The following is a 55,986-nucleotide window of genomic DNA, read 5'->3' on the forward strand; positions in this document are numbered from 1 at the left end:
CGAAAAACGCTTTTGCCGCCTGGGCGCAGGTGGGGCGTTCAGAAACCGGATAGCCGCGACGTTTAGCAATGACGGCACAGACCACCATAATAGCCAGGCCCATCAGAATGCCCGGCAGATAGCCGGCCATAAACAGCGACGCGACCGACACGCCGCCCGCCGTCAGGGAAAAGACGATCAGCACGTTTGACGGCGGAATAAGCAGGCCCGTGATGCACGACGAGACGTTCACCGCCGTGGAGAAAGCCGGATCGTAGCCTTTCTGCGTCTGAATGGGGTTCAGCGTGCCCCCTACCGCGGCGGCGGCGGCGACCGCCGAGCCTGAAATCGAGCCGAACATCATGTTTGCCAGCACGTTGACGTGGCCCAGAGAGCCCGGTACGCGTCCGACCATCACCTGAGCCAGATTGATTAAGCGTATGGCAATCCCGCCGCTGTTCATCAGCGTACCGGCAAAGATAAAGAATGGAATCGCCAGCAGGGCGAAGTTATCGAGGCCGTTCGCCAGGCGCTGAGAAACCGTAATCACCGCGATATCCCACGGGAACATCAGCAGCATTGAACCGACGGTGGCGATGCCGATGGAGAAGGAGATAGGTACGCCAATAAAAACCAGAATAAAGAAAGAGCCAAATAGCATCAGTGCGATATAGCTGTCCATCAATTTGCCCCCGCTTCAGCGTGCTTCATGTTTTTTAGCCCATTGCTGACAAAACATACTGCGTAAAACATCATAATGAGGCCGGTTAACGGCAGGATCAGATAGACGTAGCCCATGGGGATCTGCATTGCCGCTGAGACCTGGGAGGTCGACAGCGTTTTTTCAATCAGCTTCACGCCGCCGGTCACAATCACCGATCCGGCAAAAATAAAGATCAGCAGATTAATGATGACGCTGAGCAGCGCCTGCCTGCGGGGAGGGAGCGTCATCGCCAGTAAGTCGATAGCCAGATGACGCTGGGCGCCGACGGTATATGCCGCACCCAGTAGCCCGACCCAGATCATCAAAAAGCGCGCCAGCTCGTCGGTCAGGGTGCTGGGCTGGTTGAGTACGTAGCGGCTGAACACCTGCCAGACGACGCAAACAACCAGCGCAATCATAACGGCGACGGAGAATGCGGCGATCGTGCGGTCCACCGCCAGCTTTATGCGGTTAAGTATCATCATTGTTTTCCCGATGAAAGCGGGCCAGCGGCTGGCCCGCTAAGTGTTATTCGGCGGCAGCTTCAAATTTGGCCAGCAGGGCGGCCTGCTTCGGATCTTTTTTGAACTCATCAAACAGCGGCTGCACGGCGGCGCGGAACGGCGCTTTATCCACTTTGATAATTTCGCCGCCCATGGCTTTGGCCTGCGCGCGGGTGTCGGCATCGATCTTGTCCCACAGTTTTTGCTGATACGCTTCGGAAGCTTTCGCCGCCTTGATCAGGATTTGCTGCTGATCCGGCGTCAATTTGTCCCAGGTTTTACTGGAAATAACGAGGAAATCCGGGATGGACGCATGTTCATCTTCTGAGAACACTTTCGCGATTTCGATATGGCGCGTTTGCACCCAGGAAGGCACGTTGTTCTCCGCGCCGTCCACCACGCCCTGCTGCATGGCGGTATAAACTTCACCAAAGGAAATAGGGGTTGGCGAACCGCCCATTAATTCGACCATTTTTAAGGTTGTCGGGCTGGCCTGGACGCGGATCTTCAATCCTTTTAAATCTTCCGGTTTAGTGATGGGCTTTTTGGCGTAAAAACTGCGGGTCCCGGCAACATAGGCGGAAAGCGCAAAGAATCCTTTATCTTTCGTGGACTCCATAATTTCCTTGCCCACGTCACCAAAGACGACTTTATTGAAGTGATTCTGATCTTTAAACAGGAACGGTAAATTATATATCGCGTAGACGTTATCGAATGATTCCAGATCGCTGGCGGAACCTTTGGTCATATCCAGCGCGCCGTTTTGTAATAGCTCCATCGTTTCGCGCGCGCTGCCCATCTGGCTACTGGGATATATACGAATCTTCATATCACCGTTGGAAAGTTGGTTAACCTCTTTGGACATCGCCTCAAAGGCCTGATGGACAACGTGGCTACGTTCGAGGTTATGTGCCAGTTTTAACGTGACTTTTTCAGCTGCGCTGGCGCCGGAAGCGAGCAGGGCAAGCAGAGATACACACGCCAGAGAACGAGAAAAAGAGAGTTTTTTCATGAGTCGGCTCCATGCACTTAGGGTAATTGGTCAATATCTTAAAGGGTATTCCTTGTTTCTGTATGACATATTATCCTTGTTGTCGTACATCTTTAAGCTGTCTGACTCACACTTTTTCGCAATCAGGCGATCAAATACGTATTTTTGTGCGGTAGGTTATATTTATTTTTAATAAATGAATGTGAATTTATTTTTATTGGAAATGTTGAATTGAGATGATTCGGAAATAGCGATATTGATATTTCGGAAAAAACGAATAATTAATTATCCCGTTATTTTTATAACGGGATAAGCATAGCGAGGTTTATTCGCTGAGGAATAATTCGAGAAGGGAGTTCAAAAAGAGCTTACCGTGCTCGGTAATCTGCCAGCAGCGCTCATCTTCCGTCAGATAGCCCTCAGCAATGGCGGCATCGATTTGCGGACGGATTGTACGCTCATCAAGCCCGGTGTAGCGGCTAAATTCATCTCGCGGCGCCGCTTCCAGCAGGCGGAAACGGTTCATAAAGAACTCGAACGGCTTATCCGCATCTTCCACATCATGCTGGCGCTCCAGATAACGGCCTTCCATATAGCCGCGCGGGTGGCGGGTTTTCGCCGTCCGCAGAATGCGCCCGTCCGGGAAGGTCACTTTGCCGTGCGCGCCGCAGCCAATGCCCAGGTAGTCGCCAAAGCGCCAGTAGTTCAGGTTATGCTGGCACTGATATCCCGGCTTAGCGTAGGCGGAGGTTTCATATTGTTGATAGCCCGCCGCGCTGAGCAGGCCGTGCCCCTGTTCATAAATATCCCACAGCGCGTCGTCGTCCGGCAGGGTCGGCGGACGCGAGCCAAACAGGGTGTTTGGCTCAATGGTCAGCTGATACCAGGAGAGATGCGGCGGATTGAGCGCAATCGCCTGACGCAGGTCGTCCAGCGCCTCTTCCAGAGACTGATCCGGCAGACCGTGCATTAAATCGAGGTTAAAGCTGCGCAGTCCCAGACCGCTTGCCAGGTTTGCCGCGCGTTTGGCTTCCTGCGGCCCGTGGATGCGCCCGAGACGCTGGAGCTTCTGTTCGCTAAAGCTCTGTACGCCGATGGAGATGCGATTAATACCTGCGCGCTGATACTCGACAAAACGGTCCGCTTCTACGGTGCCGGGGTTGGCTTCCATCGTGATTTCCGCGTTGCCCGCCAGGGGAAGAGCTTCCCGCACGCCGTCGAGCAGGGTTTGCATCGCCGGGCCTGAGAGCAGGCTCGGCGTACCGCCGCCGATGAAAATAGTCCCGATTTCACGTCCCTGCGCATAGTGGGCGTCGGCCCGCAGATCGTTCAGCAGATGCTGAACGTAGTCGTCGTGCGGTACCTCGCCCTTCAACGCATGCGAGTTGAAATCGCAGTACGGGCATTTTTGCACGCACCACGGGATGTGAATATAGAGGCTCAGGGGCGGCAAATTAGCCATTACGTAAGGCTTCCAGTAACAGTTTGAGCGCGCGTCCGCGGTGGGAAATGGCGCTCTTTTCTTCACGGCTCAGCTCCGCTGCGGTTTTACCTTCCGTCGGAACAAAGAATATCGGGTCGTAACCAAAGCCGCCGCTGCCTGCGGCTTCGCGAGCGATGATGCCCGGCCAGCTGCCGTGGCAAACCAGCGGGGTGGGATCTTCCGCATGGCGCAGATAGACCAGCACGCAGTGGAATTGCGCCTGGCGCCGATCGTCAGGCACGTCGCGCAGCGCGTCGAGCAGCTTTTCCAGATTGCGCTGGTCGGTCGCGTCTTCGCCGGAATAGCGGGCGGAATAGATGCCGGGCGCGCCGCCTAACGCATCAACGGCCAGACCTGAGTCATCGGCGATGGCCGGGAGGCCGGTAATCTGCGCGGCATGACGCGCTTTCAGAATGGCGTTTTCGATAAAGGTCAGGCCGGTTTCCTCTGCGGAATCCACGCCCAGTTCGGTTTGCGCCACGATATCGAGGCCAAAATCTGCCAGCAGCGAGGCCAGCTCGCGCACTTTCCCGGGGTTGCCGGTGGCGAGAACAACTTTTTGCATATGAGATCCTGTTTATTCTTTCAGGGCGGCGACCCCATCGGGGATCTGCTGCGGATGAATGATTTTTATCTGTTTGTGGCGGCCCAGTTCGCCTTTCTCAATAAGCACCTGGCTTTTCGCTACGCGAAACTGTTTGGCGAGGAATTTTACCAGATGGGCGTTGGCCTGGCCGTCAACGGGAGGCGCGGTAATGGCGACTTTAAGCTCGTCGCCATGTAAACCAACGATGCTGTCGCGGCTGGCCTTAGGCTGAATATACAGCCGTAAGACCAACCCATCAGCGCAGGCTTCGACGGCACTCATAGCGCCATCCACAGCCCCGGAAGCAGAACGTTGCCGGTAGCCTGCAACAGTTCGGCGATACCCATGTTGATCACGTACAGCAGCAGAACCAGCACCATCGGCGAGAAATCAATGCCGCCCATCGATGGCAGCAGTCTGCGGATCGGACGCAGCAGCGGATCGGCCAACTGCATCAGGACATATTCCACCGGGCTGCGTCCCTGGCTTACCCAGCTCATGATTGCCATGAGCAGGAGAACCCAGAATATCAGCGAGCCGACGGTTTTAATGAGGATCAGCAGCGCGGAGATCCAGATAATCGGCTGGAAGGTGACGACCATAAACAGCACGATAGCTTTCACGACGCAGAGAATAAAGGCGACCAGCAGGGAGGCGCTGTCGAGCGGCCCCATCGCCGGGATAATACGGCGCAGCGGCCCAACGACAGGCTGCGTAGCCTTGACCACGAACTGCGAAAACGGGTTATAAAAGTCGCAGCGCGCCCACTGCATCCAGACGCGTAACAACACGACCATTGTGTAAAGCTCAATGACCGTTGAGAGCAGGAAAGTCAACGTCTTCATGGCGTTCCTCAGATTCCTTATTTTTTGCTGTAGTCGCGCGCGCCGAAAATTGCGGTTCCGATGCGCACCATAGTGCTTCCCGCCGCGATGGCGGCTTCCATATCATCCGACATTCCCAGCGACAACGTATCGACGGTAGGGTAGTGCGTTTTTAGCCGCGCAAATGCTACCGCCATTTGTTGGGCGACGGCAAACTGCCTTACATATTCTGACTCTGGCGCGGGAATGGCCATTAAACCGCGCAGCTGCAGATTCGGCAGTTTCGCGATCTCTGCCGCCAGCGCGTCCAGCTCGTCAACGGGAATGCCCGACTTGCTCTGCTCATCGCTAATATTTATTTGAATCAGTACGTTAAGCGGCGTCATTTGCGCAGGTCGCTGTTCGCTAAGGCGCATGGCGATCTTCAGGCGATCGACGGTATGGCACCAGTCAAAATGCTCGGCCACCAGACGGCTTTTATTGGACTGCAGCGGCCCTATAAAGTGCCACTGTAGCCCGGTTGCGCCCTTTTCCTGAAAGTAGCGGATTTTCTCCACCCCTTCCTGAACATAATTTTCGCCAAACGCGACCTGGCCTGCGGCCATGGCTTCTTCGATAGCGCCCGCAGGTTTCGTTTTACTGACTGCAAGCAATGTAACTTCTTCTGGAGCACGGCCGCAGCGTGCGGCAGCGGCTGAGATTTTGTCCCGGACCTGTGCCAGGTTATGCGCAATATCGTTCATATACCGAGGATGAGTTATGGAACTGGAAGAAATAGTGGCCCTTAGTGTAAAGCATAACGTCTCCGATCTACACCTGTGCAATGCTTCAACACCGCGCTGGCGTCGCCAGGGCAAGCTTGAGCCCGCGCCGTTTACCTCTCCGGATATTGGCAAGATACTCGCTGATTGGCTCAACGCCGAGCAGCTCGCCCAGTGGCAGGCCTGCGGACAGGTCGATTTCGCGCTGGCTCCGGCCGGCGGACCGCGCCTGCGCGCCAGCGCATTTGTCCACAACCGCGGTCTGTCGCTGGCCCTGCGTCTGCTGGCGGAAACCTGTCCGCAGCTGGCGGATCTCGGCGCGCCGGCCGCCTTAACGGAGCTGCTCAATGAGGAGAGCGGGCTTATCCTGGTCACGGGCGCCACCGGTAGCGGGAAATCCACCACCCTGGCGGCGATGGTGGGCTATCTTAATCAGCGCCTCAATGGCCATATCCTGACGCTGGAAGATCCGGTTGAGTTTATTCACCGCAGCGAGCGCTGCCTGATCCAGCAGCGGGAAATAGGTCGCCACTGCCCCTCATTTGCCGCGGCCCTGCGCGCTGCGCTGCGTCAGGACCCGGATGTCATTCTGCTAGGGGAACTGCGTGACAGCGAAACGATCCGCCTGGCACTGACCGCGGCGGAGACCGGACATCTGGTTATGGCGACGCTGCATACGCGCGGCGCGGCACAGGCGGTTGAAAGGCTGGTGGATGTTTTTCCTGCCCATGAGAAAGAGCAGGTTCGTAGCCAGCTGGCGGGAAGTTTATGCGCGGTGCTGGCACAAAAATTGTTTCCGGATACTGCTGGCGGAAGAGTTGCGCTATACGAGCTTTTGGTTAATACCCCGGCGGTGGCGAATTTGATCCGCGAGGGGAAAACGCATCAGCTGCCCGGCGTGATGCAAACCGGGCAGCAATTCGGGATGCAAACTTTTACGCAAAGCTTTCAGCAACGTACGGCTGCGGGTCTTTTATAGCTGCATCTTTTATATTCAGACATCATACCAATGGCTTGTTATGATAATGTTTTATTAATGTTTGGTATCATTATTTTATATTACAAATAAGTACCTAAAATTAAGCCGAATAATGCACGCTATGAAAAACGAATTGACATAAACCTCCCATAACCAGGAAAAAATTTTGATAATCTTTTGACTCTCTTAAGGCATTCGATTTATGCTGTTTACAGGGATAGGAAAATTCCCATGGAATAATGTTTCAAGGTGTAAGTTTGGTTTGAATTTATAAATACACCAGCGATCGTATTCTTGTTAATTCATTTAACCGCTATGAAGGCGGGAATCAACTAAGGAGAGTTTTAAGTGATTAATTTATCTGAGAATTCGGCTTTTTCTCACCAGGTTACTTTTATTACTCACCCCTCTATTCAAAGCAAAGCATTCGCAACCTGGCTGGCTGAGAAGTTATCTGCATCAGTCGTTCTGCAAAATATTAACAAACCCCTCGCGCAGCGTCTTTTGAAAGATTCTGTAATATTATTTGATATTGCAGTTTCAAATAAAAAGTTGAATAGCGTATGGCGTGACATTATTCGTCTGCAGGCGGATAACCCCCGTTTATTGATTATCAATAGCGCGCAAAAGTATGAGCTCTACGAAATGGCGCAGTGGCCAGCGCTGTACGGCGTTTTCCGTCATGACGATGATGAATCGCGCTTAATTGAGGGCGTTAAGGCTGTGCTGAACGGCGAACAGACGGCTGAATTGAGCGTGATGCACCCGGCGATGTATGCTGCGGATCATGTATCGGCGCCTGCGGAAAATTCACCGCTGACCGAGCGTGAATGTGAAATCCTGAATGAACTTCGCTGCGGGGCGACCAATCTGGATATTGCCCGCGCGCTGTTTATCAGTGAAAACACGGTGCGTACCCATCTGTACAACGTGTTCCGTAAGCTAAGCGTGAAGAACCGGACTCAGGCGGTCAGTTGGGCGAATGAGCATTTGCGCCACTAAAAATGAAATCAGGATGATGGCGCCTGCCGCTGCGGTAGGGCGCCATCATTGATGTTCAGAAACTTTGCTCGAAGTAGCTTTCCAGAATAATGACTGCAGAAGCGGAATCCACGCTGCCTTTATTGAGCGCCCGGAATCCACCGTGTTCGAATAGCCCGGCTCTGGCTTCAACCGTGCTCAGACGTTCATCATGCAGGGTTATTTGCACGCCGAAGCGGCCGTGGATTTTATTCGCGAAGTTGCGTGCGCGCGCGGTGAGGGGCTGTTCCGTACCGTCCATATTCAGCGGCAGGCCGACAATCACGGCTTCGGGCTGCCACTCTTTCAGCAGCTTTTCGATAATATTCCAGTCAGGCTTACCGTCCTGCGCTTTCAACGCGGGAAGGGGGCGGGCAGTGCCTGTGATGCGCTGCCCTACGGCGACGCCAATGCTTTTGGTGCCAAAATCAAAGCCTAAAAAAGTGCCGCTCATTACGCATGCCCCGCTTCGGCTGGCATCGTCACGATATCGATGCCAATGAGCTTCGCAGCATCGCGCCAGCGGTCAGCTATCGGCGTGCTGAACAAAATATTCCGATCGGCCGGCGCGGTGAGCCAGGCGTTATCCAGAATCTCTTGCTCCAGCTGGCCTTTCTCCCAAGAGGCATAGCCCAGCGCAACCAGCACGTTGTCCGGCTGTTTATCCGTACCCAGCGTTTCGAGCACGTCGCGGGAGGTGGTGATCACCGTGTTATCGGAAATACGAATGCTGGAAGAAAAGTCGGAAGGCGGCGAATGCAGTATAAAACCCCGATCCTCGGCCAGCGGGCCGCCAACCATCACCGGTTTATCCAGGCGAATCTCGGGATTGCGCGGTTCAGGCGTGATTTTTAACTTCTCCAGGATCCCTTCAACCTGCAGATTTTCCATCGGCTTATTGATGATGATGCCCATGGCACCGTCATCGTTATACTCGCAGATATAGACTACGGAGCGACGGAACATCGGGTCCTGGAGAGCAGGCATGGCAATTAGAAAGTGATGCTGTAAATTCATTGTCAGAGGTTCTGTTCCTGGTTCAAAAAAGCAGCACCCAGTATGCGGGTAAAGCAAGGGAGTGTCGATTCACTTTATCTTGCAGGCTCAAGGCGCGTTGTCGGTATGAACCTGAGCGTGAATCTCCTGAGCTGGCTCCAGGCTACAGGCGCTGGCCTGTAGCCTGAATAAGCGCTTTATTTATTGAGGCGCTTCTCGATGGCATCCATCAGCATCCCGGTAATGGAAATCGGGAAGGCGGCTTCGATTTCACGTACGCAGGTGGGGCTGGTGACGTTAATCTCCGTCAGGCGATCGCCAATGATATCCAGACCGACGAAGATTAAGCCTTTGGCCTTCAGCGTCGGGCCCACGCGGCGGGCGATGGCCCAGTCGCTTTCGGTCAGCGGGCGCGCTTCGCCACGACCACCGGCCGCAAGGTTACCGCGGGTTTCGCCGCCCTGCGGGATACGGGCCAGGCAGTAAGGAACCGGCTCGCCGTCAACCACCAGCACGCGCTTATCGCCATCTTTAATGGCCGGCAGATAGTTCTGCGCCATGCAGTAGCGGCTGCCCAGCTCGGTTAGCGTCTCGGTAATCACGCCGAGGTTGGGGTCACCCTCTTTAACGCGGAAAATGGAGGTGCCGCCCATACCGTCCAGCGGTTTGAGAATGACATCGCCATGTTTTTCCCAGAAGGCTTTCAGCTGGGCTTTATTACGGGTGACCAGCGTTTCCGGGGTCAGCTCGGAGAACCAGGCGGTAAACAGCTTTTCGTTACAGTCGCGCAGGCTCTGCGGCTTATTGACGATCAGCGTGCCTTGCTCTTCGGCGCGTTCGAGGATGTAGGTCGCGTAGATAAACTCGGTATCGAACGGCGGATCTTTACGCATCAGAATGACGTCAAGGTCCGCCAGAGGCAGATCCTGTTCGCCGTTGAACGCGTACCATTTATCGTAGTTCTGCTCGACGCTCAGCTTACGCGTACGGGCGCGGGCTTCGCCGTTGATTAAGTACAGATCGTTCATCTCCATATAATGGAGTTCATAGCCGCGACGCTGCGCCTCCAGCAACATGGCGAAGCTGGTGTCTTTCTTGATGTTGATGGTTGCGATGGGGTCCATCACGATGCCGAGCTTAATCATTGTTCTTCTCCGTTAACGCTTCAACCTAAGTCGCCAAAACGCACCTGCAGGGCGGTAATGGCAGTGAGCGCAGTTGTCTCTGTACGCAGAACGCGCGGTCCCAACAGGATATCAGTAAACCGGTAGCGAGCGGTCATCGCTATCTCTTCTGCCGAAAGCCCGCCTTCCGGGCCAATCAGCAGCCGGATACGTTCGACCGGCAGCGGCAGCGTATTAATGCTGGCGCTGGCGCGAGGGTGCAAATTAAGCTTCAGGCCCTCGTCCTGCTCCGCGCACCAGGCTTCAAGCTGCATGGCGGGGCGGATCTCCGGCACCACGTTGCGGCCGCTTTGCTCGCAGGCGGCAATGGCGATTTTTTGCCACTGCTGGATCTTCTTCTGCAAACGTTCGGCGTCCAGTTTAACGCCACAGCGCTCGGAAAACAGTGGCGTTATGAGGCTTACGCCAAGTTCGATCGATTTCTGGATGGTGAATTCCATTTTTTCGCCGCGGGACATCACCTGGCCTAAATGGATATGCAGCGGGGATTCACGGTTATCCATTTTGCTGCTCTGAACGTCAACCAGAACGTTTTTCTTACCTGCCTCGACAATGACCGCCTCGAAGACCTGATTGCTGCCGTCAAAAAGCTCAATTGCCTGGCCTTTACCCATGCGTAAAACGCGACCGACGTGGTTGGCCGCGTCGTCGGAAAGAGCTATCTGGCTACCCGTGGTAATCGGTTCCGGGTGATGGATGCGAGGAATGCGCATGCTTGATATTCCGTTCTTTGCGCAGATATTCTCCTCCCCCATGACAGGGGAAGGAGTGAAGCTGCAAATTAACAATTGCCGCTAGTGTAGGTTAGCTCTTTTGCGCCTGGCAAGCCTGCAGGACGTAAGGATTATGGTTGCCCTGAACTTTTGCAATACGCGCGTCGCGTTCGCACTCCCAGGTTGTAACCGGGTACAGCTTATCCCAGGCGGTAAACAGCTGGGTTTGCTGGCGGGAAAGATTGAGCTGGTAGCGGTCGCGCATATAGAAGTAGGTTCTGGCGATAGCGCCCCGGGCGCGAGCCGGCGGCTCGGCAACTTTATCTTTAAAATCAACCTTCATCGCGCACTGGCCGTACTGGCCTTCGCCGCCGTTCCACTGGCTGTACATAAAGTTGGCGCGGTCGCCGTTGACCTCGCCGACCGCCGGCTGCAGGTTATGCATGTCGCTTTCCATCTTGCGGTATTCCGGATCTTTAGCGCAGTTTTTGCGCCCGCCGTCCTGCCAGCACTGACGCTGATGGCCAAACTGCCATGCGGGAACCACATGCTCCCACTCGACCCGGCTGGCGCGATTTTCATTTTTACGCACTTTATAGCCACAAGATTCCAGGTCGATAACCCCCTTTTTTCCCTGCCAGTTGATTTTACAGCCGCAGTAGAAATCGCCGGGGGCGTCGGCATTGACCTTGACCCCAGCGGTCTTGGCCTGAGAAAAACTGTTGATTCCTTCCGCTGCAAGCGGGGCGCATACCGCCGCGCTGAGAAACGCGGCAGCAAAAATATGAATACGGGACATCGTTAACTCCGTGTCAAAACGAGCCCGCAACGTATCGAATGTGATTGCCAGACGCAATCAGTCAGATCAGAAAATTTCCAGTTATTTCCGGAGATTACTTTTCCGCCACCAGAACATCTCCGCAGCGCACGCAGCGATAGGTGGCCTCCCCGCGCATCACGCGATTGTGGCGGCGGACGGTAAGCTGGTGCTGCTGGCACTGGCAGCGGTAGGGGAAGGTATTTTTACGCACTGAATCGAGTTCGAAACGATGGGTGCGCAGAGCCGGAACGCCCAGCACGCTTTCCATCATCCATTTCCACTCTTTGCCGTGCGGCGCCACGCGGCCAAAGTGCTTCCATACCAGCAGGTGGGCCAGCTCGTGCGGCACGACTTCATCAATAAACGCCTGCTGGTTTTCCAGCAGCAGCACCGGGTTAAGGCGGATTTCATTTTTCTCCAGCCAGGCGGTACCGGCGGAGGTTCCCCGCTGCTGATAAACCAGCACCGGTTCAGGGTAATGTCGTCCCAGCTTGAGGTTCGCTTTGGCAAGATTTTCCCGCAGGCTGCGCATAACGGCCTGTTGAAGGGCAATGGGAATTCGGGGTGTTTTCATAGCGCCAGAGGATAGTGCGGCGGGATGAGGAGAGCAAGAAGAAGCTTCCTCCCGGGAGGGAGGAAGCGGGTTAGTCTAGTCGCGCGCGCCGATTTCGCGCAGCTTACGGCCTTTCATCAGGTTACGTTCGATATGTTCCAGCGAAACGTTTTTGGTTTCCGGGATCAGCCACAGGGTCAGGAAGATGAACAGGATGTTCAGGCCGCCATAGACCCAGAAGGTGTTGGCGCTGCCCAGCGAGTTCAGCATGGTCAGGAAGGTCGCGCCGACGATCATGTTGGCAATCCAGTTGGTGGCCGTTGAGCAGGTGATACCGAAATCACGCCCTTTCAGCGGCTGGATTTCGGAGCACAGCACCCAAATCAGCGGGCCGGCGCTCATCGCAAAGCCAACGATAAACATCAGCAGCATCAGGACGGCAAAGTACTGCGCCGTGGCGGAGTGGATGCCGATATGCATCATGCTGCCCAGTACGCCCATGCCGAGCGCCATAACGATAAAGCCGAGGATCAGCGTCGGCTTACGGCCCCAGCGGTCAACCAGTCCGATGGCGATAAAGGTCGCCAGAACGTTGGTCAGCCCCACGATGACGGTTCCCCACATCTGTTCGGTGGTGTTGGTATAGCCCGCCAGTTCAAAAATCTTCGGCGCGTAGTACATGATGACGTTCATACCGGTGAACTGTTGCATCACCTGCAGCAGGACGCCGAGGAATACCGCGCGGCGGAAGTTACTATTTTCTTTAAACAGCGACCAGCCGGACTGTTTTACCTTCAGGCTTTCGCGGATCTCATCCAGCTCGCGTTTCGCTTCAGCGCTGGTGTCGCGCAGGCGCAGCAGGACGCGTTCGGCGTCGACAAAGCGGCGCTTAGCGGCAAACCAGCGCGGGCTGTCAGGCAGGAAAACCACGCCAATCAGCAACAGCACCGCCGGGATAATAATCACCCCGAGCATCCAGCGCCAGGCGCCGCTGTAGCTGAATGCCGTATCGGAAAGATAGGCGCCGAGAATACCAATGGTAATCATCAGCTGATACATCGAAATCATGCTGCCGCGGATTTTTTCCGGGGCGATTTCAGACAGATACAGCGGGGCGGTGTAGGAGGCGACGCCCACGGCAAGGCCGAGCAGCACGCGAGAGAGCAGCAGCACTTCCACGTTCGGTGCGGCGGCGGAGAACAGCGAGCCGGCAACGAACAGGATGGCGCCAATCATCAGGCTTTTTTTACGCCCGAGTTTGAAGGAGAGCCAGCCGCTGCCCACCGCGCCGACGGCGGCGCCGAACATCATAGAGCTGACCACCCACTCCTGAGTGTGGGCGCTTATCTGGAACTCGTTGGCAATAAAGGGTAAGGCACCCGCAATAACACCGATATCAAGGCCGAACAGCAGGCCAGCCAGTGCGGCGAGGAAACAGACAAAGAACGTCATCGTCTTGTTGGAACGCCCTTGTTTTTTGTTGTCAGGCATAACGCCCTCCGGTTGAGTTATTGATCTTGTCGATGCGTAGGGTAGGTAAATACGTCGTAAAAAAATGTGATAGTAATCACGGCTGTGTAATCGGTTACACTAGAGTAAAGAAACGTAATGACTATAAACGCATTTAAATCAGTATATTAATTAAGTTTAGCTCAAGAAATTAAAAGCGCTAATCGGACTTTACTGAAATATTGTGTAACAAAGTGAAGTCTTATTACATTTTGCATGCAATAACGGAAAAGGTTTGCTCTGCATATGATGTAATCGCTTCCATAATAGGCATGTTGCAGGCGGTATGCCGGGCGGCTGAGGGGCGTAAAATAAAAAGGCCAGCGCGAGGCTGGCCTTGAAAGCGGGGAGAGCGGCGTCTTATTTCAGACCGGACGCTTCGCGCAGCTGGGCCGCTTTGTCGGTTTTTTCCCACGGGAAATGCTCGCGGCCAAAGTGGCCGTATGCCGCCGTCTCTTTGTAGATCGGGTGCAGCAGATCCAGCATCTGAATCAGGCCATACGGACGCAGGTCAAAGAACTCGCGCACCAGCAGGGTCAGCTGCTCAGAAGGCACTTTTTCGGTACCGAAGGTTTCAACCATGATTGAAGTTGGCTCCGCCACGCCGATGGCGTAGGAAACCTGGATTTCGCAACGATCGGCCAGGCCAGCGGCAACGATGTTTTTCGCCACATAGCGCGCCGCATAGGCCGCAGAACGGTCCACTTTAGACGGATCTTTACCGGAGAACGCGCCGCCGCCGTGACGAGCCATGCCGCCGTAGGTATCAACGATGATTTTACGCCCGGTCAGGCCGCAGTCGCCCATGGGGCCGCCGATAACAAAACGGCCGGTTGGGTTGATAAAGAATTTGGTTGCGCTGTTCAGCCACTCGGTCGGCAGAACCGGTTTGATGATCTCTTCCATCACCGCTTCCTGCAGCGATTTCTGATCGATGCTTTCGGCGTGCTGTGTGGAGAGAACGACCGCATCAATACCGACAACTTTGCCGTCGTCGTACTGGAAGGTGACCTGGCTTTTCGCATCCGGGCGCAGCCACGGCAGGGTGCCGTTTTTACGCACTTCAGCCTGACGCTGCACCAGACGGTGCGCATAGGTGATCGGCGCCGGCATCAGCACGTCGGTTTCGTTAGTGGCGTAGCCAAACATCAGGCCCTGGTCGCCCGCGCCCTGTTCCAGCGGATCGGCACGGTCAACGCCCTGGTTGATGTCCGGAGACTGTTTACCGATGGCGCTCAGCACCGCGCAGGAGTTGGCGTCAAAGCCCATATCGGAATGCACGTAGCCAATTTCACGGACCGTGTTGCGGGTGATCTCTTCGATATCAACCCATGCGCTGGTGGTGATTTCACCACCGACCAGAACCATACCGGTTTTGACGTAGGTTTCACATGCTACGCGCGCTTTCGGATCCTGTTCGAGGATCGCATCCAGCACGGCGTCGGAGATTTGGTCAGCAATTTTGTCGGGATGCCCTTCTGATACGGACTCTGACGTAAAGAGGTGTTTTGCCATGTTTTATTTCACCTGTGGACGATTCGGGTAGCTCATACTGTTGTGTAGAATGGCTTTGACGGATGACTCTACCAAAGCTTGCAGGTAGTGACACGAGCAGTCTGAGTGTTAATCAGTATAGATGGATTAACTTCTGGACGGCTATTTTAGGGCAGTTCTTGACCCCATTTCCAGCCTTTTTTGATATTCGTCGCATTTATAGAAAAAGGGCAGTGGCAATTTTTCCTGACAATACCCGGCAACGCGCATATTTTTATTTTGCTTTTTACCCCGCTTCTCGGTATAAAACGCCGCGCGCGGCTCATTAAAACAGCGCACGAGCACTCACCTCGTGACGCCACTTCCAGCCGGGTTAAGCAGTCTCTATTGACAGAGTCCCGCAGCGGCGTTTTCGCTGGCTGTCCGGAACCTATAGCTTTGGCTTGTCGCTGGCCCGACTCGGGGCAGTGTGGAGGTGATACCAGATAATGAACCCACGTTTTTCGCCTGATTCGTCGCGTCGTTCCGTCGCGCGTCACTACTCCTCAATCCGCATCTCTCTCATGCAAACCAGCCGATGTTCTACCCATCTCGGCGCTTCTCAGGATTCCCGGGCCGGCAGGCTGCTGGAAAACTGAACAAGGGCGCTCTTGCGATAGCAAGGGTTTTCTCGTGGTTTCTCCGGACTGTCATACTCCGTTCGGGTACGTGTTTTACGATGATATGAATAAGAAACCGGTCGCTCAGCCGCAAGACCAGCACTATCTACTGGGATTTCGGACTGTTTATGGGTTGTTATCGCTTCTTCGGATTGCGATAGTAGTCAACTGTTTTACACTTGTTACTAAAATTTGAGGTTCGCTATGTCTGACGACATGTCTTTATCTTCGCCTTCGTCAGCAGGCGATCACGGTGTACTACGTTCCATGCAGGAGGTTGCGATGAGCTCCCAGGAAGCCAGCAAGATGCTACGTACTTACAATATTGCCTGGTGGGGTAATAACTACTACGACGTTAACGAACTGGGCCATATTAGCGTCTGCCCGGATCCTGACGTCCCGGAAGCGCGCGTTGACCTTGCCGAGCTGGTGAAAGCGCGTGAAGCTCAGGGGCAGCGCCTGCCTGCGCTGTTCTGCTTCCCGCAGATTTTGCAGCACCGCCTGCGTTCGATTAACGCCGCCTTTAAACGCGCGCGCGAATCTTATGGCTATAACGGTGACTACTTCCTGGTTTATCCGATCAAGGTTAACCAGCATCGCCGCGTGATTGAATCGCTGATCCACTCCGGCGAGCCGCTGGGTCTGGAAGCCGGCTCCAAGGCCGAGCTGATGGCGGTACTGGCGCACGCCGGTATGACCCGCAGCGTGATTGTCTGTAACGGTTATAAAGACCGTGAATATATCCGCCTGGCGCTGGTGGGCGAAAAGATGGGCCACAAGGTCTATCTGGTCATCGAGAAAATGTCCGAAATCGCCATCGTGCTGGAAGAGGCCGAGCGGCTGAACGTGGTGCCGCGTCTCGGCGTGCGCGCGCGTCTGGCTTCGCAGGGCTCCGGTAAGTGGCAGTCCTCCGGCGGCGAAAAATCCAAATTTGGCCTCGCGGCGACCCAGGTTTTGCAGCTGGTTGAAATTCTGCGCTCAGCCGGGCATCTGGACAGCCTGCAGCTGCTGCACTTCCACCTTGGCTCGCAGATGGCCAATATTCGCGATATCGCCACCGGCGTGCGTGAATCGTCGCGTTTCTACGTTGAGCTGCACAAGCTGGGCGTGAATATTCAGTGCTTCGACGTTGGCGGCGGTCTCGGCGTCGACTATGAAGGGACCCGTTCGCAGTCCGACTGCTCGGTGAACTACGGCCTGAACGAATACGCCAACAACATCATCTGGGCGATTGGCGATGCCTGTGAAGAGAACGGCCTGCCGCATCCGACGGTGATCACCGAATCCGGCCGCGCGGTCACGGCGCACCACACCGTGCTGGTATCGAATATTATCGGCGTTGAGCGTAACGAATATACCGAGGCGACCCCGCCCGCGGAAGACGCCGCGCGTCCGCTGCAAAGCATGTGGGAAACCTGGCAGGAGATGCAGGAAACCGGCAATCGCCGCTCGCTGCGCGAATGGCTGCACGACAGCCAGATGGATCTGCACGATATTCATATCGGCTACTCCTCCGGCACCTTTAATCTTCAGGAGCGCGCCTGGGCCGAGCAGCTGTATCTCAATATGTGCCATGAAGTGCAGAAACAGCTCGATCCCAGCAACCGCGCGCATCGCCCAATTATCGACGAACTGCAGGAGCGTATGGCGGATAAGATCTACGTCAACTTCTCCCTGTTCCAGTCGATGCCGGACGCCTGGGGTATCGATCAGCTATTCCCGGTGATGCCGCTGGAAGGGCTGAATATGGTGCCGGAACGCCGCGCGGTGCTGCTGGATATCACCTGCGACTCCGACGGCGCGATTGACCACTATGTGGATGGCGACGGTATTGCGACCACCATGCCGATGCCGGAATACGATCCGGATAACCCGCCGATGCTGGGCTTCTTTATGGTAGGCGCCTACCAGGAGATCCTCGGCAATATGCACAACCTGTTCGGCGATACGGAAGCCGTCGACGTGTTTGTCTTCCCTGACGGCAGCGTCGAAGTGGAGCTGTCTGATGAAGGGGATACCGTCGCGGATATGCTGCAGTACGTGCAGCTCGATCCGAACACGCTGTTGACCCAGTTCCGCGATCAGGTGAAAAAGACCGATCTCGACGCTGACCTGCAGCAGCAGTTCCTTGAAGAGTTCGAGGCCGGTTTATACGGCTACACTTATCTGGAAGACGAGTGATCTATGCCCTCTCCGTAGCGGAGAGGAAAGAGGGAGAGAGAAGCCTGGTTCGCCACTTGCCAGACTCACTTGAACGCGTAGACATTTACGGCGATAATTCGGCCAACTAAGCAGTAAACTCATTCAAACCCTTCCTCGTCGGGCCTAACGACGCGGAAGGGTTTTTTTATATTTGTATTTCAATACAACGACTGTAAAAGAGGTCATACCCATGAGCACCTTAGGTCATCAATACGATAACTCCCTGGTATCCAACGCATTTGGTTTTCTGCGTCTACCGATGAATTTCATGCCGTACGACAGCGATGCGGACTGGGTCATCACCGGCGTACCGTTTGATATGGCGACCTCCGGACGCGCGGGCGGCCGTCATGGCCCGGCGGCGATCCGCCAGGTGTCGACGAACCTTGCGTGGGAGCACAACCGCTTCCCGTGGAATTTTGACATGCGCGAGCGCCTGAACGTCGTGGACTGCGGCGATCTGGTTTACGCCTTTGGCGACGCGCGTGAAATGAGTGAAAAGCTGCAGGCCCACGCGGAAAAACTGCTGGCGGCAGGAAAACGCATGCTCTCTTTTGGCGGCGACCACTTTGTGACGCTGCCGCTGCTGCGCGCTCATGCGAAGCACTTTGGCAAAATGGCGCTGGTGCATTTCGACGCCCATACCGATACCTACGCCAATGGCTGCGAATTTGACCACGGCACCATGTTCTATACCGCGCCGAACGAAGGCCTGATCGATCCGAATCATTCGGTGCAGATCGGTATCCGTACCGAGTTTGATAAAGACAACGGCTTCACGGTGCTGGATGCGGGTCAGGTTAACGACCGCAGCGTCGACGACGTGATCGCTCAGGTGAAACAGATCGTCGGCGATATGCCGGTGTACCTGACCTTTGATATCGACTGCCTGGATCCGGCGTTTGCCCCGGGTACCGGTACGCCGGTGATCGGCGGGCTGACTTCCGATCGTGCGATCAAGCTGGTGCGCGGCCTGAAGGATCTGAACATCGTCGGCATGGACGTGGTGGAAGTCGCTCCGGCCTACGACCAGTCCGAAATCACCGCCCTGGCGGCGGCGACGCTGGCGCTGGAAATGCTCTACATTCAGGCGGCGAAAAAAGGCGAATAATCAGGTCGCTCACAGCGTGCGTTTTCCTCGAACGACCTGGAGGCGCAGTGCTTGCACCGGCCTAAGAATGAGTGCAGGTTGTGTTGCCGGGTAAGGTGTGAGCCGCTACCCGGCATACCGATAAGCTCCCCCAATTCTGTTTGTTATGCCACTTGGGGAGCCGGGGCTTACTTAATCCCGTCGGCCTTCATGCGATCGCGGATATGCTGAGCGCGTGCTTCCGATGCCGGGTGGTCATCAAACATGGAGCTTTGGCGTCCGGCTTCCAGCTTCGCCAGTTTCTCGAAGCTGGTGGCAAGTCCTGCCGGATTAATGCCGCGCTTGCGCAGCAGATCGTACGAGTAGTCGTCCGCTTCCGATTCCTGACGCTGGGAGAACTGCGAGTTCACCAGCTTCTCGCCCAGATCGCCCAGCTGCGACTGCGACAGGCTGCCGACGATGCCGCCCGCGGAGGCCGCCGCCGCGCGTACCGCGTTGGTGCCCAGCGCTACCTGCATCCCTTTCTTCACGTGGCCCAGCGCGACGTGACCCATTTCGTGGCCGATAACCGCTTCGACTTCATTATCATTCATCAAATCCATCAGTCCGCTGTAAACACGGATGCAGCCGTTTGCCATGGCGAAGGCGTTAACGTCTTTAGTTTGATACACCTTGTAGTTCACCGGCTGGCCGTTGATGTTGTCCCCCAGCGCGGCGGCGATTTTACTCAGGCGTTTGCTGTATTCACTGCTGGCAGGCGCGATAGTCGCTTTCGCATCCATCTCCTGACAGGCTTTGTCGCTTAAGGTTTTCACCTGCTCGTCGCTGAGCGAATAAGCCTGGAAAGCCTCCGCGCCGGAGCTAAGCAGGCCGTTGGAATCCATGTTCTGGCATCCGGTAAGCGTGGCTGCGATCCCAAGGGCAAGAAGAGCTGAGCGAATTTTCATTTTTTTATCTTCCACAATCTTATGGTTATTTATCCGAAAAAACGGCGATGGCTGCCTGCCGTATCCTGTGCAAATTATAAATACTATATGAGAATGCGGGCGAGAGGATTACGCCGTAGCACAACGTGTTCCAGAGATTTCTTAAACGGCAAAAGGATGCTCCATGTACATGCTTTGCCGCTTAGGTTACATTGTTCACACTTTTTTCCGGCGTAGCCCAAAACGCGCTGTCGTCAAGTCGTTGCGGGCATGGCCTTCATTATCCGATCTGGAGTCAAAATGTCCTCACGTAAAGAGCTTGCTAACGCTATTCGTGCGCTGAGCATGGACGCAGTACAGAAAGCCAAATCCGGCCACCCGGGTGCCCCGATGGGTATGGCTGACATTGCCGAAGTCCTGTGGCGTGATTTCCTGAATCATAACCCGCAGAACCCGTCCTGGGCCGACCGCGACCGTTTTGTCCTGTCCAACGGCCACGGTTCCATGCTGATTTACAGCCTGCTGCACCTCACCGGTTATGATCTGCCGATTGAAGAGCTGAAGAACTTCCGTCAGCTGCACTCTAAAACCCCGGGTCACCCGGAAGTCGGCTACACCGCGGGCGTGGAAACCACCACCGGTCCGCTGGGGCAGGGTATTGCGAATGCGGTTGGTATGGCCATCGCGGAGAAAACTCTGGCGGCGCAGTTCAACCGCCCGGGCCACGACATTGTTGACCACTTCACCTACGCGTTCATGGGCGACGGCTGCATGATGGAAGGTATCTCTCACGAGGTATGTTCTCTGGCCGGTACCCTGAAACTGGGCAAGCTGGTGGCGTTCTATGACGACAACGGCATCTCTATCGACGGTCACGTGGAAGGCTGGTTCACCGATGACACCGCGAAGCGTTTTGAAGCCTACGGCTGGCACGTGGTGCGCGGCGTTGACGGTCACGATGCTGACTCGATTAAACGCGCGGTAGAAGAAGCGCGTGCGGTCACCGACAAACCGTCCCTGCTGATGTGCAAAACCATCATCGGTTTCGGTTCGCCGAACAAAGCTGGTACCCACGACTCCCACGGCGCGCCGCTGGGCGACGCGGAAATCGCGCTGACCCGCGAAGCGCTCGGCTGGAAACACCCGGCGTTTGAAATCCCGTCTGAAATCTATGCCCAGTGGGATGCCAAAGAAGCCGGCCAGGCAAAAGAGTCCGCGTGGAACGAGAAATTCGCCGCCTACGCCAAAGCCTTCCCGCAGGAAGCCGCCGAGTTTACCCGCCGTATGAAAGGTGAGATGCCGGCTGATTTCGACGCGAAAGCGAACGAATTCATCGCGAAGCTGCAGGCTAACCCGGCGAAAATCGCCAGCCGTAAAGCGTCCCAGAACGCCATTGAAGCCTTCGGCCCGCTGCTGCCTGAGTTCCTCGGCGGCTCTGCTGACCTGGCGCCAAGTAACCTGACCCTGTGGTCCGGCTCTAAGGCCATCAACGAAGACGCTGCCGGTAACTATATCCACTACGGCGTACGTGAATTCGGTATGACCGCGATTGCCAACGGTATCGCCCTGCACGGTGGTTTCCTGCCGTACACCTCCACCTTCCTGATGTTCGTCGAGTACGCGCGTAACGCGGTACGTATGGCGGCGCTGATGAAACAGCGTCAGGTGATGGTCTACACCCACGACTCCATCGGTCTGGGCGAAGACGGCCCGACGCACCAGCCGGTTGAGCAGGTGGCTTCCCTGCGCGTCACGCCGAACATGTCCACATGGCGTCCGTGCGACCAGGTGGAATCCGCCATCGCGTGGAAATACGGCGTAGAGCGTCAGGACGGCCCGACCGCGCTGATCCTCTCCCGTCAGAACCTGGCGCAGCAGGAGCGTACCGAAGAGCAGCTGGCGAACGTCGCCCGCGGCGGCTACGTGCTGAAAGACTGCGCGGGACAGCCGGAGCTGATCTTCATCGCCACCGGTTCTGAAGTGGAGCTGGCGGTTGCCGCTTACGAAAAACTGACTGCCGAAGGCGTGAAAGCGCGCGTGGTTTCCATGCCGTCCACCGACGCGTTTGACAAGCAGGATGCCGCTTACCGTGAAGCCGTGCTGCCGAAAGCCGTCTCTGCGCGCGTGGCCATCGAAGCGGGTATCGCCGACTACTGGTTCAAATACGTGGGCCTGAACGGCGCGATCGTTGGCATGACCACCTTCGGTGAGTCTGCGCCGGCGGAGCAGCTGTTTGAAGAGTTTGGCTTCACCGTGGATAACGTGGTCGCGAAAGCGAAAGCACTGCTGTAGTTCTTTTACCGCCTCCGGGCTACGGGCCAGCGCGGTCGGGTAGCCCGGACAGGTGCGCAGCGCCGCCTCCGTGTAAAAACTCTGGCTGCCGCCGTAAAAAACGGGTCGCTCTGGCGGCCCGTTTCTTTTTCAGACCATCCTCAGCACTCTGCCTTTTTCCAGAAGCACCCGGCGGGAAAAGTGCCGCCGTGTAAACGCCTCATCGTGGCTGATGGCCACTAGGCTGGTCCCTCTTTTGCGGCAAACCGCCAGCCACGCTTCAAATATTGTCAGCCAGTGCTGGTCAAAATCGCGGCTGGGTTCGTCAAGCAGCAGTATTTCTGGCGCCATGGCTTCCAGAGAGGCGACGGCGACCATCCTGCGTTGGGCGGTATGTAAATCCAGCGGATGCGCGTCGGCTACGCTCTCCAGCCGGCATAATTTCAGCGCCGCCGCGGTGCGTTGCGCAACCTCCGCAGGAGGCAATTTCTGGAGCCGCAGCCCAAAGGCGACCTCTTCCGCGACTTTGCTGTGGAAGAGCTGGTTTTCGGCCTCCTGAAACAGCACGCCGATGATATTGGCGCGTTGACGGTTTTTGTATTGCGCAATCGGCTTATCCAGCAAATTGACGGTACCAGACGTGGCGGGTAGCAGTCCGGCCATCACCCGCAGCAGGGTGGATTTCCCCGCGCCATTATCGCCGGTGAGCGCCAGCCATTCCCCCTGGCCGAGCGCCAGCGAGATATTTTGCAAACAGTCAGCCGTCGCGCCGGGCCAGCGCCAGGTCACCTGATTCAACGTTAGCATAGCGGGGAAAGCGCTCCATCGTGCAGTCGCCATCCCTGCTGACACCAGGCAAGAAAAGGCGAAGGGGGGCGTTCAAAAAGGATAATCAATGAACGCTGCGCCAGCGCCCAGTGTCCCAGGCGCTCCAGAAGCATAGCGCTTGCCTGCGCCGTCAGGCGGCTAAAGGCTTCGTCAAGGATCAGTAGCGTTGGCCGCATAGCCAGCGCGCAGGCGATCGCCACGCGCTGGGTTTCTCCCCCGGATAGCGTGGAGGGGTGGCGATGTCGTAACGCCTGGCACGCCGTCAGCGTCAGCGCTTCGTCAATACGGCGCATAATCTCCTCTTCGCTGAGGCAGAGATTTTCAGGGCCAAAAGCGACCTCTTCTTCGACGCTGAAGGTACAGCCGGAAAGCTGGAGATAGGGTGATTGCTGGACCAGCTGGATGGTCTGCGCCCGTTCGACCAGCGATTGCTGCCCGATGGGGATACCAAGCAGGGTGCCTTTACCTTCGATATCGCCGGGCAGAAAATCCGGATACCAGCCCGCCATAATCTGCGCCAGAGTGCTTTTCCCGCTGCCGCTATCGCCAAAAATCGCCACAATGCCGGGCTGCGAATAATGAAAATCAAAGCATGCCGCAGATCGCGCCGCCTGGGTCGGGTGATAGCGGAATTGTTCTAACGTAACCATAGCCAGGCTCCAGCTTCAGCGGCCATCGCCAGCAGCATGCCGTAACGCGCCAGACGTTGTAAGGCGCTGTCTTTCGGCGCCCAAAGCGTGGTGCGCCGACGATGTAAACGAAATGCCCGCATATCCAGCGCCGCTCCGCGTATCGCCAGATCGTTAAGCGCGTTGTGGGTCAGAGGGATAATGAGCGCAGGCATAGCGCGCAGCCGCTGATAGCCGTTCTCGTCCAGCGGTACGCCGCGGGCGCGTTGGGCTTCGTGGATAATCGTCAGCTGGCGCTTTAGCTGTTCGACAACCAGCAGCGGGCCAGCGAACAGATAAGCGACGCCCGGCGGCAGGCGTGAAGCAAACAGGGCGCGAATAAAGCGCTGTACCGGTACGTACTCCATCCACAGCTGTGACGTTGAAACAATCGCCAGAATTCTCAGCCAGAGCGTGATGGCGCTGGCCCAGCGCTGCGGGTCGCGAGGGTGGCCGCTCAGCCACTGGGTAAACCAGCCGCCGTGGACCAGCCACAGGCCAATGCCCAGCGAGAAGAGGAGCCAGGCGACGTATTTTGCCCGCCGCCGCGTCGCCCTGAACAGCAGCAAGCTGAGAAACGCCGCTGCGCTATAAACCGGCAGCGCCGTCTCTGCGGGCAGCAGCAGCGTAGTCGCCGCCGCCAGCGCCCAGAGGGTTAATGACGTAAAAGGGTGCATTAGCGTACGGCAGACATCGCAGGAAACTGACGCAGCGTGCGCAGCGGCAGCTGGCGCAGCAGGATCCAGACGATAATTGCGGTAAGGATTTTATCCACCAGATTAGCGCCTAAGACGGTAATCGCCACCGATTCCAGCAGATTCTGACCTGCCGAATGGATCCAGGCGACGAACAGATCCGCGCCGCTGCCCGTCACGCCGCCGAACAGCGCCGTACGCAGCGGTACGGCGACCGCGGTCACGGCGAGGGTAATGACAACGCCGCTAATGACCACCTTCGGTAAGGTGCGGAACCATCCCGCGCGCGCCAGCCATCCGGCGACCAGACCAATCACCATCGCCACCGGCGCAAAGGCGGCGGCAATCGGATCGGTCAGCAGCCCCCACAGGAGGTTGGTCAGTAACCCGGTCAACATGCCAATGACCGGGCCGAGTAAAACCGCGCTGATTAAGGTGCCGATCGAATCGAGAAAGATGGGAAGCTTTAACAGACTGATGAGCTGTCCGCCGATCATATTGATGGCGACGGCGATCGCAATCAGCACCAGGGACTGGCTGGTAAATTGGCGACGAGCCATAGAAACCTCTTTAAGGGGAAAAGTTATCGGGATGAAATGACCAGTTCGTCATAGCCGGAAACCGCGCACGGCTGACGGCTAAACGCCAGGGAGGTCAGTTCGCCTATCACCAGCTCAAGGGTGGTGCGGACGGTACAGCCGGGCATCATATGGCCGCCGAGCATGGCGCCTTGCGGATCGGATATCGCTAAATGGAGATGTTCACCTTGCCATTCCAGCGTGCCGTTCAGGGAGATAACCTCATAGGTTCCGGTCAATAAAGTGGTCTCATCCTGACCGGCAAAACGTAATGCCGCATCGCTTAAGCTGCCGGTACAGCCGGCTATCCAGGCGGCCTGAATCTGTTGCTCTTGTATGAAGGCGCGCAGGCGTGAAAAAACCTCATCGCCCGGAAGTAAGCGAAGCGCATAGTAACGAGCCGCAGAGGGCTGCAAGTGGGGGATTGTCATTTTTTCGAGGGACTCCGAGACTCGGACGTAACGGTCATCATATCGCCGCTATACGGTATAGTTTCTGATATAAATCAGTGTTTGCCGCCCGGCAACGAAAAGATTTTGCTACGCTTATTCGTCATTGTGGAATAGGGAATAAATTCCGCGGCAGAGAGGGTAAAAGTGTGATGTAAGTCAGATAAATGGTTTCTCCGGCTGGACAATCATTCCTTTTATTCCTTGTTTGGCTTATTCTAGCTGAAGCGTTTCAGTCGTCTAAATGTTCGACAATTAATCAATCAGTCGCAGTTTGCGACAGGTAAGGTTTCCCTTAGAGCGTTGCTGCATTACTCTGTCAGCCACCTCATATCATGGATAGCCTTGCAGGAGACCTATGACCATACGCATTGCGATTAATGGCTTCGGTCGCATCGGGCGTAACGTGGTTCGTGCTTTGTATGAATCCGGGCGTCGTGCGGAAATTACCGTGGTGGCAATCAATGAACTGGCGGATGCTGCCGGCATCGCGCATTTATTGAAATATGACACCAGCCATGGGCGCTTTGCCTGGGATGTACGTCAGGAGAGAGAGCAGCTGTTTGTTGGCGACGATGCCATTCGTCTTCTGCATGAATCTTCCCTTGAGGTGTTGCCCTGGCGGGAACTGGCGGTTGATGTGGTGCTTGACTGTACCGGCGTTTACGGCAGCCGCGAGCATGGCGAAGCCCATCTTCAAGCCGGCGCCAGAAAAGTGCTTTTTTCACACCCTGGCGGCAACGACCTCGACGCGACGATCGTTTTTGGCGTAAACCATGCTGAGCTCAGAACCGAGCACCGTATCGTCTCCAACGCCTCCTGCACCACCAACTGCATTATTCCGGTCATTAAGCTGTTAGATGATGCCTACGGTATAGAGTCAGGAACGGTAACCACGATCCACTCATCAATGAACGATCAGCAGGTCATTGATTCCTGGCATCCGGATTTACGCAGGACGCGAGCGGCCAGCCAATCAATCATCCCGGTTGATACTAAGCTTGCTGCGGGGATCACGCGTTTTTTCCCTCAGTTTAACGATCGCTTTGAAGCGATCGCGGTTCGTGTACCGACGATTAATGTGACGGCGATCGACCTTAGCGTAACGGTGAAAAAACCGGTAAAAGCAAGTGAAGTCAACCAGTTGCTGCAAAAAGCAGCACTGGGTGCATTTCATGGTATAGTTGACTATACGGAATTGCCGTTAGTCTCGATAGATTTCAACCACGATCCCCATAGCGCCATCGTTGATGGCACGCAAACGCGGGTAAGTGGCGCGCATTTGATCAAAACGCTGGTCTGGTGCGATAACGAATGGGGCTTTGCTAACCGGATGCTCGACACCACGTTAGCGATGGCCGCACAAGGTTTCAGGTAAGGCGCTCAGGCGCCTGCAAAACTTTATCAAGAATCAACGAGAGGATTCACCATGTCTGTAATTAAGATGACCGATCTGGATCTGGCTGGTAAACGCGTTTTTATCCGTGCGGATCTGAACGTACCGGTTAAAGAAGGGAAAGTAACCAGCGACGCGCGTATCCGTGCTTCTCTGCCGACCATCGAACTGGCCCTGAAACAGGGTGCGAAAGTGATGGTCACTTCCCACCTGGGTCGTCCTACCGAAGGCGAGTACAACGAAGAATTCTCTCTGCTGCCGGTTGTTAACTATCTGAAAGACAAACTGTCTAACCCGGTACGTCTGGTTAAAGATTACCTGGACGGCGTTGAAGTCGCTGCCGGTGAGCTGGTGGTTCTGGAAAACGTTCGCTTTAACAAAGGCGAGAAGAAAGACGACGAAGCGCTGTCGAAAAAATACGCTGCGCTGTGCGATGTATTCGTCATGGACGCGTTCGGTACCGCTCACCGCGCGCAGGCTTCTACTCACGGTATCGGCAAATTCGCTGACGTCGCTTGCGCAGGCCCGCTGCTGGCCGCTGAGCTGGACGCCCTGGGTAAAGCGCTGAAAGAACCGGCTCGTCCGATGGTCGCTATCGTGGGTGGTTCTAAAGTTTCTACCAAACTGACCGTTCTGGACTCCCTGTCTAAAATCGCTGACCAGCTGATCGTCGGCGGCGGCATCGCCAACACCTTCGTTGCCGCTCAGGGCCACAACGTCGGTAAGTCCCTGTACGAAGCCGATCTGGTTGACGAAGCGAAACGCCTGCTGACAACCTGCGATATCCCGGTTCCGACTGACGTTCGCGTGGCAACCGAGTTCTCTGAAACCGCAACCGCTACCCTGAAATCTGTTAACGACATCAAAGATGAAGAGCAGATTCTGGACCTGGGCGATGCTTCCGCAGAGAAACTGGCTGAAATCCTGAAAAACGCGAAAACCATCCTGTGGAACGGCCCGGTCGGCGTATTCGAATTCCCGAACTTCCGCAAAGGTACTGAAATCGTAGCTAACGCCATCGCAGACAGCGAAGCGTTCTCCATCGCAGGCGGCGGCGACACCCTGGCAGCAATCGACCTGTTCGGTATTGCTGACAAAATCTCCTACATCTCCACCGGCGGCGGCGCATTCCTCGAATTCGTGGAAGGTAAAGTTCTGCCGGCAGTAGCCATGCTCGAAGAGCGCGCTAAGCAGTAATTCAGTTCAGGCGGGGAGACCCGCCTGTTTTTCAGCGCGCGTAAAAGCTCGCGAACCTTCTTCAACGGTCGAAGATACAGATACAGGACTACGTAACATGTCTAAAATTTTTGATTTCGTAAAACCGGGCGTCATCACTGGCGACGACGTTCAGAAAGTGTTCCAGGTAGCTAAAGAAAACAACTTTGCTCTGCCAGCGGTAAACTGCGTGGGTACTGATTCCATCAACGCCGTTCTGGAAGCAGCTGCAAAAGTTCGTTCTCCGGTTATCGTTCAGTTCTCTAACGGCGGCGCTGCGTTCATCGCGGGCAAAGGCGTGAAAACTGACGTTCCTCAGGGCGCAGCCATCCTGGGCGCTATCTCTGGCGCGCATCACGTGCATCAGATGGCTGAGCACTACGGTGTTCCGGTTATCCTGCACACTGACCACTGCGCTAAGAAACTGCTGCCGTGGATCGACGGTCTGCTCGACGCGGGTGAAAAACACTTCGCCGCAACCGGCAAACCGCTGTTCTCTTCTCACATGATCGACCTGTCTGAAGAGTCCCTGCACGAAAACATCGAGATCTGTTCTAAGTACCTGGCGCGTATGGCCAAAATGGACATGACTCTGGAAATCGAACTGGGCTGCACCGGCGGCGAAGAAGACGGCGTGGACAACAGCCACATGGACGCTTCTGCTCTGTACACCCAGCCGGAAGACGTTGATTACGCGTACACCGAGCTGAGCAAAATCAGCCCGCGTTTCACCATCGCCGCTTCCTTCGGTAACGTACACGGCGTTTACAAGCCGGGCAACGTGGTACTGACCCCGACTATCCTGCGCGACTCTCAGGAATACGTTTCTAAGAAACACAACCTGCCGCACAACAGCCTGAACTTCGTATTCCACGGTGGTTCCGGTTCTTCCGCTCAGGAAATCAAAGACTCCGTAAGCTACGGCGTGATCAAAATGAACATCGATACCGATACCCAATGGGCAACCTGGGACGGTATCCTGCAGTACTACAAAACTAACGAAGCTTACCTGCAGGGCCAGCTGGGCAACCCGAAAGGCGAAGACCAGCCGAACAAGAAATACTACGATCCGCGCGTATGGCTGCGCGCTGCACAGACGTCCATGGTGACTCGTCTGGAGCAGGCATTTAAAGAGCTGAACGCGATCGACGTTCTGTAAGAAAGGTTTGTTGCTTACCCGGAAGCCCGCAGAAATGCGGGCTTTTTTATTATCTGAACAACATGAAATGTTGCTAAATAAATGTGATCAATTTGGCAAAACGCACTCTTATTGTTTACCCTTAACCTGTTTGTAATTATCAGGTTTGGTTATTTTTTCCCCGTCCGGGTATCCATAAGGAAAGTTGAATGGAAGATTTGAACGTTGTCGATAGCATAAATAACGCCGGTTCATGGCTGGTGCGCAATCAGGCGTTACTGCTGAGCTATGCCGTCAACATTGTCGCGGCTATCGCGATTATTATTGTCGGTTTGATCGTGGCGCGGATTGTTTCCAACACCGTCAATCGCCTGATGCGGGCGCGGCATATTGATGCCACCGTTGCCGATTTTCTCTCTGCGCTGGTACGCTACGCCGTTATTGCTTTTACCCTGATCGCCGCTCTCGGCCGCGTGGGCGTGCAAACCGCCTCGGTGATCGCGGTGCTCGGCGCCGCGGGCTTAGCCGTCGGTCTGGCGCTGCAGGGCTCGCTGTCTAACCTTGCCGCTGGCGTCCTTCTGGTGGTCTTTCGCCCGTTCCGAGCCGGTGAATACGTTGACCTTGGCGGTATCGCGGGAACCGTGCTGAACGTGCAGATTTTCTCCACGACCCTGCGCAGCGCGGATGGCAAAATCGTGGTGGTGCCGAACGGTAAAATCATTGCCGGGAATATCATCAACTTCTCCCGCGAGCCGGTGCGCCGCAACGAGTTTATCATCGGCGTGGCCTACGACGCTGATATCGATAAAGTGAAGCAGCTGCTCACCAATATCATCGAATCGGATGAACGTATCCTCAAAGATCGTGAAATGACCGTGCGTCTCAATGAACTGGGCGCTTCTTCGGTGAACTACGTGGTGCGCGTATGGAGTAAGAGCAGCGATCTGCAAAGCGTATACTGGGACGTTCTGGAGCGTATTAAGCGCGACTTTGACGCCAATGGCATCGGCTTCCCGTATCCGCAGATGGACGTTCACGTCATTCGTCCGCAGGAAAAAGCAGAGTAATTCTCCTCTTTTATACAGGCCGGTTTGTCCGGCCTTTTTTCTGCGCCCTATTAGTAGTTCTTATTAACGATTAAAATTTTCAATTTCCTCTAATGATTTCCGCGCGCTATATTCCCCGGCATTGACTCTTTCAGTGGAAATCACTTGCGATGTTATCGTATTACTTTCAGGGCCTTGCCCTGGGAGCGGCCATGATTTTGCCGCTCGGTCCGCAAAACGCCTTTGTGATGAATCAGGGCATTCGTCGTCAGTACCACCTGATGATTGCTCTGCTGTGCGCCATCAGCGATCTGCTGCTGATCTGCGCCGGGATTTTTGGCGGCAGCGCGCTGCTGATGCAGTCACCGTGGCTGCTGGCGCTGGTGACCTGGGGCGGCGTCGCTTTTTTATTGTGGTACGGCTTTGGCGCGCTGAAAACGGCCTTGAGCAGCAATCTGGCGCTGGCCAGCGCGGAAGTGATGAAGCAGGGACGCTGGAAAATTATCGTCACCATGCTGGCTGTCACCTGGCTGAATCCGCACGTGTATCTGGATACGTTTGTGGTTCTCGGCAGCCTTGGCGGGCAGCTGGCGATGGAGCCGAAGCGCTGGTTTGCCTTAGGTACCATCAGCGCCTCATTCTTATGGTTCTTTGGGCTGGCCCTGCTGGCCGCCTGGCTCGCCCCGCGCCTGAGCACGGCGAAGGCTCAGCGCGTTATCAACGTGCTGGTCGGTCTGGTGATGTGGGTCATTGCCTTCCAGCTGGCGAAGGATGGCTTCGCTCATGTTCAGGCGCTGCTTAACTAAGCCTTGTCCGATGGACTTTCTCCGCGTACGCGCTAAGCTTGCAGGCATGCGTCTGCGTATAGACGACCAATGTAAGATGGAGAAACGACAGTGAAGTTAAAAGTCATGGCCCTGGCGGCGGCACTCGGATTTAGCGCAATGGCGGTTCAGGCAAATGAGTTGCCAAACGGCCCACATATCGTCACTTCAGGTACCGCCAGCGTCGCTGCGGTTCCTGATATCGCTACGCTGGCGATTGAAGTAAACGTCTCCGCGAAAGACGCGGCATCCGCTAAAAAACAGGCCGATGAGCGCGTGGCCCAGTATCTCTCCTTCCTGGAGAAGAGCGGCATTGCGAAGAAAGACATTAACTCAGCTAACCTGCGTACCCAGCCTGATTACGACTATCAGAACGGTAAAAGCATTCTTAAGGGCTACCGCGCGGTGCGTAGCGTTGAAGTGACGCTGCGCCAGCTGGATAAGCTCAACGGTCTGTTAGATGGGGCGCTTAAAGCCGGCCTGAATGAGATCCGTTCGGTTTCACTGGGCGTGGCGCAGCCGGACGCTTATAAAGATAAAGCGCGTAAAGCGGCGATTGATGATGCCATTCACCAGGCTCAGGAGCTGGCTACCGGGTTCCACGGCAAACTGGGGCCCGTCTACAGCGTTCGCTATCATGTCTCCAACTACCAACCGAGCCCGATGGTGCGGATGATGAAAGCCGATGCGGCGCCGGTTTCTGCTCAGGAAACCTACGAGCAGGCGACCATTCAGTTTGATGACCAGGTGGACGTGGTGTTTGAGCTGCAGCCGACCCAGCCTGCGCCAGCACCTGCGGAACCGGCGAAACCCGCTGAAGAACCCAAAGCCGCGCAGTAATCCTGTCGCCCGGCCTTAGCGCCGGGCTTTTTCTGTCACTATCTGTAAAATTGAGAGCGCGACAAAAGTCTTTTCCCTGAATAAGGTAAGGATATATCCCTGTTCTACGATGAGGTGAGCATGGATATCTTTATTTCGAAAAAGATGCGCAATTTCATTCTGCTGGCGCAGACCAATAATATTGCCAGAGCGGCGGAAAAAATTCATATGACCGCGTCTCCCTTCGGCAAGAGCATCGCTGCGCTGGAGGATCAGATCGGCTATACGCTATTTACCCGTAAAGATAACAGCATCAGCCTCAATAAAGCGGGGCAGGAGCTCTATCAGAAGCTGTTTCCCATTTATCAGCGCTTATCGGCCATCGATAACGAAATTCACTATTCCGCGCACCGCTCGCGCAACATCGTTATCGGCATCGACAATACCTATCCAACGATTATTTTCGATCAGCTCATCAGCCTGGGCGATAAATACGATGGCGTAACCACCCAGGCCGTGGAGTTCAGCGAGAATGGCGTGATTGATAACCTGTTCGATCGCCAGCTGGATTTTATTATCTCGCCGCAGCATGTTTCGCCCCGCGTGCAGGAGCTGGAAAATTTGACCATTAGCGAACTGGCGCCGCTGCGTCTGGGGTTTCTTGTTTCCCGCCGTTATGAAGATAAGCCGCCGCAGGATCTGTTACGTGAGCTGCCCTGGCTGCAGATGCGTTTCCAGAACCGGGCCAATTTTGAGGCGATGCTGGACGCGTATATGCGCCCCAGCGGGATCAACCCGACGATTATCTATCGTCCCTACAGCTTTATGGCCAAAATTAGCGCCGTAGAGCGCGGGCAGTTTTTGACGGTTATTCCTTACTTCGCCTGGCGTCTGGTGAATCCGGCGAAGCTGAAGTACTTCGACGCGCCCGGCAGCGCGATGTATATGCAGGAGTATCTCTATTCGCTGAAAAATCATCGCTATACCGCCACGATGCTTCAGCACATTACTGAAGATCGCGACGGCGCGGAGGGCTAGCCGAGCATTGAACCGTGCTCAAGCAGATTACGATGCAGGTCGAAGGCGTGGGCGAGGTCGTGGTGAATATGACCGCCGGGAGCGCTCTCCAGATAGCGATGTAAATAGTCCCGGTAGAGCGGATGCGCGCAGTTATCAATGATGGCGCGGGCGCGCTGCAGCGGCGATAGCCCGCGCAGATCGGCGATACCCTGCTCGGTAACGATCGCCTTCACGCTGTGCTCGCTGTGATCGACATGGCTGCACATCGGCACGATGGTGGAGATCTTCCCGTCCTTGGCGATGGACGGCGCCATAAAGATAGAGAGCCAGGCGTTGCGTTCAAAATCGCCGCTGCCGCCGATGCCGTTCATCAGATTCACCCCGGCTACGTGCGTCGAGTTGGCGTGACCGTAGATATCAAACTCCAGCCCCACGTTGAGGGCGATAACCCCCAGACGGCGGATAATTTCCGGATGATTGGAGATCTCCTGCGGGCGCAGGACAATGCGGCTGGCGAAGAAATCCATATTGTCGTAAATCTTGCGCAACGAACCGGCGGATATCGTCAGGCTGGAGGCGCTAACGCCGGTGATTTTCCCCGTTTCCAGCAGATGAACCACCGACTCTTGTAAAACTTCCGAGTACATCATAAAAGCCGGGATATCCGGATTTTCGCCCAGCCGCGCCATGACCGCGTTGTTGATATTGCCCACGCCGCTTTGCAGCGGCAGAAATTCAGGCGGGATGCGTCCGCGAGCCATCTCTTCCAGCAGAAAGGTGACCACGTTATCGGCAATTTTCTGACAAACCGGATTATTGTTATCCAGAACGTTTCCGGCGTCGGGCAGCTCGGTCTCCACCACAGCGACAATCTTTTTCGGATCGATTTGCACGTACCGGCTGCCCACGCGATCCATCGCATGAAAGATGGCGATGCTGTTGCGCCGCGGCGGGGCGCCGGGGATCACGATATCGGCCAGCTCGGCAACCCGCGGGCTGTGGTAGTGATTCAGCTCAATGATCACTTTCTTCGCCCGCAGCAGCCAGGTTGGCGCGTTGCCGATACCGCTGGTGAGCCAGACCCGTCCGTCCGGCGCGATAGCCGAAGCTTCGATCACCGCGACATCAATCTCGCCAAAGAACCCATAGTTGACCATTTGCGCCACTTCGCTCAGGTGCAGATCGACAAACTTCACCTGCCCCTGGTTGATTTTTTGCCGCAGTCCGGAGGCGGTCTGATACGGCGCGCGCCACGAGACGGCATCGGCTGCCGATAGCGCATCATCGGCGGCGGCGCTGATGGAGGCGCCGGTCAGCAAGCGGATCTGAAAAGGCTTCTGCGCCCGATGTAATTCATCAGCGCGGCGAGCGATGGCCGCGGGCAGCGCTTTAGGCGAACCGGCGGGCGTGAATCCGCTGAACGCCACCATCTGGTCGTGCTGGATAATCTCCGCCGCTTCATCGGCGCTCATCCGTTTCATTTTATACTCCTTAATCCGGCGTGATTAATGGCCGACGAACTCAGGTTTACGCTTTTCCATAAACGCGCTCATGCCTTCCTGATAATCCACGCTGTCGTAGACGGCGCGACGCATTCCCTGAATACGTTCGAACTCATCGGAATTCATGGTGTGGGCTTCGCCAAGCACGCGCAGCTCTTCCTTAATGACCGCGATCGCCAGCGGCGCTTTCTCGGAGATGTGGTGCGCCATCTGCAAGGTAAAATCTTCCAGTTCGTCGGCGTCCACCACGTGATTGAGAATACCGACCGCCAGCGCGCGCTGGGCGGTAATCGGCAGGGCGGTGAAAATCAGCTCTTTCACGATATGAAAGCCGGCGTCGCGGGTCAGATTGTGAATGCCGACCAGGTTGTAGGGCACGCCGAGATTCACCGGCGTCATAGAGAACGTGGACGTGCTGGCGGCGATGATCAGATCGGAGCTCATGATCATCTCAAACGCGCCGCCCCAGACGCTGCCTTCGACCATGGAGATCACCGGTTTCGGATACTTTTGGATCATACGGGTGATCTGACGCAGCGGATCGTCATACGAGAGCGGATCGCGGCGCCCGCCGGGCAATTCGTGGATGTCATGGCCGGCGGAGAAAACCTTTGCTCCCCCGGGCGCGCGTAAAATGACGCAGCGAATTTCCGGCCGGTTGAGGTCGCTCAGCGCCTGCATCAGATCGTCGATAAACACCTTGCTTAAGGCGTTGAGCTTGCGGCTATAGTTGAACTCAATCACCGCAACCTTACGGATAATTTCGACATTAACATATTGATAAGACATAAATATCCTTTTACGCAAAGTAATGATTCTGGAGGAATTCGCTAATCTGCCGCAGGCCGGTGCGCGGCGAGAGGCCGTTGTTTTTCACCGCCTGTAGCGTTTGCTGGAAGTAGCGTGCAAAGTCGGTTCGGGCAAACAGCAGGTGCAGCGCCTCGGTTTCGGCCTGCTTTTGCAGCCACTCCAGCGCCTGGCGCTGGCGCAGTTTTTCCAGATCGCCGCTGTCGGTGAGGGTGGTTTTGAAGTCAAGAATTGCGAGCCAGACGGCTTCGATGCCGCGCTGCTCCAGCGCGCTACAGCTCAAAACGCGCGGCTGCCACGCGGCGTGCTTGCGGCGCAGAATATGCAGGGCGGATTCATACATATGACGGGTGATTGCCACCCTGGCGCGGTTCTCGCCATCATCTTTATTGATAACCACGATATCCGCCATCTCCATAATCCCCTTCTTAATGCCCTGCAGATCGTCACCGCCGCCGGCGATCTGCAGCGAGATAAAGCAGTCCACCAGCCGGGAGAGTTCCGTTTCCGACTGGCCGACGCCGACGGTTTCGACAATCACCGCGTCATAGCCCGCCGCTTCGCACAGCAGTATCAGCTCCCGCGCGCGCAGGCTGGTGCCGCCCAGATGGCCGCTGGAGGGCACCGGGCGAATAAAGGCCGAATCCGATCGCGCCAGTTCGATCATGCGCGTCTTGTCGCCAAGAATGCTGCCGCCGCTGACCGGGCTGCTCGGATCGACCGCTATCACCGCGACCCGCAGGCCGTGGCGAATCAGCAGCATGCCGAAAGCTTCCAGAAAAGTGCTTTTTCCGGCCCCCGGCGTGCCGGTGACGCCGAGGCGCAGGGCGTTGCCGGTGAAGGGCATAATGGCATCCAGCAGCTGTGCGCTTAGCGCCTGATGGCGGGGATGCTGGCTCTCCACCAGCGTCATGGCCTGGGCGAGCGTGGCCCGCTCGCCCAGGCGTAGTCGCCGCACGGCGTCCGTCAGCGTGGCGTGGTTAATCATGATATTGGCTAATCCTCATCAGGACGTCGCGTACGCTCTCCAGCATCGGCGTACCGGGGCCGTAAATGGCGGCCACGCCGCGCGCCTGCAGAAAGGCGTAATCCTGCGGCGGGATGACGCCGCCGGCGATGACGCAGATATCTTCCCGCCCCCATTTTTTCAGGGCATCGATCAGCTCGGGGATCAGGGTTTTGTGGCCTGCCGCCAGCGAGGAGGCGCCCACCACGTGCACGTCGTTTTCCACCGCCAGGCGGGCGATCTCTTCTGGCGTGGAAAACATCGGGCTCAGGTCAACGTCGAAGCCGAGATCGGAATAGGCGCTGGCGATCACTTTGGCCCCGCGATCGTGACCATCCTGACCCATTTTGGCGATCAGAATGCGCGGGCGGCGGCCGCGTTCCGCGAGGAATTTTTCGGTTTGCGCAACAATAGCGTCGAACTCGCCGGCGGCTTTGTCTGACTGGTGGTAGCTTTGCGCAATCACGCCGGTGACGCACTGGCTGGGCACCAGGTAGCGGTCAAACGCCGCCTCCAGCGCGTCGGAAATTTCGCCCAGCGTGGCGCGGACGCGGGCGGCGTTGATGGCGGCGGCCAGCAGGTTTTCACCATGCTGCGCGGCGTGGGTGAGGGCGTTCAGCGCGGCTTTTACCGTCACGTCGTCCCGACTGGCGCGAATTTTTTTCAGCGAGGCGATCTGTTCGTTGCGCACCTTGACGTTGTCGATCTCCAGTACCGCCGTTTCATCTTCTTTTTCCAGCTTGTACTTATTGACGCCGACGATGACGCGCTTGCCCTGGTCGATCAGCGATTGTTCACGGGCGGAGGCCTCTTCGATCATCCGTTTCGGCAGTCCGGCCTCGATCGCCTTCGCCATTCCGCCCGCGTCGTCGATCTGCTGCATAATGGCCCGCGCCTGCTTAACGACTTGATCGGTCAGCGATTCGAGGTAGTACGATCCGGCCAGCGGGTCTACGGTGCGGCAGATCTCTGACTCCTCCTGGATGATGATCTGCGTATTACGCGCGATACGGGCGGAAAAGTCGGTGGGCAGGCCAAGCGCCTCGTCGAAAGCGTTGGTGTGCAGCGACTGGGTGCCGCCGAGCGTGGCGCCGAGCGCTTCGATAGTGGTGCGGATTACGTTGTTATACGGATCCTGCTCGGTGAGGCTCCAGCCGGAGGTCTGGCAGTGGGTGCGCAGGGCTAAGGATTTCGGATTGGTGGCGCCGAAGCCGCTTACCGCTTCGCTCCACAGGTAGCGTGCGGCGCGCAGCATCGCGACGTTCATAAACAGATCCATACCGATGCCGAAGAAAAACGACAGGCGCGGGGCGAAGTCATCGATTTTCAGCCCGGCCGAGAGCGCGGCCTTGATGTATTCGATACCGTCGGCCAGGGTAAAGGCCACCTGCTGCACGCAGTTGGCTCCGGCTTCGCCCATGTGGTAGCCGCTGATGCTGATGGTGTTAAAGCGCGGCATGTTGCCCGAACACCAGGCGATGATGTCGGCGATAATGCGCATTGAGGGCTTTGGCGGGTAAATATAGGTATTCCGGCACAGGTACTCTTTCAGAATATCGTTCTGGATCGTGCCGGTGAGCTGTTCAGGCTCCACCCCTTGTTCTTCCGCCGCGACGATATAAAACGCCATTATCGGCAGCACCGCGCCGTTCATGGTCATCGATACGGACATCTTATCCAGCGGGATCCGATCGAATAAAATCTTCATGTCTTCGACGGTATCGATCGCCACGCCGGCTTTCCCCACGTCGCCCGCCACGCGCGGGTTATCGGAGTCATAGCCCCGGTGGGTCGCGAGGTCGAAGGCGACGGAAAGCCCTTTCTGCCCGGCGGCGAGGTTGCGGCGATAGAAAGCGTTGGACTCTTTAGCGGTAGAGAAACCGGCGTACTGGCGGATGGTCCACGGCTGTGCGGTGTACATGGTGGCGCGCGGGCCGCGAACGTAAGGCGGCAGGCCGGGTAGGGTGCCGGTCACTTCCAGATTATCAAGATCGGCTTCGGTATACAGCGGCTTAACGTCAATGCCCTCTGCCGTCTGTTTTACCAGGGCATCGACGGTTTTTTCCCGCCGGCTGAGCTCTTTGTTGGCGAGCGTTTGCCACTCCCGTAACTCTGACATGTTGTGCTCCGTATGCGCAATGAAATGGGATATTGCGAATACGGTGAGCTTTTTCATCGCCCCTGTCGCCAGCAAAAAATAGCCATCGATGCGTCGTTTTTTGCCGCATGAAATGTTTTATTTTGTGATGTATTTCAAAGATATGAACAGGAGAAGGTGGGTCATACAGGCCGGACGGCGCCGGCCTGCTTGCGGGGGTTAATCTTGTCTCAACACTTTATGGCCGTAATCGATCAGCGCATCGGTCACCCGGCGCATCATGCGGCTTTCCGGAGCAAAACGGTGCCAGTAGAGCATCCGGCGCTGGAACAGGCCCGGCGTGAGGTTAATCAGTTCGCCGCTGTTCAGCTCTCTCTCAATTTGCAGATGCGGGATCATACAGCAGGTTGTTCCCTGACGGGCCAGCTGCACAAAGGCTTCCGAGGAGTTCACGATATGGCAGGGCACGCTGCCCGGCGGCAAATCGAAGTTCTGCTGCAAAAAGGCCTGGTGCATATCATCGAGATGATCGAATGCCACCACCGGCGCTTTCAGCAGCGCCGAGCGGGTCACCCCGTTGGGGAAATAGCGCTGGGCAAACTCCTTCGAGGCGACGAACAGGTAGTCGAGGGCGCCGAGCTGATCGACCAGGCAGCTGGGCAGCGCCTGCGGCTGAATACTGACCGCGCCGACCACTTCGCCGCGGCGCAGGCGTTCCTGGGTCCGGGTCTCGTCTTCCACCTGCAGGTTCAGCCGAATAGGGGAGTCGGAAAGCACGCTGGAGAGCGCGGGCAGCAGCCAGGTGGCCAGGCTGTCGGCGTTGACCGCCAGCGATAGCAGCAGCGGCGTGGAGCCGGTTTGTTCATCGCCCAGCCACTCCTCTTCCAGCAGTTCGACCTGACGCAGCAGGGCCAGCAGCTTTTGCCCCTGTTCGGTGGGACGCGGCGGTACGGTTCGCACCAGCAGCGGTTGTCCAAACATGTTTTCCAGCTGTTTGATGCGCTGAGAGACGGCGGACTGCGTAATACAAAGCTTCTGCGCGGCGCGCTCAAACCCTCGTTCCCTGATTACCGCGTCCAGCGCCTGTAGTGTTCTGTAGTCCGGTCGTTTCATTGCTCTGGCGTGCCCCCTAATACTTTTCGTTAACTCGCACTATGACATAAATTTGTTTTTGATGAAGATGAAAAATTGGCGACCGCGTTGTGTGATCGTCGTCGCAGGGACAATGACCCTCCTGATGTTCTATAATGCGCCTCAGGAATTCACATCTCGGACCATAATCATGACGCAAGATGAACTGAAAAAAGCGGTAGGCTGGGCGGCACTGCAGTATGTACAACCGGGCACTATCGTTGGGGTCGGTACGGGCTCGACGGCGGCGCACTTTATCGATGCGCTGGGTACCATGAAAGGGCAAATAGAAGGGGCGGTTTCCAGCTCTGATGCCTCTACTGAAAAACTGAAAAGCCTCGGTATCACGGTTTTTGATCTGAACAGCGTTGATCGTCTTGGTATTTACGTGGACGGCGCAGATGAAATCAACGGCCATATGCAGATGATCAAGGGCGGTGGCGCAGCGCTGACGCGTGAAAAAATTATCGCTTCGGTCGCCGACAAATTTATCTGTATCGCCGATGCTTCCAAGCAGGTGGATATTCTGGGTAAATTCCCGCTGCCGGTGGAAGTGATCCCGATGGCGCGCAGCGCCGTGGCGCGTCAGCTGGTTAAGCTGGGCGGCCGTCCGGAGTATCGTCAGGGCGTCGTGACCGATAACGGCAACGTGATCCTCGATGTGTTTGGTCTGGAAATTCTGGACGCTATTGCGCTGGAAAATACCATTAACGGTATTCCGGGCGTCGTGACCGTCGGCCTGTTTGCGAATCGCGGTGCGGACGTCGCGCTGATTGGCACCGCTGATGGTGTAAAAACTATCACTAAATAGTCTGATCCGAGGGAGCGAATCGCTCCCTCGCAAATATTTTTTCTCCAGGCCTATTTTGGTGACTTCTGTCACATTTATGCGCCTTGTCTTAGTAACAATCTACCTTTCTTTTACTTTCTGGTGTTTTGTCCTGCTATTTCCCGCTGATTGATATTTCTTCAGGTTGCCGACGCAAACGTTCATATTGCCGCAATAGTTTTTTTTGATATGTTGCTGAGAAGAACTTTCGTTCCGCACGACATCAGTTAAGACAAAAACAGGACGGGGAAATGGCTAAGGTATCACTGGAAAAAGACAAGATTAAATTTCTGCTGGTTGAAGGTGTGCACCAAAAAGCGGTGGACAGCCTTCGCGCAGCGGGCTACACCAATATCGAATTTCATAAAGGCGCGCTGGATAGCGAAGAGCTGAAAGCGTCCATCCGTGATGCCCATTTCATCGGCCTGCGTTCCCGTACTCATCTGACTGAAGAGATCTTCGCGGCGGCGGAGAAGCTGGTTGCGGTTGGCTGCTTCTGTATCGGTACCAACCAGGTTGATTTAAACGCGGCGGCGAAACGCGGTATCCCGGTGTTTAACGCCCCGTTCTCCAATACCCGTTCCGTTGCTGAACTGGTGATCGGCGAACTGCTGCTTATGCTCCGCGGCGTACCGGCGGCAAATGCCAAAGCGCACCGCGGCGTATGGAACAAGCTGGCGGTCGGCAGCTTTGAAGCGCGCGGCAAAAAGCTGGGTATTATCGGCTATGGTCATATCGGCACGCAGCTGGGTATTCTGGCCGAATCGCTGGGGATGCATGTCTATTTCTACGATATTGAAAGCAAGCTGCCGTTAGGTAACGCGACTCAGGTCCAGCATCTTTCTGATTTGTTGAACATGAGCGATGTGGTGAGCCTGCACGTGCCGGAAAACGCCTCCACGAAGAACATGATTGGCGCGGAAGAGCTGGCGCTGATGAAACCCGGCGCGCTGCTGATCAACGCCTCTCGCGGCACCGTGGTGGATATCCCGGCGCTGTGCGATGCGCTGGCGAGCAAGCACCTGGCGGGCGCGGCGATCGACGTCTTCCCGACCGAGCCGGCGACCAACAGCGATCCGTTCAACTCTCCGCTCTGTGAGTTCGACAACGTTATCCTGACCCCGCACATTGGCGGCTCAACTCAGGAAGCGCAGGAAAACATCGGTCTGGAAGTGGCGGGCAAGCTGGCGAAATACTCCGATAACGGTTCTACGCTCTCGGCGGTTAACTTCCCGGAAGTGTCGCTGCCGCTGCACGGCGGGCGCCGTCTGCTGCATATCCATGAAAACCGTCCGGGCGTTCTGACCGCGATTAACCAGATTTTCGCCGCGCAGGGCATTAACATTGCGGCGCAGTATCTGCAGACCACTCCGCAAATGGGCTACGTGGTCATTGATATTGAAGCCGAAGAAGATGTCGCGCAGAGCGCGCTGCAGGCGATGAAGGCTATTCCTGGCACCATCCGCGCCCGTCTGCTGTTCTAACTCCTTTTATGCCAGCGGGCAGGTCATCGACCTGCCCCTTTTCTCCTGATAGACCCTTCTGCAATTTCCCGTCGCCACCCAAACGCTTTGCGAGGCTTGCCGCAAACGACGATTAAAACCGTCGGATGTCGTTGTGCCTGAAAGAAAGGGATTTACGATAAAGACTCAGCGTGGGGCTGAAACGGGAAAGCCCCTACCGAGGCAGGGGCTCTAAAAGGAAAGGGACGATGATGAGACTCTTCATCATGCTGCTTATCCTGTTAATCATCGCCTGGCCAGCATATTAACAGAGAGAATGCAGGAGGGAGGTTCGCCTCCCTCACCCTTTACCCAGGAATTTAGGTGAAAAAAACAGCAATGTCAATTGTTCGGGCGTTTTACCAGAGCCAGGTTTTTGACGGCGTGATGACCGCTGGCAGCGGGATATCCCACTGCTCCGTCGGCAGCGCGTCAACCTGCTGGCAATCATGCGCGTAGCCGACCGGCTGCAGGCGATACTGCCGCCAGTTTTGCAGCGTCCGGTCGTAAAATCCGCCGCCCATACCCAGGCGCTGTCCGGCGGCATCAAACGCGACCAGCGGCGTTACCAGTACATCCAGCTGGCTAAGCGGGAGGACATCGCGCACGTCGAGCTTCGGTTCGCGGATGTTCAGACGATTCACCACCAGATCGCTGCTTGGGTGGTAGTGCAGAAACAGAAGATTGCCGGGGCTGAACGGATGAAGCACGGGGAGATAGACCCGTTTGCCTGCCCGCCAGAGCTGATCAATCAGCGGCCGCGTATCCAGCTCGCCATCAAACGAAAGAAATACCGCGACCGTCTGCGCGAGCAGAACCGGCGGATACGCCATCATTCTGTCCGCCGCATGGAGGGCGAACTGGGTTTGCTGCTCCGGTGTTAACGCGCGTCGGCGCTGGCGGATCTGCTGACGAATTTGCTGCCTGGTAAAGGGGATATCTGACAATAGGGTCATACCTGAGTCTCATCGGTGAGCAAACGATACCAACAGGCGTAGTCTAATACACGACGGCAAAAGCCGAAAATTAACTTAGGGGGGGATGAAACGAAAAAGAAGGGAATCTCCGAGATGCCGCCGCAGGCTGTAACCCTTGAACCCTTGGTTCAAGGTGAATGTGTCGTCACAGTTTTAAGGCTTCTCGGACGGGCCGAGCATGCTCACCAACCGTGGAGCGCCACATTCTTGTGGTATGAAATATCGGCTCAGGGGACTGGCCCGCTTGCAAACATCTCAGAGAAATTTTGTTCTTGCGATTACTCTAACACAGTTAAATGCAAAGTGTTATTCAAACTTCTGCCCGGGTCTTTCGCTTATGCGACCTTGCTCAAGCAATGCTTGTTCGATGGTCTGCTGAAGCATCCGAATACGCTGCTCCATGCTGGCGGCGTAGTCGCGGGTTTTCGCTTTTTCCTGAGTCAACTCATAGCTGATGTTCAACGCGGCGATGAAGACCAGCTGCTCAGTATTTGTGACTCTAGTGCGTTCTTTTAAATCTTGCAACCGCTGATTCAGGTCGTCAGCTGCCTGGTTTAAGGCATCCCTTTGTTCAGGCGGGCAATTCACTCGTAGTGAACGGCCAAAAATTTGGAGATCTACGGGTTGTGCAGACATGCCACCTTCCTGCTGATTGACTGCGCGGCCTTCACGCCCTGGGAGGGTCTGCGAAGGGGCGACACTATAGCTACCCTGGTTTTAAGATACAAGCCCTATTCTGGTTCACCAGGGTCCAAAGTGGTAGCATATCATGAATATTCCTCCCAACGATGACGAATGCGCATGTCTATACAGAACGAAATGCCTGGCTACAACGCTGTAGACCAGTTACTGAACCAACAAGGGGTAGGATTAACCCCTGCCGAAATGCACGGTTTGATTAGCGGGATCCTGTGCGGCGGCAACAAAGACAGCAGCTGGCAGCCGTTGGTGCACGATCTGACTAACGAAGGCTTGGCTTTTGGTCACGAGCTGGCGCAGGCGCTGCGTAACATGCATTCCGCCACCAGCGATTCGCTGGAGGATGACGGTTTCTTATTCCAGCTCTACCTGCCGGATGGCGACGAGGTGAGCGTGTTCGATCGCGCCGATGCGCTCGCGGGTTGGGTGAACCATTTTCTGCTTGGGCTGGGCGTGACGCAGCCTAAGCTGGATAAAGTCAAAGACGAAACGGGTGAAGCCATCGACGATCTGCGCAATATTGCTCAGCTCGGGTATGACGAAGACGAGGATCAGGAAGAGCTCGAAATGTCTCTGGAGGAGATTATCGAATACGTACGCGTTGCTGCGCTGCTGTGCCACGACACCTTCTCTCTTCAGAAACCTACTGCGCCGGAAGTTCAAAAGCCGACGCTACACTAATCATTCATTAAATCGTTCAGGGGGCGTCATGACTCAGCAGGAATTTCTCTCTCGTCGCCAGGCTCTACTGGCGCAGATGCAGCCGGGCAGCGCAGCGCTCATTTTCGCCGCGCCGGAAGCGGTACGCAGCGCAGATTCAGAATATCCCTACCGGCAGAGCAGCGATTTTTGGTACTTCACCGGCTTTAATGAGCCAGAAGCGCTGTTGGTATTGATTAAAAGCGATGAGACGCACAACCACAGCGTGTTGTTTAACCGCGTGCGCGATCTGACCGCTGAAATCTGGTTTGGCCGCCGCCTCGGGCAGGAAGCTGCCCCCGCGAAGCTGGGCGTCGATCGCGCGCTGGCATTTAGTGAAATCAATCAGCAACTGTTCCAGCTCCTTAACGGCCTCGACGCTATCTACTTTGCGCAGGGCGAATATGCCTACGCCGACGACATCGTGTTTAACGCGCTGGAAAAACTGCGCAAAGGCGTACGGCAGAATCTGCAGGCGCCAGGCTCGGTCATTGACTGGCGGCCGATGGTGCATGAGATGCGCCTGTTTAAATCGGCAGAAGAGCTGGAGGTCATGCGCCGCGCAGGGGAGATCTCCGCGCTGGCCCACACCCGCGCTATGGAAAAATGCCGTCCCGGGATGTTCGAATATCATCTGGAAGGCGAGATCCTTCACGAATTCAACCGTCACGGCGCGCGCTTTCCTTCTTATAACACCATCGTGGGCGGCGGCGAAAATGGCTGCATCCTGCACTACACCGAAAATGAGTGCGAGCTGCGCGACGGCGATCTGGTGCTGATTGACGCAGGCTGCGAATACCGCGGCTACGCGGGCGATATCACCCGAACTTTCCCGGTTAACGGCAAATTTAGCCCGGCCCAGCGCGAGATTTACGATATCGTCCTTGAATCTCTGGAAACCTCGCTGAAGCTCTATCGCCCGGGTACCTCAATTAAAGAGGTTAACCAGCAGGTGGTGCGGATTATGATTACCGGCCTCGTGCGTCTGGGGATCCTGAAAGGTGAAATTGATGAGCTGATTGCCAATAACGCCCATCGTCCTTTCTTTATGCATGGCCTGAGCCACTGGCTGGGGCTCGACGTGCATGATGTCGGCAGCTATGACGTTGACCGCTCGCGTATTCTTGAGCCGGGAATGGTGCTGACGGTTGAACCGGGGCTGTATATTGCGACGGATGCCGACGTGCCGGCCCAGTACCGCGGCATCGGCATTCGTATTGAAGACGACATCGTCATTACCGAAGACGGTAATGAGAACCTCACCGCCGGCGTAGTGAAAAAAGCGGACGATATCGAGGCGCTGATGGCGGCGGCGCGCCAGCTATGAGCGTCCTGATCGTCGGCGGAGGAATGACCGGCGCGACGCTGGCGCTAGCGATATCTCGCCTGACCGGCGGTACGCTGCCGGTGCATCTGGTTGAAGCATCTGCGCCGGATTCCGCGCAGCATCCGGGCTTTGACGCCCGCGCCATCGCTCTGGCTGCCGGCACCTGCCAGCAGCTGGCTCGCGTGGATATCTGGCAAGAGATAGCCGACTGCGCCACGGCCATTCAGCGCGTTCACGTCAGCGATCGCGGCCACGCGGGGTTTGTGACGCTCGAGGCTGAGGAGTATGGGCTGGCGGCGCTGGGCCAGGTGGTTGAGCTGCACGATGTCGGCCAGCGCCTGTTTGCGCAGCTGCGCAAGGCGCCGGGCGTGACGCTGCACTGCCCGGCAAAGGTGGAAAATGTCAGCCGCAGCGAAGAGAGCGTAAGCCTGGTTCTGGACAACGGCGAAACCCTCAGCGGTAAACTGCTGGTCGCCGCCGACGGCTCGCGCTCGACGCTGGGGGCCCGCTGTGGTATCAGCTGGCAGCAGGAACCCTATGAACAGCTGGCGATTATCGCCAACGTCAGTACCGCGCAGCCGCATAGCGGGCGCGCGTTTGAACGCTTTACCCCACACGGCCCGCTGGCGATGCTGCCCATGTCGCAGGGCCGCTGCTCGCTGGTGTGGTGTCATCCGCAGTCGCGGCGTGAAGAGGTGCTGAGCTGGTCGGACGAACGCTTCCGCCATGAGCTTCAGCAGGCATTCGGCTGGCGTCTTGGCCGGATCGTCCATGCCGGAAAGCGCAGCGTGTATCCGCTCTCGCTCACCCGAGCCAGCCGCACGGTTGCGCATCGGCTGGCGCTGGTCGGCAACGCGGCGCAAACGCTGCATCCTATTGCCGGGCAGGGATTTAACCTCGGTCTGCGCGACGTCATGAGCCTGGCGGAAATGCTGGCGCAGGCGCAGGCAGAAGGAGAGGATCCGGGCGGCTATCCGCTTCTGAGCCGCTATCAGACCCGACGCGCCGCAGATAAAGCCGCCACCGTCGGCGTGACCGATGGGCTGGTGCATCTGTTCGCCAATCGCTGGGCGCCGCTGGTGGTGGGGCGCAACGTCGGCCTGATGGCGATGGAATTATTTACCCCGGCGCGCGATGCGCTGGCGCAGCGTACCCTCGGTTGGGTTCCCCGTTAAGGAGTGAAACGTGCAAAGTGTTGATGTCGCTATTGTTGGCGGTGGAATGGTGGGGCTGGCGGTTGCCTGCGGTTTGCAGGGCAGCGGGCTGCGCGTTGCGGTGCTGGAACAGGCCGCGCCTCAGCCGTTAAGCGCGGATGCGCCGCCGGCGCTGCGGGTGTCGGCGGTTAACGCCGCCAGCGAGAAGCTGCTGAGCAAACTGGGCGTCTGGCAGGATATTATCGCCCAGCGCGCCAGCTGCTACCACGGTATGGAAGTGTGGGATAAAGACAGTTTTGGCCGCATCAGCTTTGATGACCAGAGCATGGGCTTTAGCCACCTTGGGCATATTATTGAAAACGCCGTGATTCACCACGCCCTGTGGCAAAAAGCGCAGCGCTGCGCGGACGTCACTCTGCTGGCTCCGGCGCAGCTGCAGCAGGTTGCGTGGGGGGAGAACGAGGCCTTTCTTAGCCTGCAGGACGGCACGATGTTAACCGCCCGGCTGGTGGTTGGCGCCGATGGGGCCAATTCATGGTTGCGCAATAAAGCCGATATCCCGCTCACCTACTGGGATTATCACCATCATGCGCTGGTTGCCACTATTCGCACCGAAGAACCGCACGAAGCGGTGGCACGTCAGGCGTTCCACGGCGAAGGGATTCTGGCGTTTCTGCCGCTGAGCGATCCGCACCTCTGCTCGATTGTCTGGTCGCTCTCTCCCGAAGAGGCTGAGCGGATGCGGCAGGCGGACGATGCCGCTTTTAACCAGGCGCTGAATATTGCCTTCGATAACCGCCTCGGCTTATGCGCCGTGGAGAGCGAGCGCCAGGTTTTCCCGCTCACCGGCCGCTATGCGCGTCAGTTTGCCGCCCATCGTCTGGCGCTGGTCGGCGATGCCGCCCATACCATTCATCCGCTGGCGGGGCAGGGCGTTAATCTTGGCTTTATGGATGCCGCCGAGCTGATCGACGAACTGAAGCGCCTGCACGCGCAGGGCAAGGATATCGGCCAGCATCTGTATCTGCGTCGCTATGAACGCAGCCGTAAACATAGCGCTGCGCTGATGCTGGCGGGGATGCAGGGCTTTCGCGACATGTTCTCCGGCCACAATCCGGCGAAGAAGCTGCTGCGCGATATCGGTCTTAAGCTGGCGGATACATTGCCCGGCGTGAAGCCGCAGCTTATCCGTCAAGCGATGGGGCTCAACGACCTGCCCGCCTGGTTACGTTAAGTACGTCACACTTCTCTCACCCGGCCGCCGCGCCGGGTTATCCCCTCTCATTTGAAATAATCTAATTTCACCTCGTTTTTCGCATTAGTTTTATTAATGTTACCTTTTTTTTGTTATAGAAATTAGGCCCGTCATTTCGCAGAAAATATCATCATGCGCTGCTTTTTTAACTAATTAGTTTGGTTTTGTGCGGATTGAATCGCTTTATTGTAGATAAAAACTCTGTAGGCTCTGCGGCTGATTTTGGTCATAAGCTAATGTGATGTCCTGACCAGGCTTATGGTTTAGTGCGGATATCGGTGGTAAGTTCAGGCCAAAGAGAACGTTTGCGTCGGCGTCCTTTAGCGATGCTGGCGGCGTTTTTCGCGGCGCAAAAACGCCGAAAATCGTGGCTGGTTCCGTTTTATTCGATGAGGAAAAGATGGCTCAACAGACTCCGTTGTTTGAACAACACACGCTATGCGGCGCGCGCATGGTGGATTTCCATGGCTGGATGATGCCGCTGCATTACGGATCCCAGATCGATGAGCATCATGCGGTGCGCGGTGATGCCGGAATGTTCGATGTGTCGCACATGACCATCGTCGATTTTCACGGCAGCCGAATCCGCGAGTTCCTGCGCTATCTGCTGGCTAACGACGTGGCGAAGCTCACCGTACCGGGCAAAGCGCTCTATAGCGGCATGCTGACCGCCTCCGGCGGCGTCATTGATGACCTGATTGTTTATTTCCTTTCTGAAGACTATTTCCGCCTCGTTGTTAACTCCGCCACCCGTGAAAAAGACCTCGCCTGGATCACCCAGCAGTCTGAATCCTATGGTCTTGAGATAACCGTGCGTGACGATCTATCCCTGATCGCCGTACAGGGTCCAAAGGCGAAAGAGAAAGCGGCGACGCTGTTTACCGGCGCGCAGCGCCAGGCCGTGGAAGGCATGAAGCCGTTCTTTGGCGTGCAGGCGGGCGATCTGTTTATTGCGACTACCGGCTATACCGGTGAAGCGGGTTATGAAATCGCGCTGCCGAACGAGCAGGCGGTGGATTTCTGGCGCGGCCTGCTGGACGCGGGCGTTAAGCCGTGCGGCCTTGGCGCGCGCGATACGCTGCGCCTGGAAGCGGGCATGAATCTTTATGGCCAGGAAATGGACGAAGGCGTCTCTCCGCTGGCGGCTAACATGGGCTGGACCATTGCCTGGGAACCGGCTGACCGTGATTTTATCGGGCGTGAAGCGCTGGAACTCCAGCGTGAAAAAGGCGCCGAACAGCTGGTCGGCCTGGTGATGACCGAGAAAGGCGTTCTGCGCGGCGGCCTGCCGGTGCGCTTCAGCGATGCCGATGGCAATCAGAAAGAAGGCATTATCACCAGCGGCACCTTCTCCCCGACGCTGGGCTACAGTATTGCCTTAGCGCGCGTACCGGAAGGCATCGGTGAAACCGCCGTGGTGCAGATTCGCAATCGCGAAATGCCGGTCAAAGTGACCAAACCCGTTTTTGTACGCAACGGCAAAGCCGTGGTGTGATTTCCCATTTGGAGATGAATTGATGAGCAACGTACCAGCAGAACTGAAATACAGCAAAGAACACGAATGGCTGCGTAAAGAAGCGGACGGCACCTATACCGTCGGTATCACCGAGCACGCGCAGGAGCTGCTTGGCGATATGGTTTTCGTTGACCTGCCGGAAGTGGGCGCCGCCGTAGAAGCGGGCGCCGACTGCGCGGTTGCCGAATCCGTCAAAGCCGCTTCCGATATCTACGCGCCGATTAGCGGCGAAATCGTTGCCGTCAATGAAGAGCTGAACGACTCCCCTGAGCTGGTCAACAGCGAGCCGTACGCCGGCGGCTGGATCTTTAAAATCAAAGCCAGCGATGAAGCTCAGGTTGCCGCGCTGCTGGATGCGACCGCATATGAAGCTCTGTTAGAAGACGAATAAATACGCTTCATCCTTCACGTTGCAGGGGCGTTGGCTTCCTGCAACGCGAATGATTTGCGTCTTCTGGCCCGGTTAGCGTCAGTGCTCGCCGGGCAACCCCGTCAGACAATCACGATTCACCGCACGTTCAGGAACCATCGCTCATGACCCAGACTTTAGGCCAGCTTGAAAACCGTGACGCCTTTATTGAACGTCACATCGGCCCGGATGCCCGGCAGCAGCAGGAGATGCTGAAAACCGTTGGCGCCGATTCGCTTAACGCCCTGATTGGCCAGATTGTGCCGCAGGATATCCAGCTGGCAACGCCGCCGCAGGTGGGCGAAGCAACCACGGAATTCGCCGCGCTGGCGGAACTGAAGGCGATCGCCGGTCGTAACAAGCGCTTCAAGTCGTACATTGGCATGGGCTACACCGCCGTGCAGCTGCCGCCGGTGATTCAGCGCAACATGCTGGAAAATCCGGGCTGGTATACCGCCTATACGCCTTATCAGCCGGAGGTTTCCCAGGGTCGCCTGGAATCACTGCTGAATTTCCAGCAGGTGACCCTCGACCTGACCGGGCTCGATATTGCCTCGGCCTCGCTGCTGGACGAAGCCACCGCCGCTGCGGAAGCGATGGCAATGGCCAAACGCGTAAGCAAACTGAAAAACGCCAACCGTTTCTTCGTCGCCGCCGACGTTCATCCGCAGACGCTGGACGTGGTGCGCACCCGCGCGGAAACCTTTGGTTTCGATGTGATTGTCGATGATGCGGAAAAAGCGCTCGACCATCAGGACGTCTTTGGCGTGCTGCTGCAGCAGGTAGGCACCACCGGCGAGGTTCACGATTACAGCAAACTGATAGCTGACCTGAAAGCGCGCAAAGTGATTGTCAGCGTCGCGGCCGATTTTATGGCCCTGGTTCTGCTGACTGCCCCGGGCAAGCAGGGCGCGGACATTGTGTTTGGCTCCGCCCAGCGCTTCGGCGTACCGATGGGCTACGGCGGCCCGCACGCGGCGTTTTTTGCCGCAAAAGATGAATTCAAACGCTCCATGCCGGGCCGTATTATCGGCGTATCGAAAGATGCGGCGGGTAATACCGCGCTGCGCATGGCGATGCAGACGCGCGAGCAGCATATTCGCCGCGAGAAAGCGAACTCCAATATCTGTACCTCCCAGGTGCTGCTGGCCAATATTGCCAGCCTGTACGCCGTATTCCACGGCCCGGCTGGGCTGAAGCGTATCGCCAGCCGTATTCATCGCCTGACCGATATTCTCGCCGATGGCCTGCAGAAAAAAGGCCTTAAGCTCCGCCATGCGCACTACTTCGATACCCTGTGCGTGGACGTCGCCGATAAAGCCGCTGTGCTGGCGCGGGCGGAAGCGCTGCAGATCAACCTGCGCAGCGATATTCATCACGCCGTCGGGATCACGCTCGATGAAGCCACCACGCGCGAAGACGTCCTGAACCTGTTCCGCGCCATCGTGGGCGACGATCACGGCCTGGATATCGACACGCTGGATAAAGACGTGGCCCTGGACAGCCGTTCGATCCCGGCCAGCATGCTGCGTGACGATGCGATCCTCACTCATCCGGTGTTCAACCGCTACCACAGCGAAACCGAGATGATGCGCTATATGCACGCGCTGGAGCGTAAGGATCTGGCGCTGAACCAGGCGATGATCCCGCTGGGCTCCTGCACCATGAAGCTGAATGCCGCCGCGGAGATGATCCCGATCACCTGGCCGGAATTCGCCGAACTGCATCCGTTCTGCCCGGTTGATCAGGCCGAAGGCTATCATCAGATGATTGCCCAGCTCTCCGACTGGCTGGTTAAGCTGACCGGCTATGATGCGGTCTGCATGCAGCCGAACTCCGGCGCGCAGGGCGAATACGCGGGCCTGCTGGCGATTCGCCATTACCACGAGAGCCGCAACGAAGGGCATCGCGATATCTGCCTGATCCCAAGCTCTGCGCACGGCACCAACCCGGCTTCCGCGCAGATGGCGGGAATGCAGGTAGTGGTGGTCGCCTGCGATAAAAATGGCAACATCGACCTGGCGGATCTGCGGGCGAAAGCCGAGCAGCATGCGGCGAACCTCTCCTGCATCATGGTGACCTATCCGTCCACCCACGGCGTTTATGAAGAGACTATTCGCGAAGTGTGCGAAGTGGTGCATCAGTTTGGCGGCCAGGTTTACCTTGACGGCGCGAACATGAACGCCCAGGTCGGCATTACCTCTCCGGGCTTTATCGGCGCGGACGTCTCGCACCTCAACCTGCATAAAACCTTCTGCATTCCGCACGGCGGCGGCGGCCCGGGTATGGGGCCGATTGGCGTGAAATCGCATCTGGCGCCGTTTGTGCCGGGCCACAGCGTGGTGCAAATTGAAGGCATGCTGACCCGTCAGGGCGCGGTTTCCGCCGCGCCGTTCGGCAGCGCCTCCATTCTGCCGATCAGCTGGATGTATATCCGTATGATGGGCGCAGAGGGGCTGAAACAGGCGAGCCAGATGGCGATTCTGAACGCCAACTACATCGCTACCCGGCTGAAAGACGCGTTCCCGGTGCTGTATACCGGCCGCGACGGTCGCGTGGCGCACGAATGTATTCTGGATATTCGTCCGCTGAAAGAAGAGACCGGCATCAGCGAGCTGGATATTGCCAAGCGACTGATTGATTTTGGTTTCCACGCTCCGACCATGTCCTTCCCGGTTGCCGGCACGCTGATGGTGGAACCGACCGAATCGGAAAGCAAAGTGGAGCTGGACCGCTTTATCGATGCGATGCTGGCGATTCGCGGCGAGATCGACCGCGTGAAAGGCGGTGAATGGCCGCTGGAGGATAACCCGCTGGTGAACGCGCCGCATACTCAGGGTGAACTGGTGAGCGAGTGGAACCATCCGTACACCCGTGAACTGGCGGTCTTCCCGGCGGGGCTGAACAACAAGTACTGGCCGACCGTTAAGCGTCTGGACGATGTTTACGGCGACCGTAACCTGTTCTGCTCCTGCGTGCCGATGAGCGAATACCAGTAATCTGCTGATTAGACTATCTTTTAAAGGCGCTGCGGCGCCTTTATTTTTTGGGAGAATGGCATGACGATAGCTTTGGTGACGGGCGGCAGCCGGGGAATAGGTAAAGCGACGGCGCTGCTGCTGGCGCAGGAAGGCTATACCGTGGCGGTGAATTACCATCAAAATAGCGCTGCCGCGACCGGCGTGGTGAACGAAATTATCGCCAGCGGCGGCAAAGCCGTTGCGCTACGGGCGGACGTCAGCGATGAAGCGCAGGTGATAGCGATGTTTACCGCTATCGATCGCCTCGGCGAACCGCTCGCTGCGCTGGTCAATAACGCCGGCATTTTATTTACCCAGGGGACGATTGAAAGCCTATGCGCGGAGCGGATTAACCGGGTGCTGGCCACCAACGTGACCGGTTACTTCCTCTGCTGCCGGGAAGCGGTAAAGCGGATGTCGCACAAGCACGGCGGTAAGGGCGGGGCGATTGTGAATGTGTCGTCCGCGGCATCGCGCCTCGGGGCGCCGGGGGAGTATGTGGATTATGCCGCGTCAAAGGGCGCGGTTGATACTCTGACCACCGGCCTGTCGCTGGAGGTAGCGGCGCAGGGGATTCGGGTTAACGGCGTGCGCCCCGGCTTAATTTATACCGACATGCACGCCAGCGGCGGTGAACCGGGGCGCGTGGATCGCGTGAAGTCGATGTTGCCCATGCGGCGCGGCGGGCAGCCGGAGGAGGTGGCTCAGGCCATCGTCTGGCTGCTGAGTGAGAAGGCTTCCTACGTGACCGGCAGCTTTCTGGAGCTGGCGGGCGGGAGATAATCGGCAACTCGTTTTCCGGGGGGCGGCTAACGCCTTGCCCGGGATACAACATCTGTTTACCTCACCCCATCCATAGCCCTGCTAAGCGCAGCGCAAGCAGGGAAATGCGCTACGACGCCAGCCACAGCCGCAGGCGCATCCCCCAGCCGCTGGTCCAGCCGGTGGTGACTGACTTCACCTCGCCGCGCGAGATAACGATAAGGGTCGGCGTGACCTGCACCTCCCACCGTTGGGATAGCTGACCGCTGGCGTCATTGATCGTCGGCAGCGCCATTTTTTTATGCGCCAGCCATCGCGCCAGAGCGGCGTTGTCGCCGGAGCGTAGCGCTACCGTCATCACATTGCCGCCATCGTTGGCTAAAGCGGCCACCGACGGGGTGGTATAGCGGCAAACGCCGCACCAGGTGGCCCAGACGTACAGCAGCAAAGGGCGCTCGTGGCTCATTGCCGCCAGATCGACCGTTCGGCCATCAAGCGTTTGCAGCGGCATGCTGGAGAAATTCTGCGGCAGCGCGGGCCTGCGCAGGTAATCCACCGCCAGGCTGACGGCGGCGACAATCAGCAGCCATATCAGGATCTGTCTGAAGACGTTTAGCATCATTTTTCTACATTGTGATGCGCCGGAAAGGCCGGCAGCGTGCGGCGTTGATTCACGAAGTCAGCGTCAGCGACTCAACGATTGATGTGGTTTATCTTATCGGCTGAGCGTGGGTTAGCAATGCTAAAGCTGTAAAGAAGTGTCTGTTTTGTGGGAAGTTTTGCCCCTTTCCGGCTGAAAAGGGGCAAGATGATTACAGTTTCTCGCCGTTGCTGGCGATAACCTCTTTGTACCAGTTAAAGCTCTTCTTGCGCGAGCGGGACATATCGCCGGTACCATCGTCATGTTTGTTGACGTAGATAAAGCCGTAGCGCTTGCTGTACTGACCGGTCGTGAAGGAGACGCAGTCGATGCAGCCCCACGGGGTATAGCCCATTAGCTCAACGCCGTCGTAAGTCACCGCTTTGATCATCTCTTCGACGTGAGCGCGCAGATAGTCGATGCGATAGTCGTCGTTGATGCTGCCGTCTTCCTCGACTTTATCGTACGCGCCGAAGCCGTTTTCGACGATAAACAGCGGCTTCTGGTAGCGCTCATACAGTTCACACAGCGCATAGCGCAGGCCGACCGGGTCAATCTGCCAGCCCCAGTCGGAGGCTTTGACGTGCGGGTTGGGCACGCTGCCTTCAAAGCCGGAGATCGCGTCGCCGGTGCCGCCTTCCGCTTTCACCGCGTTGGTCATGTAGTAGCTGAAGCCGAGATACGCGCAGGTGCCTTCGCGTAGGATTTGCGCATCGCCGTCCTCCATGTTGATATTGAAGCCGCGGCGTTCCCATTCGTTCAGGACGTAGCTCGGGTAGTAGCCGCGCAGCTGGACGTCGGTAAAGACGTAGCGTTCACGCATTGATTCCTGGGCAAACATCACGTCTTCCGGCTTGCAGGAGAACGGATAGAGGGCGACCATTGCCAGCATGCAGCCCACCTGCATCTCCGGATTGATTTGACGCGCTGCCTTCACCGCCAGCGCGCTGGCGACAAACTGATGGTGCAGCACCTGGTACATGGTCTCTTCCGGGTTTTCATGCTCGGTATAGACCACGCCGGAGCAGCAGTAGCCAAACAGCGGCGCGCGCCAGTTACGCTGGTTGTTGATCTCGTTAAAGGTCATCCAGTATTTCACTTTGTGCTTATAGCGCTCGAAGACCACTTCGGCGAAGCGCACAAAGAAATCGACCACTTTGCGGTTGGTCCAGCCGCCGTACTGCTGAACCAGATGCAGCGGCATCTCAAAGTGGGAGAGGGTAATAACCGGTTCGATGTTGTACTTCAGCAGTTCATCGAACATGTCATCGTAGAATTTCAGCCCTTCTTCATTCGGCTGGCTTTCGTCGCCCAGCGGGAAGATGCGCGTCCAGGCGATAGAGGTGCGGAAGCACTTGAAGCCCATCTCGGCGAACAGCTTGATGTCTTCTTTGTAGCGGCCGTGGAAATCGATGGCTTCGTGGTTCGGATAGTACTTGCCCGGCTCTACCTGCTGGGTTATCTCGCGCGGCACGCCGTGCGCGCCGCCGGTAAGCACGTCGCAGATGCTCGGGCCTTTGCCGTCTTTATTCCAGCCGCCTTCAACCTGGTGCGCGGCGACGGCGCCACCCCATAAAAAGTCTTTTGGTAAAGGAATTTTCTTCATCTTTGCTCATCTCGTCTTAATGACTTGTTGGCTGCGAGTCTAACAAAGGGAATATAAATGTCACGATATAACAATTTGCCCGGAATGGAATTTGTTACATCGAAAAAACACCCTGTTATTTTCAG

Annotated in this window: 56 protein-coding genes and 1 other RNA gene (2 of these 57 only partly in view); 24 read left to right on the top strand and 33 right to left on the bottom strand. The window is 56.7% G+C overall.

Translation table 11 applies throughout. The features are described from left to right. The 8 genes from ABLU87_RS18960 to ABLU87_RS18995 form a co-directional block, all read right to left on the bottom strand. On the bottom strand, positions 1-661 hold the 5' portion of the coding sequence (locus ABLU87_RS18960; RefSeq protein WP_004105725.1) for a TRAP transporter large permease subunit. It extends 641 nt beyond the left edge of the window; 661 of the gene's 1,302 nt are visible here — the first part of the coding sequence; the start codon lies at positions 659-661; its stop codon lies off the left edge, out of view. Continuing rightward, positions 661-1,164 carry a TRAP transporter small permease gene (locus ABLU87_RS18965; protein ID WP_014226842.1) on the bottom strand — a complete coding sequence of 168 codons (504 nt, stop codon included), beginning with the start codon at positions 1,162-1,164 and terminating at the stop codon, positions 661-663. Before ABLU87_RS18965 ends, ABLU87_RS18960 begins: the two co-directional genes overlap by 1 nt. A 46-nt stretch (positions 1,165-1,210) precedes the next feature. After that, on the bottom strand, positions 1,211-2,197 hold the full coding sequence (locus ABLU87_RS18970) for a TRAP transporter substrate-binding protein (protein ID WP_014839537.1): 987 nt from the start codon (positions 2,195-2,197) through the stop codon (positions 1,211-1,213). Between the two features lie 304 nt (positions 2,198-2,501). After that, positions 2,502-3,638: a radical SAM family heme chaperone HemW gene (gene hemW, locus ABLU87_RS18975; protein WP_122117407.1), complete on the bottom strand. Its 1,137-nt coding sequence runs from the start codon at positions 3,636-3,638 to the stop codon at positions 2,502-2,504. Next, the gene (locus ABLU87_RS18980; protein ID WP_004854157.1) at positions 3,631-4,224 is read right to left on the bottom strand and encodes an XTP/dITP diphosphatase; all 594 of its coding nucleotides are present in this window, start codon (positions 4,222-4,224) and stop codon (positions 3,631-3,633) included. The genes hemW and ABLU87_RS18980 overlap by 8 nt, the downstream gene beginning before the upstream one ends. A 12-nt stretch (positions 4,225-4,236) precedes the next feature. Beyond that, entirely contained in the window at positions 4,237-4,527 is a 291-nt protein-coding gene (gene yggU / locus ABLU87_RS18985) for a DUF167 family protein YggU (protein WP_004854155.1), read from the bottom strand. Beyond that, the gene (locus ABLU87_RS18990; protein WP_004105714.1) at positions 4,524-5,090 is read right to left on the bottom strand and encodes a YggT family protein; all 567 of its coding nucleotides are present in this window, start codon (positions 5,088-5,090) and stop codon (positions 4,524-4,526) included. Before ABLU87_RS18990 ends, yggU begins: the two co-directional genes overlap by 4 nt. A gap of 17 nt (positions 5,091-5,107) precedes the next feature. Beyond that, the gene (locus ABLU87_RS18995; RefSeq protein ID WP_046877685.1) at positions 5,108-5,812 is read right to left on the bottom strand and encodes a YggS family pyridoxal phosphate-dependent enzyme; all 705 of its coding nucleotides are present in this window, start codon (positions 5,810-5,812) and stop codon (positions 5,108-5,110) included. 16 nt (positions 5,813-5,828) lie between these two features. Here ABLU87_RS18995 and ABLU87_RS19000 point away from each other — a divergent pair, with 16 nt between their 5' ends. Together ABLU87_RS19000 and ABLU87_RS19005 are read left to right on the top strand one after the other, a co-directional pair. Then, entirely contained in the window at positions 5,829-6,809 is a 981-nt protein-coding gene (locus tag ABLU87_RS19000) for a type IV pilus twitching motility protein PilT (RefSeq protein WP_025105940.1), read from the top strand. Positions 6,810-7,157: 348 nt separating this feature from the next. Next, complete coding sequence (locus ABLU87_RS19005; RefSeq protein ID WP_014226837.1) at positions 7,158-7,811, top strand: LuxR C-terminal-related transcriptional regulator; 654 nt, start codon at positions 7,158-7,160, stop codon at positions 7,809-7,811. Between the two features lie 55 nt (positions 7,812-7,866). Here ABLU87_RS19005 and ruvX read toward each other — a convergent pair whose 3' ends face one another. The 8 genes from ruvX to metK form a co-directional block, all read right to left on the bottom strand. Then, entirely contained in the window at positions 7,867-8,283 is a 417-nt protein-coding gene (gene ruvX / locus ABLU87_RS19010) for a Holliday junction resolvase RuvX (RefSeq protein WP_014226836.1), read from the bottom strand. Then, positions 8,283-8,846, bottom strand: coding sequence for a YqgE/AlgH family protein (locus tag ABLU87_RS19015; RefSeq protein ID WP_014226835.1), 564 nt, complete (start codon positions 8,844-8,846; stop codon positions 8,283-8,285). Before ABLU87_RS19015 ends, ruvX begins: the two co-directional genes overlap by 1 nt. Before the next feature lie 176 nt (positions 8,847-9,022). After that, positions 9,023-9,970 carry a glutathione synthase gene (gene gshB, locus ABLU87_RS19020; protein WP_014226834.1) on the bottom strand — a complete coding sequence of 316 codons (948 nt, stop codon included), beginning with the start codon at positions 9,968-9,970 and terminating at the stop codon, positions 9,023-9,025. 20 nt (positions 9,971-9,990) lie between these two features. Next, entirely contained in the window at positions 9,991-10,722 is a 732-nt protein-coding gene (gene rsmE / locus ABLU87_RS19025; RefSeq protein WP_049078898.1) for a 16S rRNA (uracil(1498)-N(3))-methyltransferase, read from the bottom strand. 91 nt (positions 10,723-10,813) lie between these two features. Then, complete coding sequence (gene endA, locus ABLU87_RS19030) at positions 10,814-11,521, bottom strand: deoxyribonuclease I (protein ID WP_014226832.1); 708 nt, start codon at positions 11,519-11,521, stop codon at positions 10,814-10,816. A gap of 94 nt (positions 11,522-11,615) precedes the next feature. Then, on the bottom strand, positions 11,616-12,116 hold the full coding sequence (locus ABLU87_RS19035; protein WP_024274713.1) for a SprT family zinc-dependent metalloprotease: 501 nt from the start codon (positions 12,114-12,116) through the stop codon (positions 11,616-11,618). A 75-nt stretch (positions 12,117-12,191) separates the two neighbouring features. Next, positions 12,192-13,586: a sugar porter family MFS transporter gene (locus ABLU87_RS19040; protein WP_004854145.1), complete on the bottom strand. Its 1,395-nt coding sequence runs from the start codon at positions 13,584-13,586 to the stop codon at positions 12,192-12,194. A 378-nt stretch (positions 13,587-13,964) separates the two neighbouring features. Further along, entirely contained in the window at positions 13,965-15,119 is a 1,155-nt protein-coding gene (gene metK / locus ABLU87_RS19045; protein WP_014226830.1) for a methionine adenosyltransferase, read from the bottom strand. A 467-nt stretch (positions 15,120-15,586) separates the two neighbouring features. Between metK and ABLU87_RS19050 the strand changes: the two genes are divergently transcribed. From ABLU87_RS19050 to speB, 4 genes are all read left to right on the top strand, one after another. Beyond that, the gene (locus ABLU87_RS19050) at positions 15,587-15,736 is read left to right on the top strand and encodes a hypothetical protein (RefSeq protein WP_155774231.1); all 150 of its coding nucleotides are present in this window, start codon (positions 15,587-15,589) and stop codon (positions 15,734-15,736) included. Positions 15,737-15,821: 85 nt separating this feature from the next. Further along, a complete protein-coding gene (yqgB, locus tag ABLU87_RS19055; RefSeq protein ID WP_075210876.1) occupies positions 15,822-15,953 on the top strand; it encodes an acid stress response protein YqgB in 132 nt (43 codons plus the stop codon). Between the two features lie 8 nt (positions 15,954-15,961). Further along, complete coding sequence (gene speA, locus ABLU87_RS19060; protein WP_014226827.1) at positions 15,962-17,938, top strand: biosynthetic arginine decarboxylase; 1,977 nt, start codon at positions 15,962-15,964, stop codon at positions 17,936-17,938. A 211-nt stretch (positions 17,939-18,149) separates the two neighbouring features. Next, the gene (gene speB / locus ABLU87_RS19065) at positions 18,150-19,070 is read left to right on the top strand and encodes an agmatinase (protein ID WP_004205166.1); all 921 of its coding nucleotides are present in this window, start codon (positions 18,150-18,152) and stop codon (positions 19,068-19,070) included. Between the two features lie 167 nt (positions 19,071-19,237). Here speB and ABLU87_RS19070 read toward each other — a convergent pair whose 3' ends face one another. Further along, entirely contained in the window at positions 19,238-19,996 is a 759-nt protein-coding gene (locus tag ABLU87_RS19070) for a M48 family metallopeptidase (RefSeq protein ID WP_032692845.1), read from the bottom strand. A 279-nt stretch (positions 19,997-20,275) separates the two neighbouring features. Here ABLU87_RS19070 and tkt point away from each other — a divergent pair, with 279 nt between their 5' ends. Beyond that, positions 20,276-22,267 carry a transketolase gene (gene tkt, locus ABLU87_RS19075; RefSeq protein WP_049084510.1) on the top strand — a complete coding sequence of 664 codons (1,992 nt, stop codon included), beginning with the start codon at positions 20,276-20,278 and terminating at the stop codon, positions 22,265-22,267. 129 nt (positions 22,268-22,396) lie between these two features. Here the strand turns inward: tkt and ABLU87_RS19080 are convergent, their stop codons facing one another. Genes ABLU87_RS19080 through ABLU87_RS19100 form a run of 5 tightly spaced genes read right to left on the bottom strand, consistent with a single transcriptional unit; the run spans position 22,397 to position 25,446 of the window. Further along, the gene (locus tag ABLU87_RS19080; RefSeq protein ID WP_122117406.1) at positions 22,397-23,053 is read right to left on the bottom strand and encodes an ATP-binding cassette domain-containing protein; all 657 of its coding nucleotides are present in this window, start codon (positions 23,051-23,053) and stop codon (positions 22,397-22,399) included. Then, positions 23,047-23,724: an energy-coupling factor ABC transporter ATP-binding protein gene (locus tag ABLU87_RS19085; RefSeq protein WP_025105947.1), complete on the bottom strand. Its 678-nt coding sequence runs from the start codon at positions 23,722-23,724 to the stop codon at positions 23,047-23,049. The genes ABLU87_RS19080 and ABLU87_RS19085 overlap by 7 nt, the downstream gene beginning before the upstream one ends. Next, positions 23,712-24,419 carry an energy-coupling factor transporter transmembrane component T gene (locus ABLU87_RS19090; RefSeq protein ID WP_122117405.1) on the bottom strand — a complete coding sequence of 236 codons (708 nt, stop codon included), beginning with the start codon at positions 24,417-24,419 and terminating at the stop codon, positions 23,712-23,714. Before ABLU87_RS19090 ends, ABLU87_RS19085 begins: the two co-directional genes overlap by 13 nt. Then, entirely contained in the window at positions 24,419-24,997 is a 579-nt protein-coding gene (locus tag ABLU87_RS19095) for an ECF transporter S component (RefSeq protein WP_014226821.1), read from the bottom strand. The genes ABLU87_RS19090 and ABLU87_RS19095 overlap by 1 nt, the downstream gene beginning before the upstream one ends. Positions 24,998-25,020: 23 nt before the next feature. Beyond that, positions 25,021-25,446: a PPC domain-containing DNA-binding protein gene (locus ABLU87_RS19100; protein ID WP_048260411.1), complete on the bottom strand. Its 426-nt coding sequence runs from the start codon at positions 25,444-25,446 to the stop codon at positions 25,021-25,023. 376 nt (positions 25,447-25,822) lie between these two features. Between ABLU87_RS19100 and epd the strand changes: the two genes are divergently transcribed. The 7 genes from epd (at position 25,823) to ABLU87_RS19135 (ending at position 32,940) form a co-directional block, all read left to right on the top strand. Further along, complete coding sequence (epd, locus tag ABLU87_RS19105; RefSeq protein ID WP_122117404.1) at positions 25,823-26,842, top strand: erythrose-4-phosphate dehydrogenase; 1,020 nt, start codon at positions 25,823-25,825, stop codon at positions 26,840-26,842. Positions 26,843-26,893: 51 nt separating this feature from the next. Next, entirely contained in the window at positions 26,894-28,057 is a 1,164-nt protein-coding gene (pgk, locus tag ABLU87_RS19110; RefSeq protein WP_004125049.1) for a phosphoglycerate kinase, read from the top strand. A 97-nt stretch (positions 28,058-28,154) separates the two neighbouring features. Beyond that, on the top strand, positions 28,155-29,234 hold the full coding sequence (fbaA, locus tag ABLU87_RS19115; protein WP_009654956.1) for a class II fructose-bisphosphate aldolase: 1,080 nt from the start codon (positions 28,155-28,157) through the stop codon (positions 29,232-29,234). Positions 29,235-29,422: 188 nt separating this feature from the next. Beyond that, a complete protein-coding gene (locus ABLU87_RS19120) occupies positions 29,423-30,280 on the top strand; it encodes a small-conductance mechanosensitive channel MscS (protein WP_014839522.1) in 858 nt (285 codons plus the stop codon). Positions 30,281-30,429: 149 nt separating this feature from the next. Beyond that, complete coding sequence (gene argO, locus ABLU87_RS19125; protein ID WP_032751208.1) at positions 30,430-31,065, top strand: arginine exporter ArgO; 636 nt, start codon at positions 30,430-30,432, stop codon at positions 31,063-31,065. Positions 31,066-31,155: 90 nt separating this feature from the next. After that, positions 31,156-31,923 carry an oxidative stress defense protein gene (locus ABLU87_RS19130; RefSeq protein WP_025105958.1) on the top strand — a complete coding sequence of 256 codons (768 nt, stop codon included), beginning with the start codon at positions 31,156-31,158 and terminating at the stop codon, positions 31,921-31,923. A 120-nt stretch (positions 31,924-32,043) separates the two neighbouring features. Next, positions 32,044-32,940: a LysR family transcriptional regulator gene (locus tag ABLU87_RS19135; protein ID WP_014226814.1), complete on the top strand. Its 897-nt coding sequence runs from the start codon at positions 32,044-32,046 to the stop codon at positions 32,938-32,940. On the opposite strand, the gene ABLU87_RS19140 is transcribed toward ABLU87_RS19135, so the two are convergent. From ABLU87_RS19140 to argP, 5 genes are all read right to left on the bottom strand, one after another. After that, positions 32,937-34,403: an acetyl-CoA hydrolase/transferase family protein gene (locus ABLU87_RS19140; RefSeq protein WP_014226813.1), complete on the bottom strand. Its 1,467-nt coding sequence runs from the start codon at positions 34,401-34,403 to the stop codon at positions 32,937-32,939. The genes ABLU87_RS19135 and ABLU87_RS19140 overlap by 4 nt on opposite strands. Before the next feature lie 24 nt (positions 34,404-34,427). After that, positions 34,428-35,213, bottom strand: a complete 786-nt coding sequence (scpB, locus tag ABLU87_RS19145) for a methylmalonyl-CoA decarboxylase (protein WP_014226812.1) — start codon at positions 35,211-35,213, stop codon at positions 34,428-34,430. A gap of 10 nt (positions 35,214-35,223) precedes the next feature. Further along, the gene (gene meaB, locus ABLU87_RS19150; RefSeq protein ID WP_064375475.1) at positions 35,224-36,219 is read right to left on the bottom strand and encodes a methylmalonyl Co-A mutase-associated GTPase MeaB; all 996 of its coding nucleotides are present in this window, start codon (positions 36,217-36,219) and stop codon (positions 35,224-35,226) included. Further along, positions 36,212-38,356 (bottom strand): methylmalonyl-CoA mutase, encoded by a 2,145-nt coding sequence (scpA, locus tag ABLU87_RS19155; protein ID WP_122117818.1) that lies wholly within the window; start codon positions 38,354-38,356, stop codon positions 36,212-36,214. Before scpA ends, meaB begins: the two co-directional genes overlap by 8 nt. Before the next feature lie 198 nt (positions 38,357-38,554). Further along, positions 38,555-39,448, bottom strand: a complete 894-nt coding sequence (gene argP / locus ABLU87_RS19160; RefSeq protein WP_004105608.1) for a DNA-binding transcriptional regulator ArgP — start codon at positions 39,446-39,448, stop codon at positions 38,555-38,557. A 169-nt stretch (positions 39,449-39,617) separates the two neighbouring features. Between argP and rpiA the strand changes: the two genes are divergently transcribed. Together rpiA and serA are read left to right on the top strand one after the other, a co-directional pair. Further along, positions 39,618-40,277 carry a ribose-5-phosphate isomerase RpiA gene (gene rpiA / locus ABLU87_RS19165; protein ID WP_004125006.1) on the top strand — a complete coding sequence of 220 codons (660 nt, stop codon included), beginning with the start codon at positions 39,618-39,620 and terminating at the stop codon, positions 40,275-40,277. Positions 40,278-40,546: 269 nt separating this feature from the next. Then, on the top strand, positions 40,547-41,779 hold the full coding sequence (gene serA / locus ABLU87_RS19170; protein ID WP_004115297.1) for a phosphoglycerate dehydrogenase: 1,233 nt from the start codon (positions 40,547-40,549) through the stop codon (positions 41,777-41,779). Positions 41,780-42,156: 377 nt separating this feature from the next. Here the strand turns inward: serA and ABLU87_RS19175 are convergent, their stop codons facing one another. From ABLU87_RS19175 to zapA, 3 genes are all read right to left on the bottom strand, one after another. Then, entirely contained in the window at positions 42,157-42,753 is a 597-nt protein-coding gene (locus ABLU87_RS19175; protein ID WP_122117817.1) for a 5-formyltetrahydrofolate cyclo-ligase, read from the bottom strand. Between the two features lie 102 nt (positions 42,754-42,855). Then, positions 42,856-43,039, bottom strand: a non-coding RNA gene (gene ssrS, locus ABLU87_RS19180) — 6S RNA. A gap of 41 nt (positions 43,040-43,080) precedes the next feature. Next, complete coding sequence (gene zapA, locus ABLU87_RS19185; protein WP_004105598.1) at positions 43,081-43,410, bottom strand: cell division protein ZapA; 330 nt, start codon at positions 43,408-43,410, stop codon at positions 43,081-43,083. A 165-nt stretch (positions 43,411-43,575) separates the two neighbouring features. Here zapA and ABLU87_RS19190 point away from each other — a divergent pair, with 165 nt between their 5' ends. The 8 genes from ABLU87_RS19190 to ABLU87_RS19225 all read left to right on the top strand — a co-directional run bounded on the left by ABLU87_RS19190 (position 43,576) and on the right by ABLU87_RS19225 (position 53,636). Continuing rightward, positions 43,576-44,154 carry a YecA family protein gene (locus ABLU87_RS19190; protein ID WP_004133578.1) on the top strand — a complete coding sequence of 193 codons (579 nt, stop codon included), beginning with the start codon at positions 43,576-43,578 and terminating at the stop codon, positions 44,152-44,154. A gap of 28 nt (positions 44,155-44,182) precedes the next feature. Then, on the top strand, positions 44,183-45,499 hold the full coding sequence (gene pepP, locus ABLU87_RS19195) for a Xaa-Pro aminopeptidase (protein ID WP_014226807.1): 1,317 nt from the start codon (positions 44,183-44,185) through the stop codon (positions 45,497-45,499). Then, positions 45,496-46,674: a 2-octaprenyl-6-methoxyphenyl hydroxylase gene (ubiH, locus tag ABLU87_RS19200; RefSeq protein WP_049083217.1), complete on the top strand. Its 1,179-nt coding sequence runs from the start codon at positions 45,496-45,498 to the stop codon at positions 46,672-46,674. Before pepP ends, ubiH begins: the two co-directional genes overlap by 4 nt. A gap of 10 nt (positions 46,675-46,684) precedes the next feature. After that, a complete protein-coding gene (ubiI, locus tag ABLU87_RS19205) occupies positions 46,685-47,887 on the top strand; it encodes an FAD-dependent 2-octaprenylphenol hydroxylase (protein ID WP_004854091.1) in 1,203 nt (400 codons plus the stop codon). A 421-nt stretch (positions 47,888-48,308) separates the two neighbouring features. After that, on the top strand, positions 48,309-49,403 hold the full coding sequence (gcvT, locus tag ABLU87_RS19210) for a glycine cleavage system aminomethyltransferase GcvT (RefSeq protein ID WP_122117313.1): 1,095 nt from the start codon (positions 48,309-48,311) through the stop codon (positions 49,401-49,403). 22 nt (positions 49,404-49,425) lie between these two features. Next, positions 49,426-49,815 carry a glycine cleavage system protein GcvH gene (gene gcvH, locus ABLU87_RS19215; protein ID WP_004854088.1) on the top strand — a complete coding sequence of 130 codons (390 nt, stop codon included), beginning with the start codon at positions 49,426-49,428 and terminating at the stop codon, positions 49,813-49,815. A gap of 143 nt (positions 49,816-49,958) precedes the next feature. Beyond that, positions 49,959-52,832, top strand: coding sequence for an aminomethyl-transferring glycine dehydrogenase (gene gcvP / locus ABLU87_RS19220; RefSeq protein WP_014226805.1), 2,874 nt, complete (start codon positions 49,959-49,961; stop codon positions 52,830-52,832). A 60-nt stretch (positions 52,833-52,892) separates the two neighbouring features. Next, the gene (locus tag ABLU87_RS19225) at positions 52,893-53,636 is read left to right on the top strand and encodes an SDR family oxidoreductase (protein ID WP_049083221.1); all 744 of its coding nucleotides are present in this window, start codon (positions 52,893-52,895) and stop codon (positions 53,634-53,636) included. Positions 53,637-53,745: 109 nt separating this feature from the next. On the opposite strand, the gene ABLU87_RS19230 is transcribed toward ABLU87_RS19225, so the two are convergent. From ABLU87_RS19230 to ABLU87_RS19240, 3 genes are all read right to left on the bottom strand, one after another. After that, positions 53,746-54,237: a protein disulfide oxidoreductase gene (locus ABLU87_RS19230; RefSeq protein ID WP_004854083.1), complete on the bottom strand. Its 492-nt coding sequence runs from the start codon at positions 54,235-54,237 to the stop codon at positions 53,746-53,748. A 190-nt stretch (positions 54,238-54,427) separates the two neighbouring features. Further along, positions 54,428-55,861 (bottom strand): 6-phospho-beta-glucosidase BglA, encoded by a 1,434-nt coding sequence (gene bglA, locus ABLU87_RS19235; RefSeq protein WP_025105966.1) that lies wholly within the window; start codon positions 55,859-55,861, stop codon positions 54,428-54,430. Between the two features lie 121 nt (positions 55,862-55,982). Beyond that, positions 55,983-55,986, bottom strand: the end of a protein-coding gene (locus tag ABLU87_RS19240) for a MurR/RpiR family transcriptional regulator (RefSeq protein ID WP_025105967.1). The gene runs 725 nt beyond the window's last position; 4 of the gene's 729 nt are visible here — the last part of the coding sequence; the start codon falls outside the window, past its right edge — the gene reads right to left on this strand; it ends in the stop codon at positions 55,983-55,985.

It is taken from the genome of Klebsiella sp. CB_Kp196 (genome assembly GCF_040061575.1).
GTDB classification, from domain to species: Bacteria; Pseudomonadota; Gammaproteobacteria; order Enterobacterales; family Enterobacteriaceae; genus Klebsiella; species Klebsiella michiganensis.

What these genes read in the sequence shown, in the direction of transcription:
- endA (WP_014226832.1), bottom strand. Translation starts at nt 11,521, where the DNA reads ATGTCCCGTATTCATATTTTTGCTGCCGCGTTTCTCAGCGCGGCGGTA.
- ABLU87_RS19000 (WP_025105940.1), top strand. Translation starts at nt 5,829, where the DNA reads ATGGAACTGGAAGAAATAGTGGCCCTTAGTGTAAAGCATAACGTCTCC.
- ABLU87_RS19090 (WP_122117405.1), bottom strand. Translation starts at nt 24,419, where the DNA reads ATGCACCCTTTTACGTCATTAACCCTCTGGGCGCTGGCGGCGGCGACT.
- hemW (WP_122117407.1), bottom strand. Translation starts at nt 3,638, where the DNA reads ATGGCTAATTTGCCGCCCCTGAGCCTCTATATTCACATCCCGTGGTGC.
- metK (WP_014226830.1), bottom strand. Translation starts at nt 15,119, where the DNA reads ATGGCAAAACACCTCTTTACGTCAGAGTCCGTATCAGAAGGGCATCCC.
- ABLU87_RS19190 (WP_004133578.1), top strand. Translation starts at nt 43,576, where the DNA reads ATGTCTATACAGAACGAAATGCCTGGCTACAACGCTGTAGACCAGTTA.
- ABLU87_RS19100 (WP_048260411.1), bottom strand. Translation starts at nt 25,446, where the DNA reads ATGACAATCCCCCACTTGCAGCCCTCTGCGGCTCGTTACTATGCGCTT.
- ABLU87_RS19230 (WP_004854083.1), bottom strand. Translation starts at nt 54,237, where the DNA reads ATGATGCTAAACGTCTTCAGACAGATCCTGATATGGCTGCTGATTGTC.
- scpB (WP_014226812.1), bottom strand. Translation starts at nt 35,213, where the DNA reads ATGTCTTATCAATATGTTAATGTCGAAATTATCCGTAAGGTTGCGGTG.
- pgk (WP_004125049.1), top strand. Translation starts at nt 26,894, where the DNA reads ATGTCTGTAATTAAGATGACCGATCTGGATCTGGCTGGTAAACGCGTT.
- meaB (WP_064375475.1), bottom strand. Translation starts at nt 36,219, where the DNA reads ATGATTAACCACGCCACGCTGACGGACGCCGTGCGGCGACTACGCCTG.
- ABLU87_RS19095 (WP_014226821.1), bottom strand. Translation starts at nt 24,997, where the DNA reads ATGGCTCGTCGCCAATTTACCAGCCAGTCCCTGGTGCTGATTGCGATC.
- rsmE (WP_049078898.1), bottom strand. Translation starts at nt 10,722, where the DNA reads ATGCGCATTCCTCGCATCCATCACCCGGAACCGATTACCACGGGTAGC.
- ABLU87_RS19050 (WP_155774231.1), top strand. Translation starts at nt 15,587, where the DNA reads ATGAACCCACGTTTTTCGCCTGATTCGTCGCGTCGTTCCGTCGCGCGT.
- rpiA (WP_004125006.1), top strand. Translation starts at nt 39,618, where the DNA reads ATGACGCAAGATGAACTGAAAAAAGCGGTAGGCTGGGCGGCACTGCAG.
- fbaA (WP_009654956.1), top strand. Translation starts at nt 28,155, where the DNA reads ATGTCTAAAATTTTTGATTTCGTAAAACCGGGCGTCATCACTGGCGAC.
- ubiH (WP_049083217.1), top strand. Translation starts at nt 45,496, where the DNA reads ATGAGCGTCCTGATCGTCGGCGGAGGAATGACCGGCGCGACGCTGGCG.
- gcvT (WP_122117313.1), top strand. Translation starts at nt 48,309, where the DNA reads ATGGCTCAACAGACTCCGTTGTTTGAACAACACACGCTATGCGGCGCG.
- argP (WP_004105608.1), bottom strand. Translation starts at nt 39,448, where the DNA reads ATGAAACGACCGGACTACAGAACACTACAGGCGCTGGACGCGGTAATC.
- zapA (WP_004105598.1), bottom strand. Translation starts at nt 43,410, where the DNA reads ATGTCTGCACAACCCGTAGATCTCCAAATTTTTGGCCGTTCACTACGA.
- scpA (WP_122117818.1), bottom strand. Translation starts at nt 38,356, where the DNA reads ATGTCAGAGTTACGGGAGTGGCAAACGCTCGCCAACAAAGAGCTCAGC.
- ABLU87_RS18995 (WP_046877685.1), bottom strand. Translation starts at nt 5,812, where the DNA reads ATGAACGATATTGCGCATAACCTGGCACAGGTCCGGGACAAAATCTCA.
- ABLU87_RS19035 (WP_024274713.1), bottom strand. Translation starts at nt 12,116, where the DNA reads ATGAAAACACCCCGAATTCCCATTGCCCTTCAACAGGCCGTTATGCGC.
- yggU (WP_004854155.1), bottom strand. Translation starts at nt 4,527, where the DNA reads ATGAGTGCCGTCGAAGCCTGCGCTGATGGGTTGGTCTTACGGCTGTAT.
- ABLU87_RS18965 (WP_014226842.1), bottom strand. Translation starts at nt 1,164, where the DNA reads ATGATACTTAACCGCATAAAGCTGGCGGTGGACCGCACGATCGCCGCA.
- ABLU87_RS18980 (WP_004854157.1), bottom strand. Translation starts at nt 4,224, where the DNA reads ATGCAAAAAGTTGTTCTCGCCACCGGCAACCCCGGGAAAGTGCGCGAG.
- gshB (WP_014226834.1), bottom strand. Translation starts at nt 9,970, where the DNA reads ATGATTAAGCTCGGCATCGTGATGGACCCCATCGCAACCATCAACATC.
- speB (WP_004205166.1), top strand. Translation starts at nt 18,150, where the DNA reads ATGAGCACCTTAGGTCATCAATACGATAACTCCCTGGTATCCAACGCA.
- bglA (WP_025105966.1), bottom strand. Translation starts at nt 55,861, where the DNA reads ATGAAGAAAATTCCTTTACCAAAAGACTTTTTATGGGGTGGCGCCGTC.
- ABLU87_RS19040 (WP_004854145.1), bottom strand. Translation starts at nt 13,586, where the DNA reads ATGCCTGACAACAAAAAACAAGGGCGTTCCAACAAGACGATGACGTTC.
- epd (WP_122117404.1), top strand. Translation starts at nt 25,823, where the DNA reads ATGACCATACGCATTGCGATTAATGGCTTCGGTCGCATCGGGCGTAAC.
- ABLU87_RS18990 (WP_004105714.1), bottom strand. Translation starts at nt 5,090, where the DNA reads ATGAAGACGTTGACTTTCCTGCTCTCAACGGTCATTGAGCTTTACACA.
- ABLU87_RS19135 (WP_014226814.1), top strand. Translation starts at nt 32,044, where the DNA reads ATGGATATCTTTATTTCGAAAAAGATGCGCAATTTCATTCTGCTGGCG.
- ABLU87_RS19175 (WP_122117817.1), bottom strand. Translation starts at nt 42,753, where the DNA reads ATGACCCTATTGTCAGATATCCCCTTTACCAGGCAGCAAATTCGTCAG.
- ABLU87_RS19080 (WP_122117406.1), bottom strand. Translation starts at nt 23,053, where the DNA reads ATGCTAACGTTGAATCAGGTGACCTGGCGCTGGCCCGGCGCGACGGCT.
- ABLU87_RS19225 (WP_049083221.1), top strand. Translation starts at nt 52,893, where the DNA reads ATGACGATAGCTTTGGTGACGGGCGGCAGCCGGGGAATAGGTAAAGCG.
- ABLU87_RS19015 (WP_014226835.1), bottom strand. Translation starts at nt 8,846, where the DNA reads ATGAATTTACAGCATCACTTTCTAATTGCCATGCCTGCTCTCCAGGAC.
- ABLU87_RS18970 (WP_014839537.1), bottom strand. Translation starts at nt 2,197, where the DNA reads ATGAAAAAACTCTCTTTTTCTCGTTCTCTGGCGTGTGTATCTCTGCTT.
- serA (WP_004115297.1), top strand. Translation starts at nt 40,547, where the DNA reads ATGGCTAAGGTATCACTGGAAAAAGACAAGATTAAATTTCTGCTGGTT.
- speA (WP_014226827.1), top strand. Translation starts at nt 15,962, where the DNA reads ATGTCTGACGACATGTCTTTATCTTCGCCTTCGTCAGCAGGCGATCAC.
- argO (WP_032751208.1), top strand. Translation starts at nt 30,430, where the DNA reads ATGTTATCGTATTACTTTCAGGGCCTTGCCCTGGGAGCGGCCATGATT.
- ABLU87_RS19070 (WP_032692845.1), bottom strand. Translation starts at nt 19,996, where the DNA reads ATGAAAATTCGCTCAGCTCTTCTTGCCCTTGGGATCGCAGCCACGCTT.
- ABLU87_RS19140 (WP_014226813.1), bottom strand. Translation starts at nt 34,403, where the DNA reads ATGAAACGGATGAGCGCCGATGAAGCGGCGGAGATTATCCAGCACGAC.
- tkt (WP_049084510.1), top strand. Translation starts at nt 20,276, where the DNA reads ATGTCCTCACGTAAAGAGCTTGCTAACGCTATTCGTGCGCTGAGCATG.
- gcvH (WP_004854088.1), top strand. Translation starts at nt 49,426, where the DNA reads ATGAGCAACGTACCAGCAGAACTGAAATACAGCAAAGAACACGAATGG.
- yqgB (WP_075210876.1), top strand. Translation starts at nt 15,822, where the DNA reads ATGAATAAGAAACCGGTCGCTCAGCCGCAAGACCAGCACTATCTACTG.
- gcvP (WP_014226805.1), top strand. Translation starts at nt 49,959, where the DNA reads ATGACCCAGACTTTAGGCCAGCTTGAAAACCGTGACGCCTTTATTGAA.
- ABLU87_RS19120 (WP_014839522.1), top strand. Translation starts at nt 29,423, where the DNA reads ATGGAAGATTTGAACGTTGTCGATAGCATAAATAACGCCGGTTCATGG.
- ruvX (WP_014226836.1), bottom strand. Translation starts at nt 8,283, where the DNA reads ATGAGCGGCACTTTTTTAGGCTTTGATTTTGGCACCAAAAGCATTGGC.
- ABLU87_RS19085 (WP_025105947.1), bottom strand. Translation starts at nt 23,724, where the DNA reads ATGGTTACGTTAGAACAATTCCGCTATCACCCGACCCAGGCGGCGCGA.
- pepP (WP_014226807.1), top strand. Translation starts at nt 44,183, where the DNA reads ATGACTCAGCAGGAATTTCTCTCTCGTCGCCAGGCTCTACTGGCGCAG.